Raw genomic sequence first — 56,594 nt, 5'->3', positions numbered from 1 at the left:
AAACTGATCAATGGGTGTTGGCAAAGCTGATCGGTCGGGCTTGTCCGCCTCATCCCCGAAAAAGAATCGGTTGAAGTCCTTCGTTGTTGAGGCTGCAATTTCTTCAAGTTGGCGCTGGGATAAAATCATGAGCAGTTGTCCTCCTTTGCTTCGACGAACCACTTGTCTCCTTCGTGGAAAAGAAATGACTCCTTTCCGCGAATCTGAACTGTGTAACGGATGCCTCCGCCCCCAACCTTTTTGGATGTGGCGCGGCATTTGTATAGAATCTGGTCGATTTGAAAGATTACACCGTTGTCCCACCAGATAAGGCGAGGGAGGATTGCCCCCTCCTTGTCCACATCCAGCGTAACCGGGACGTATGCTTTTCTGTACTGTGTAGCCATTTCTGTTTTTCTCACTCCTGTTCCCTCATACCGGTGTATGCCGGTACGGATGATCTTCGGCAGCATAAATGCCTGTCCATTTGAACTGCTCAAAAGATGTAACTTTTTCGTGTACAACTACTCATGCCCCTTGACAGGATGAGCAATTCAGGATATACTATGAGTAGTTGGATTGCTCAGTCATTATTATACGCACTTCAAGTGCCTTTGTCAATAGACTTGCGCAATTTGATGTCGCAAACTTTTTGTGAACAGGAGTGATTACCAAAATGACGTTTGGAGAGAAATTCAAGGCTGAACGGGAGAAGCGGAAGCTGACCCAGCAGGAAGTAGCCGATGCACTGGGGATCAACAGGCGTATGATTACCCGGTACGAGAACGGCATTTCCTTTCCCCGTACCAAGGACGCTTACAGAAAAATCGCGGAATACTTCAAGGTGGATGTGAACTATCTGCTGACCGAGGACGAAGAGTTTGTGGTTCAGGCATCCGAGCAGTACGGCTCCCGTGGCATGAAACAGGCAAAGGACCTGATTGAAGGGATGTCCGGCTTGTTTGCGGGCGGTACGCTGTCTGAGCAGGACAAGGATGCGGTGATGAAGGCGTTGCAGGATATATATTGGGAATCCAAAGCCCGGAATGTTGAGAAATACACGCCGAAGAAATACAAGAAGACCGGTACGGACGCAGAGGAATAACTGTCTGCGTCTCGGTTTCTTGACGGATTTACTTTGACTGTTTTCAACATGAAAGGGGTGAAGGTCCCGTGATAATTCGCTCCGAGGAAATATACAAAAAGGCGAACAGCATTGTCAAAAGCTGTGGAACAAGAGATACCTTGAAGATTGCCCGTGAGCTGGGCATTCATCTCCATTTTCTTGACAATCTGAACGATCTGCTCGGAATGTACACCTACCGCCATAAAGAGCGGCATATTCTTCTGAACTCCAACATGGAGTATCTGATCATGCAAATGGTTTGCGGTCACGAGATCGGGCATGATACCTTTCACCGTGAGCTTGCCAAAGGAAACGAACCGCTCCCGGAGTTCGTGCTGTTCGATATGCGCACAAAACACGAATATGAGGCGAATGCGTTTGCCTCACACATGATCATTGACGATGATGAGCTGATTGACCTGATGAAGCAGGACTACGATGTGGTGCAGCTCTCGGCTGCAATGGGAACAAACATCAACCTGATGCTGATCAAGCTCAACGAGCTGAACCGCATGGGCTGGCAGCTCAACTTGCCTTATGTACCGCACTCTGACTTCCTGAAAAATGTCAGACCGGAGGGTTGAATGAGGATGAAGGATAGTAATTAGATGAACGATAACGACTATAAAGAAGCCCTTTTCTATGCCGCTTCCATCTTTAACGAACGCTTGGGGGCAGAGTTCAGCGAGGACAACCTTGTGCTGTGCTGCTTTCAGACGGAAAACCAGCAGGAAGTCTTTGAGCAGTTCTGCAAGCAGTATTTCCCTGACCGGCTGGAAGACCGATATACAGAGGACGGCTATTTTGACTTTCACGCCTCTGCATTCGTCGGCACAGGAGACGGCGCGGACGGAATCCTTCTGCGCACAGACATAGCGCGTCATCCGGCAGAGTTGAAACACATTCTTCTGCATGAGCTGGCGCATATCTTCTGCACCCGCAACGAGATTGACGGAGATAATTTCTTTGAGCGATACTGCATGGACGATACCATAAGCCGCGAAGAGGACGGAACCATTAACGCCGGTTATGCAGTCTGGCGGGAACTGATTGCGGAGCTGATTGCATTTGAGCTGGATGACAACTGCGATGTAATTCCGATTCGACGCAAGAAAGACCTACTCAGCTATTACGAAGGAGAACTCCTGACCGGCAACGGAAAAATGGGTGTCAGCATGATTCTCTGTGAGGCAATGACCAGTGCTGAGGGCGAAGCGTCTATGACATGGGACGCTGCCAAAAGCAAGTTTACGCGGTTCAAGCCCTTTGATGATCCACTGTACAGGGACTTGATGGAACTGGTTTTTACACACGTTAGAGAATACTTTATCGTAATCGACCGCGACTTTATCTATGAAATTGGAGTTTTGTATCTGAGCATTGCCGCACAAGCGATGATTGCGTCCCTAAAGAACAGATTTCAGGAAGAATAGGCAGACCGAAAGAGAGAAAGGACGGGCAACGATATGAAATATAAGCTGTTTCGCTCCCCCGGTAATCTGGACAAGGCAGTCCAGAAGCACGAACTGGTTGCCGTGGAGACCGGCAAGAACATTGATGATGTGGCAGACGCGCTTATCCGTGCTGTTCGGGATGATCTTGCGGAAATGCCGGAGTATGCGCACTGCGAAACCGCTGCGTATGCACCGGAGCCGGTTCAGGAGCATCGCCGCGTAAGACGTTATCAGTATGAGATGATGGGTGTTGTTTACCCGCAGTATGCGGAGAAGAATATCCTGATTGATTATGGCGTGATTGAAGAGGCGGAGTAATGTCAAAGAGATATGCCAGACAACTACATAGTGCAGATGGTTTGATTGCAGCCGTCGAACAACACGGCTTTCTGCCCTTCTTTCGGAACGAGATTCACGGCTTCTCCATCGAGGAACTTTGCCCACCTGAGTTATGGTTTGCGGATGATGTAGATGGTCCGTGGGAATGGAAAGGACCGGCTGCGCGGAGCGGCAAATGTCTTTACGGCAAACTTTTCAACAAGAAGGCTGGATTTGTGAGCCGGGAGTGGATTCCGGACTTTGCGAACTTCCGGCGTGACGGCTATGACTTTGACGCCCGTTGGGATGACGGCTTGGCGTCCTACAAGGACAAAGAGCTTTATGAAGCCATAGCCGGTGAAGGCAGGATGCTTTCCAAACGGCTGAAAGAAGCTCTGAACTACCGCAAGGGCGGCAACACCGGTTTTGAGACGTGCATCACGCGGCTGCAAATGCAGAGCTATGTCTGCATCGCGGATTTCGTCTATATGCAGGACAGATATGGAAGACCTTATGGCTGGGGTGTCGCAGAGTATGCGACGCCGGAAGAACTTTTCGGGTACGACCTTATCACATCTGCATATCAGCGAGACCCGCAGGAATCCAAAGAGCGCATGATGCAGCATCTTTCCTCCATCCTGCCGGGTGCGTCTGTACAGCAGCTTACGAAGATATTGAAAGGATAAAACACCATGAGCAAGAAACTTGTAGCATATTTTTCTGCGTCCGGCGTGACCGCAAAGGTTGCCGAGACGCTGGCAGAGGCAATCGGCGCGGACATCTTTGAGATTGAGCCGAAGGTGCCTTATACGGAAGCCGATCTGAACTGGATGGACAAGAAAGCCCGCAGCACGATTGAGATGAACGATCCTGCTTCCCGTCCAGAGATTGCCATAAAGCGGGACAACATGAAGGACTACGACACAATTTTTGTGGGCTTCCCGATCTGGTGGTACGTTGCGCCGACGATTATCAATACGTTCCTTGAGAGCTATGATATGACCGGCAAGACGATCATCCCGTTTGCAACCTCCGGAGGAAGCGACATTGGCAAGACGAACGAACGCCTTGCGCCGAGCTGCAAAGGCGCAAAGCTGATGGACGGCAAGGCTTTCAAGGGCTGCGTCGGGCATCAGGAGCTTGCGGCGCGGGTTGAAGGACTTGGACTTTAAGGGGCAGACAAATCGGAATTTGTGAGGGTAATTATGATAAATTTTTTGAATGATATAAGGAATGCAGAAAATCCAATATCCAATAATAGAAAACTTATAAATACCATAGCGATATTGTTTCTCGGAATAGCTTTGGGAACTTTCTCAAAATATCTGGATTTTCGTCAAACTGAACTTCCAGGTGTGCTTATGGCAATAAATGGAGTCTTAGATATTGGTAATTTTCTTGGGCGTTTTGCAATCTGGATATTGATTGCACTGTGTATTTCTATTTATAGCAATTCTGCAATAAGAGCAAGCATCAATGTTTTTGTATTCTTTGTTGGTATGGTTGCAAGCTACTATTTGTATTCAAACTATATTGCAGGATTTTTCCCAAGAAGTTATGCGATGATTTGGTTTGGATTTACAGCTGTTTCTCCATTATTGGCTTTTGTCTGTTGGTATGCAAAGGGGAAAAGCAAACTGGCATTTATACTATCAGCGCTGATTTTGGCAGTATTGTTCAATATGTGCTTTGTATATGGATGCTGGTATTTTAATGCAAAATCTGTTTTGGAAGTGATAGTCTTTATTATTGGACTTATTGTTTTGAGGAGAGACACATTGAGGAGTTCTGCGCTAATGGGAACGATTAGTATAGTTCTTGCAGTTTTACTTGATATGGTTATTCCATTTCATTTTGGATAAACAACTTCCAGTTTAACGAACAGGAGATGATGAACGCATGAAAATCCTACATGAACTTTCTTGGCTATGGGAAACGCTGGGCATTGCGCTTGTTGCTGCGGCTGTCTGCATGGCTTGCACTGCTCTGATTGGCAAGGCAGCGAAGAAGAAGCTCGACAAAAAGGTGTTGGCAGTCGTAGGGGTAGCGGCATTTGTGGGCGCGATTCTGGCGGTCATTCTGATCGCCCGGACACCGATGCCGCTTTGATAGGACGGAGGATAGAATAATGCCGCTTCAAATTGTCAGGAATGACATCACAAAAATGAAGGTGGACGCCATCGTCAACGCTGCCAACGAGTCGCTGCTGGGTGGCGGCGGTGTGGACGGCTGCATTCATCGTGCTGCAGGACCGGAACTGCTGGCGGAATGTGAAACGCTCCACGGCTGCAAAACCGGGAGCGCAAAAATCACGAAGGGCTACAAGCTGCCCTGCAAATATGTCATTCATGCTGTCGGTCCGCGCTGGTATGACGGGCGGCATGGTGAGCGCGAACTGCTGATCTCCTGCTATCAGACTTCGCTTATGCTGGCGAAGAAATACGGATGCGAGTCGGTTGCGTTCCCGCTGATTTCCTCCGGCATTTTCGGCTATCCGAAGGATCAGGCTCTCAAAGTGGCGATTGACACCATTAGCAGTTTCCTTCTTGAAAACGAAATGACGGTGTACATCGTCATTTTCGACCGCAAAGCCTATCAGATCAGCGGCAAGCTGTTTGCCGACATTGCTTCATACATAGATGACCGCTATGTGGACGAACATACCGATAGTCGTTCCGAGCGGCTGCGCAGGATGAACGCCTTCCGGATGGAAGAACCCATGCCTTGCGAGGCATCCGTTTGTGAAGAGGCAATCGAACAGCTCATGCCTCCCGTCTCTGCGGCGGCTGCCCCCAAAAAGGCGGCAACCCTTGATGACGCGCTGGGACAGATCGACGAGAGTTTTTCCGAGATGCTTCTGCGAAAGATTGATGAGCGCGGCATGACGGACGCGCAGTGCTATAAGAAGGCGAATATTGACCGGAAGCTCTTCTCGAAGATCCGCTCGGACAAGTCTTATAAGCCTTCCAAGCCCACGGTCATTGCGTTTGCCATTGCCCTTGAGCTGCCGCTTGTTGAAATGAAGGATATGCTCATGAAGGCTGGCTTTGCGCTCTCCCACTCCAACAAGTTTGACATCATCGTGGAGTATTTCGTGGAGCATGGGAACTATAATGTCTTTGAGATCAACGAGGCTCTGTTTGCCTTCGACCAAAGTTTAATAGGAGCATAAGGTCTATGGATAAAGTGTTTCAGAAATTTTTGCGAAGTGGTATTGACCTTTCGCCCGTAGGGGTGGAGCGTCGTGAAGATAACAACCCATACTTTTGCACGCCAAAAGGTGCATCTATTTTTGGCTGGGCGGGTGTGGACGGCATCCACTTCTGCTTTGTTCGAGACTTTGGCGGTATGGTATTTTCCGTCAGTCCCATGAACTCGGCTCCGGATTTTGTTCATCCGCTGGCAAACGATTTTGAAGACTTTCTGAGGTTGCTCCTTGCTTGCAGTGATTCGGCAGCGCTGGAACAGGCGTGGATGTGGGATAAAGCCCAGTTTGAAGCCTTTTTGCAGGACAACCCTCCAACGCAGGATCAGCAAAGAACGCTATCAGAGCTTGCTGAGAAAATGAAATTGACGCCTATGGAACAGCCGTGGGTATACATCAAAAAGCTGCAAGCATCTTTTGATTATAGTAAGATCAAGTACACCGAGGACTATTATGATGTTGATATGAACCCAGAAGCAGAACCGACCATGCCTGAGTGGAAGGTCTACTTTGAGGGAAACTTCTGGGGACATTCGGGAAAAGACCATGCCGGAACGGAAATCCGGTTGAATAAGCAATTTGACTGGGCGAGGCATCATTGGGTTATTCCTGCGGCGTATTCTTGCAGCAAGGGACTCGTCATGGACTTTTGTATGCGTACCCCGGAAGAAGACATTCGCAAGTTCATAACTAAATGGGATTTACACCCCGAAAACGACTCCTGCGAATACTTCACGCAGGAGCAGCAAATGCAGATAGATTTAGACAATCCACTTTGCCTTGACTTTATTCCTCGTTTGGAATTGAACGGGAAAACAATGCTGACCTCCCACGGCTGTTCCGTGGTCTTTAATCCATGTTTGCCAGACGGGGTGATCAATGAAGCGGAAGCAAAGTGGGCATTGGAACACTATGATTTGGATACATCCTATGGATGGATGATTTTTCGGGCAGCTTTTCCGTGGACAAGCAAACGCCGTCCTGAAATAAAAGCCCTCTCCCTTACAATGGAGCAGCAGTCGTGTCGTGTCCCGGGACCACATTTCAAGGCACACGCTCCCGGTGATTCGTTTTCTTTCCTCCATCCGGTCAGTGGAAAAAAATACACATTGACTGTACAGGAATTAGAGCAGCAGACAATTTCCGAAAAGCGTTACGGTTCTGACCGCTGGTTTTATCCTACGCATTTTACTGCTATGAGCTATACACTTTCTCCTGAACCTGACAGCGATGTTACGATCTGTGATTGCGCTGAGGGGGACAAGCCTTTGGAAATTGCGCCATGCTCTGACCGCTATGCACCAGAGGCACGAAACGATATTGCTTGTATCGGCATTATCGGCGGAGCGGACGGTCCAATCGCAATCGTGTGTGGAGACAGCTCAAAAGAAAAACTTCATGCAGTTTGTTCCTCTCTACACTTTGAGCCGGTGGAGGGTGATATTGAATGGCGTATCGTATTCAACATTAAAAGCTCCAATGAAATGTCATTAGGGCTGATCTAAGAAGAAAGCGGAGGCAAAGAAGGTGAAACAACACACTTACATCGCAATCGACCTGAAATCCTTCTACGCCTCCGTGGAGTGCCGGGAGCGCGGCTTAGATCCTCTGGACACAAATCTCGTCGTTGCGGATGAGAGCCGGACGGACAAGACCATCTGCCTTGCCGTCACGCCCTCCCTCAAAAGCTACGGCATTTCCGGACGCGGGCGGCTGTTTGAAGTCAAGCAGCGCGTGAAGGAAGCAAATGCCGGACGGCAGCACGACGCACCGGGACGCAGACTGGAAGGCTCGTCGCACTTCTTCTCAGAGCTGCAAGCAGATCCGTCTCTGGCGATTGACTTCATCATCGCGCCGCCTCGGATGGCGTACTACATGGAGTACAGCACCCGCATCTATCAGGTCTACCTCAAGTATATCGCGCCGGAGGACATCGTAGTCTACTCCATCGACGAGGTGTTCATGGACGTGACGGACTACCTGAATACTTACAAGCTCTCGGCACATGACCTCGCCATGAAGATCATCCTCGATGTGCTTGAAACAACCGGCATCACAGCAACCGCAGGAATTGGCACGAACCTCTTTCTCTGCAAAGTGGCAATGGACATTGTAGCGAAGCACATCCCCGCCGACAAAAATGGCGTCCGAATAGCCGAACTGGATGAAATGAAGTTCCGGCGTGAGCTTTGGGCGCACCAGCCTCTCACGGATTTCTGGCGCGTGGGTCGAGGTATTGCCAAGAAACTTGAGCAGAATGGGATGTTCACAATGGGCGATGTTGCCCTCTGTTCAGAGCGGAACGAGGACTTGCTTTACAAGCTGTTCGGCAAGAATGCGGAATTGCTCATCGACCATGCGTGGGGCTGGGAGCCTACGACCATTGAAGCGATCAAGGCATACCGTCCCAGCTCCAACAGCCTCAGTTCCGGTCAGGTATTGCACTGTCCCTATGAGCCGCAGAAGGCGAAGCTGGTTGTCCGGGAAATGACGGACTTGCTTGTGCTGGACTTGGTGGACAAGGGGCTTGTCACCGATCAGATGGTTCTCACAGTTGGCTACGACATTGAGAACCTGACCGATCCTGCACGACGGGCAAAGTATCACGGCGCGGTGGGGAAAGACCCCTACGGTCGGGAGATTCCCAAACAGGCGCACGGCTCTATTAACCTCGACGGTCACACATCCTCTACCCGCAAAATAATGTGTGCTGTGTCAGAGCTGTTTGACCGGATCGTGGACAAGAATCTGCTTGTCCGCCGTATGTATGTTGTAGCAAATCATGTCCTGCCGGAAGCGGACGCGCCGAAGAAAAATGACGGTGCTGTCCAGCTTGACCTTTTCACTGACTATGCTGCCGAAGAGGAAAAACAGAAAGCCGAGGACGCCGCCTTGGAACGTGAGCGGAAAATACAAGCCGCCACGCTTGCAATCAAAAAGAAGTACGGAAAGAACGCCATCCTCAAGGCGATGAATCTTGAAGAAGGCGCAACCGCGAAAGACCGCAATGCGCAGATTGGAGGGCATAAGGCGTGAACGGAAAATACGACGAGATCATGGGACTTCCTCATCACGTTTCCAAAACGCGACCACAAATGCCGATGTCAGATCGTGCAGCGCAGTTTGCACCCTTTGCCGCCCTCACCGGCTATGATTCTGCAATCAAGGAAACCGGACGTCTGACCGACGAAAGGATTGAGCTTGATGAGGGAGCCTTGACCGCTTTGAACATGAGGTATCAGCTTCTCATGGATGCCCTTGATGAAGAGCCGGAGGTTGAAATAACCTACTTCAAACCTGATGAGCGCAAAGCTGGCGGTGCGTATGTAACTGCAACCGGCGCAGTCATAAAGGTTGATGACTTTGAGCGCCTAATTACCATGCAGGACGGCACGAAGATTCCGATGGATGACATCCTAAGCATTGACGGAGAGCTGTTCTTATCCTTAGAATAATGTCGCTTGCCATGCGACCAAATGAAGTGAATACCGAAGTACAATATGACTGTAAGGTGAGACACCAAGCAGTCATTTTTTTATATACGGAGGTACAAAACATGAGAAAGAACATGACGGAGATCGTATTCATCCTTGATCGCAGCGGCTCTATGAGCGGACTGGAAAAAGACACCATCGGAGGATTCAACTCCATGATTGAAAAGCAGAAAAAAGAGAATGGCGAGGCATTGATCTCTACCGTTCTCTTTGACAACGTGAGCGAGGTTATCCATGACCGTGTGCCGGTTCAGAAGGTGGATCCGATGACCGACAGGGACTATTCCGTTCGCGGATGTACTGCCCTTCTGGATGCTATCGGCGGAGCAATTCATCACATTGGGAATGTCCACAAGTACGCAAGAAATGAGGATGTCCCTGAACATACGCTGTTCGTCATCACAACGGACGGCATGGAGAATGCAAGCCGCCGTTATGACAGCGAGACAGTTAAGAAAATGATCGAGCGGCAGAAGGAAAAGTACGGCTGGGAGTTTCTATTCCTCGGCGCAAATATTGACGCAGTTGAAACGGCAAAGCACTTCGGTATTGGAGCAGACCGAGCGGTCAATTATCACTCTGACCATAAGGGAACGCAGCTCAACTATGAGGTTCTGAGCGAAGCGGTTTCTGCTGTCCGTTGCAGCGTACCACTGGGTACGAATTGGAAAAAGCGTATTGATGAGGACTTTAATTCCAGAAAGGACGGGAGAAAGCAATGAGAACGATCACCGTAAAAGGGACAGGCAATGTCTCCGCAAGACCGGATTACATCATCCTCTCCTTGAACATTGAAACCTTATCTAAAACCTATGACCGTGCAATGTCGGAAGCTACCGAGAGAATCGAAAGACTGCAAGGTGCCGCAGTCTGCGTTGGGTATCACAAAGAAGACTTGAAAACCACGAGCTTTGATGTCCAGACAAGGTACGAGAACGTCAAGGATCGGCAAGGAAATTACAAGCGAGAGTTTGTCGGATATGCTTGCAGCTATCGCTTGAAACTTGCATTTGACTTTGACAGCAAACAGCTTGCAAAGATCATTTCTGCGATTGCGGATTGCGGTGCAAAGCCGGAACTCAGTATCGCATTCACTGTAAGAAACCCATCAGCGGTCAGCGAAAAGCTGCTGATCAGCGCGACGGAGAACGCCAGAGCGAAGGCGGAGATTCTTTGCAAAGCATCAGGCAGTACGCTTGGGCAGTTGCTCAACATCGACTACAACTGGGGCGAACTCAATGTTTTTTCCAGAACAAGCTACGATGTTGAAGACTGCATTCAGCCTCTCATGGCGATGAGCAAGTGCGCCGCACCTGAGATTGAGCCGGTTGATATTGATGTGACAGACACAGTGGCTTTCACATGGGAAATCCAATGATTTTTTGACTTTTTTGAAATCCGGTACTCAACAAACGCCCTTTTTGTGTCCGTTGTAAAGTGAAGGGACATTTCACGGAGGAATCTTCGGGGAATACGATTTTGGGAGATTAGCAAGCAAATCCGGTGAGTACCCACCGGAGAAAAATCAGTTAAGGAGACCCTGCCCTTAACATCAGATTTTTGCTTGTTGGGATAGTCCCAAACCCTTCTAATCTTTACGACGGAGGGCGCAGCATGGTACGAAGAACACGAGACATTCAGAAGAAGATTTGGCTGACACCACAGGAAGAACGGACGATTGCAAAGAAGATGGAAATGATCGGCACGGAGAACTTCGGTGCGTATGCAAGGAAGATGCTGATCGACGGCTACATCATCGTTGTGGACTACACGGAGCAGAAAAAGCTCGCCGCCGAAATCAACAAGATCGGTGTGAACATCAATACCGTCTGCCGCAGGATCAACTCGACGGGACGATTCTATCAGGACGATATTGACGAGCTGAAAGAAAAGATGGACGCGGTATGGCAGTTACTAAAATCAAAGCAATCCGAGGAACTTTGAGCAAGGCAATCGCGTACATTCTGAATCCCGAAAAGACAGACGAGAAGCTGCTGGTCTCGTCCTACGGCTGTGCCAGCGAGACCGCAGCGCGGGAATTTGAATGGACGCGGAAGATAGCCGAGCAAAAAGGGATGAATCCGGTCAGGATCATAGCCCGTCATGTGATCCAGTCCTTTGAAATCGGAGAGGTCACACCGGAGCTTGCCCACGAGATCGGCAAGCAGTTTGCAGATGAAATCCTCGGAGGAAAATATGAGTATGTGCTGACCACTCACATTGACAAAGACCATGTTCATAACCACCTGATTTTCAATGCGGTTGACTTCGTGGACTACCACGCATATAAGAGCTATAAGCGGATTTACTATGATATGCGCGAGGTCAGCGACCGGCTCTGTAAGGAAAACGGTCTCTCTGTTATTCCTCCCTCTCAGAACAAAGGCATGGGCTACAAGGAGTACACCGAAGCCAAACGCGGCACGAGCTGGAAGCAGAAACTCAAGCAGACCATCGACCGGCTCGTCATCACGGCGAAGGACTACGATGATTTTCTGCGGCTCATGCAGGAAGCCGGATATGAATTCAAGACTGGCAAATACATCTCCTTCCGTGCTGAAGGTCAGGAGCGGTTTACCCGGTCTAAAACTATCGGAGAGAACTACACCGAGGAACGCATCAAGGAGCGGATTGCCGGACGGACGCCCCGAAGAAGCCAAAGACAGACCACGCCGAAGGGCATCTCTCTCATCGGAGATATTCAGGAGCGGATCAGGCTTATCGACAGCAAGGGTTACGAGCATAAAGCAAAGCTCACTATCCTCAAGGAAGCGGCACGGACACTCAACTATCTCACGGAAAACAATCTGCTTCAATACGCCGATCTTGAGAAGAAGGTTGAGGATGTTCACGGTTCCTATGACCGTACCGGCAAGGAACTGAAAGGCGTTGAAGCACGTCTGCGGGAAGTCCAGCCGCTCATCAAAAATATCTCCAACTACCAGCGGCTCAAGCCTGTATATGATGCCTTCCAGAAGGCAAAAGACAAGCCGGGGTTCAAGGCAAAGCATGAGGCAGAGCTTGTGATCTTTGAGGCGGCGCGGAGTACGCTTCTTGCCATGCAGGGCGATGAAAAACTGCCGAGCTTGAAGACACTGCAAGCGGAACAGCAGCGACTTCTTGAAGAGCAGCAACGGCTCTATGATGAACGCGCGAAGCTCAAAAAAGAAGTAAAGCAAATAGAGACGATCAGGTCTAATGTTGATGCGTTTCTCGCTCCTTCTGTTGACCATGACCGTGATCATCTGCGCAACACACAGCGCGAATAGTCCTTTCAAAAGCAGGGCATCTCCTGTTGACCGGAGATGCCCTGCATCCTTGAGAGAAGGTTCGAGAAATTGAAACTTTTTCTTTAATTTCTGCATCAACGAATTGCTTTTGAGAATGAAATCCAGTATAATATTATAAGCGATGTTGAATGCAAGCAAGCGAAAGGATGGTTGCCGTGCGCATAAGCTATAAGAAACTATGGATGCTTCTTCTGGAACGCGACATAAAGAAGGCTTCTCTACGACATGAAGTAGGGCTGTCTGCCGGAACATGGACAAAACTGAATAAGGGGGAAGAAGTGTCCCTCTCTATTTTGCTGCGCATTTGTGATTACTTGAACTGTGACATCGGAGATATATGTGAGGCTGTGCGAACGGACAAGAACTGAGTCCGGTTTTTCGTACAGCTCTTTTTGTAAAATAGGTTAGATAAATACACAGGGAGGATTTTGATATGGCACGAGCCGCATCGGCACCGAAGAAGGAGATTTCTATGGAGGAAGCTCTGTGGAAGTCCGCAGATAAACTCCGTGGTTCTGTTGAGCCAGCGGAATACAAACACGTCGTTCTCAGTCTCTTCTTTTTGAAGTTTGCCAGCGATAAGTTTGAGGCACAAAGGAAAGCTATTTCTGAAAAATACGGTGAGAAGTTTGTTGACAATGTTGCCTTCTACACGAAGGACAACGTGTTCTTCCTGCCTGAGATCAGCCGTTGGTCTTTCATTATGGAGAATGCGAAACAGGATGACATTGCGCTGAAAATCGACACCGCCCTCTATACGATTGAGAAAGCGAATCCCGCACTGAAAGGCGCACTGCCGGACAACTACTACTCACGTCTTCACATCGACACAGCAAAGCTGGCATCACTGCTGGACGAGATTGATAAGATCAACACCGGCGATAAAGAGAATGACATTATCGGACGAGTCTACGAATACTTCCTGAGTAAGTTTGCACTTGCAGAAGGCAAAGGTAAGGGCGAGTTCTATACGCCGAAGTGCATTGTCAATTTGATTGCGGAAATGATCGAGCCGTATGACGGTATTCTCTATGACCCTTGCTGCGGTTCTGGCGGTATGTTCGTGCAGTCAATGAAGTTCGTGGAGGCACATCACGGCAACAAGAAGAAGGTCTCTATCTATGGTCAGGAATATACAAACACGACGTACAAGCTGTGCAAAATGAATCTGGCTATTCGCGGCATCTCTGCAAACCTCGGAGAAATGGCAGCGAACACTTTCACCAATGACCAGCACAAGGACCTCAAGGCAGATTACATTATGGCAAACCCGCCTTTTAATCAGAAAGAATGGCGTGGTGATAATGAGCTGATTGATGATCCGCGCTGGGACGGCTATGAAGTTCCGCCCACGAGTAATGCAAACTATGGCTGGATTCTGAATATTGTTTCAAAGCTCTCTCAAAACGGTGTTGCCGGTTTCCTGCTTGCAAACGGCGCACTGTCTGACGATGGCACAGAGCTGAAAATCCGCCGTCAGCTCATCGAGAACAATCTCGTCGAAGCAATCATCATCCTTCCCCGCAACCTCTTCTACACCACCGACATCAGCGTTACGCTTTGGATTCTAAACAAGAATAAAAAGGCTCGTGTGGTTGAAGAAAACGGAGAGGTAAAACGCTTCCGTAACCGTGAGCGCGAGATCCTTTTCATGGACTTGCGGCAAATGGGAAGCCCCTATGAAAAGAAGTACATTGAACTGACAGAAGAAGACCGTGCGAAGGTCACGAGCGTCTACCACGCATGGCAGCAGGAAGGTTATGAAGAAACTTATCAGAATGTGCCTGAATTTTGTTACAGCGCATCCTTCGATGAGGTTGCAGAAAAGGGCTTTACCCTTGTTCCGAGCCGTTACATCGAGTTTGTAAATCGTGATGAGAACATCGACTTTGATACGAAAATGAAGACGCTGCAAAGTGAGCTTCGTGATCTGCTTGTTGCAGAAGAGAAGTCGAAGGCTGACCTGTTGACCGTGTTTAAGGAGCTGGGCTATGAAATCGAATTATGAACCCCTTGGTAAACATATTCAGCTTGTTGATTATCGGAACTCCGAGGAAGTCACCAGCACTGTTCTTGGCATAAGCATCGACAAAGAGTTTATGCCTTCCGTCGCAAATGTAATTGGCACAGATTTGAGCCGGTATAAGCTAATCAGCAAGGGATTGTTTGCCTGTAACCCAATGCACGTTGGGCGCGATGAGCGTCTTCCGATTGCACTCTATGAGAAAGACAGCCCCGCAATAGTTTCTCCGGCGTATTTCATGTTTGAGATTATTGACCGCGATGTCTTAAATGAAGAGTATTTGATGATGTGGCTTCGTAGACCGGAGTTTGACCGTGAATGCTGGTTCATGACGGACGGCAGTGTTCGAGGCGGAATTTCATGGGACGATCTTTGCCGTATAAAGCTCCCTGTTTCCTCCTATGCGAGACAATGTGAGATCGTTGGGTCCTACCGTGCAATTACCGACCGCATTGCTTTGAAGAGAGCGGAAAATGATAATTTAGTGGAACTCTGCAAAACAGAGTTCATGCGGACGTTTGCTACCCATCCCGAATATCGTGACGAGCAGAGTGATTGGTTCTCACAACCCTTGGGAAAATCATTGTCCCGCGTTGCAATGGGACCTTTCGGCTCTAATATTAAAACTGACTGCTTTGTTGATCGTGGTGTTCCAGTGTTAAACGGAGATAACATCTCTGGCTACTTGCTTTCTGAACGATCATTCCGATATGTCGAGGAAGAAAAAGCAAACCAGCTAAAAAATTCGATAGCCTTCTCTGGCGATATTGTGATCACTCATCGTGGAACGCTGGGGCAAGTTGCACTTGTTCCGGACAAAACGAAATTCGACAGGTATGTCATTTCCCAAAGTCAGTTTTTACTTACTTGTGACCAGCGTGCGCTATTACCTGAGTATGTTCTCTTCTACTTTCACACTGATGCCGGGCGCAGAAAATTACTCGCAAATGATAACACAACCGGCGTTCCATCAATCGCAAAGCCCACAAGTTATATCAAAGCATTACACATTCCCATTCCGCCGATTGAATTGCAGCAAAATTGGGCTGTGTTGGTGAGTGCAACTCTTGCTGCCGTTGCTGACAATAATCTTGAGATAGAAAAACTTACAGGTTTCGCACAGACCTTGCTTTCAGGGTTAAGCCGCTAAATTATCATTTACCGTCCATTACTCTCACCAGTGGCGAGAGTTTTACCCTAAGAACTGCCACTGAAAAGTCGTTCTCTGAGAATAATCAAAGGAGACACGACAATGAAAAAACAACTGATTCAAGAAGTGCAGCGACAGATGCTTCCGTATCTGAACAATGCACAGTTAAAACAGCTTCAAGGCGTCCTTGAGGGGGTACTGAGTGGCGTAGAGCTAAGTCACAGCGCGGGCATGGAAGAAAGCGCAAAGGTCGATACGGTTGCCTGTTTTATCAACGCAAAACGCATTGAAGGCTGCTCAGAAAAAACCTTGAGCTATTACCGTCAGACAATTGTGTCAATGTTGTCCGGCATTGAAAAAGAGCCTCAAGAGATTGTAACTGAGGACTTGCGGAAGTACCTAACAGTGTATCAGATGAGCCGGAAGTCAAGCAAGGTCACGATAGATAACATCCGCCGCATCCTATCCAGCTACTTTTCGTGGCTTGAAGATGAGGATTACATCGTAAAAAGCCCGGTACGCCGGATCCACAAGGTGAAAACGGCAAAGGTGATCAAGGAAACCTATACCGACGAGGCATTGGAAATCATGCGGGACAACTGCTGCAATGTCCGCGATCTTGCGATGATAGACCTTCTTGCGTCCTCTGGAATGCGTGTTGGTGAGATGGTTGCCCTTAACCGCGATGACATCAACTTCAATGAACGGGAATGCGTTGTTTTCGGAAAAGGAAGTAAGGAACGGATCGTTTATTTCGATGCCAGGACAAAAATCCATCTCCAAAACTATCTGGAAAGCCGCACAGACACCTGTTCAGCGTTGTTTGTCTCGCTGACCGCACCGCATGACCGTTTGCAGATTGGCGGCGTAGAAAGACGGCTTCGAGATTTGGGAAAAAGGCTGAATCTGCCTCGTGTCCACCCACATAAGTTCCGAAGAACATTGGCAACATCAGCCATAGATAAAGGAATGCCCATAGAGCAAGTCCAGCAGCTCTTAGGGCATCAGAAGATCGACACGACCATGCACTATGCTATGGTTAAACAGCAAAATGTCAAGCTGGCACACAGAAAATACATAGGGTGAGGTGTCACGATGAAAGAAAGATATAGGCTGCTTGGAGATTTCATTCGCCAAGTCGATGTCAGGAACACAGACGGAAAAGAGGAAAACCTTTTAGGTGTTTCCGTCCAAAAGATGTTCATTCCCTCCATTGCAAACACGGTTGGTACCGACTTTACGAAATACAAGGTAGTCAAACGGGGGCAGTTTACCTACATTCCAGATACTTCTCGTCGTGGAGACAAAATTGGTATCGCTCTTCTGACGGATTATGATGAGGGGCTTGTCAGCAATATCTATACCGTTTTTGAAGTGAAAGATGAAAACGAGTTACTACCCGAATACCTAATGCTCTGGTTCAGCAGACCGGAGTTTGATCGTTACGCACGTTTTAAGTCTCACGGCAGCGTCCGGGAAATAATGGACTGGGATGAAATGTGCAAGGTAGAGCTACCTGTCCCCTCTATTGACAAACAGCGCAGCATTGTGAAGGCGTACCAGACCATTACGGAGCGGATCGATCTAAAGCGGCGGATAAATGATAATTTAGCGGCTTAATCGGACAGTTTTGCAAGGAGAACGGATCGAAGCTCATTAAGTTTCTGGATTTCCATTGTATTTGCTTCAATTTGCTCGTCCAAAGCGTTCATTTTCTTCTGAAAATCACTGATCACCTTGGTCGGAGGGACAAGGATTTTCATAGATTGGATGTTGTACATAGGCAACTTTGCTTGAACCGCACCGACTGTCAGAAGGTCAATCTCCTTAATTTGCTTTTTATAGCAAAGTGTATAATAGAGATAGTCGGAAGTAACCGTATGAATACCTGCGAGTTTAACGCAGTTTTCAGTAAGGTTTGCTTTGTCAAGAGAGGAATGAATCTTGCCGAGCAATCCGATTGTACCAACAATCGAAATGACAATATCTCCGGTGTTTACTATATATCGTGAGATGGCTTGATGCGTTTCTTCATCAATATATTGGAATTGGTCTGTGAGACAGACATAGCGACTTCCGCCAACATCACGAACACGAATATAAGGGTGTTCTGTTGGATCATCAAGTAATTCACAGTCGGCAGGAAGGCGTTTGCCACCTTTGACTGTACAGAGGCTATCCAAACTGACAATGCTATAACCTTCGGGAAGCTTGTCACACCCATAGTAAGAAGAAAATTGATCTTGGAATACTGCTTGTGCAGTTGCTTCTAAATTATCATTTACCTACGAAGGGAGGAATGAAAATGGACAAGGAAACGCTGATCAAAATTGCCGAGGAACTTCATCATGGAGCTTTTGACGCAAATGCCTATTACCTCATATTGCAGCAGTATCGCAAAAACCAGCGCGAATATGCGGAAGAAATGAAGATGTCACCAGCGTTCTATCAAACGATCCACGGAGCTTTGATGAAAGCCTGTTTTATGGAGATCGCCAAACTGTATGATAGCTCAAATGGCGTCGTGTCCATTGGAACCCTCCTTGCAAAATGCGCGGAAAATCAAGACCTATTTCCTGAATACAGAGAAACAATGACCGTAGAGCATGATGGAACAGCGTTTTCCTATCAAATCCCGTACCAGCATCAGCTCAAGCCACAAGAAGAGCGATTTTTCAAGGCTCAGGTTGAATCTGACAGGACACTCTTTGCGATATTTAACATTCCGGATGCAGAGAATGCTCCGGTTCGGGTGGATTTGACTTTTCCTGAGTTTTTAGCCCTGTACCAAAAGCGGTTCTGTGCGCTGAGTAAAAAAAGAGAGGACATCCGAATGCAGAGGAATAAGCTCTATGCCCACAACGATAAACAGCGTATATTGAGCAACGAGAACCTAACGGATCGTCATCCTATTTTATATCCGGACATACAGGAAATGATAGACTTTGCACTCGATTGTACAGGGCTGATCCTCGGTGTTCTCACAGACGTAAACCGTGCAACGCAATACTCAAACATTGATGACTGGGAAGGTACACTCATGCTGGCACGTCTGGGTTTGAAGTATCAGGAGTACGACTTCCAGCAAAGTGAAAAAGCCTTTGAAGCAGAAATGCAGAGGCAGTTAGGGGGAAATGATAATGGCGAACTTCAATGAGCATTCTCTTGAAATGTCCATCATGGAGCTTTTTCAGGATGAAGGTTATATTTATCTGAATGGAGAACAGATCCACCGTGAACGTTCTGAGGTCCTGCTTATTGATGATTTGCGGAAGTACCTCCTGGACAGATACGCCGCAGATGGACTTACCCCCAGCGAAGTTGATAGCATCATCCTTCGCCTGAGGTCTATTTCCGGTACGATCTACGAAGCAAACAAAGCAGTCTGCAAAATGATTTGTGACGGCTTCATCTTCAACCGTGAGGATCACACAAAGAAAGACATTTACATTGAGCTGATTGACTTTGATGAGCCAGAGAAAAACGTGTTCAAGATCGTCAATCAATTTGAAATTGAAGGCATCAACAACCAGCTACGCATACCGGACGGGATTGTCTTCATCAACGGCATTCCTGTTGTTGTGCTTGAGTTCAAGAGCGCAGTCAAAGAAAACACAACGATCATGGACGCCTATACTCAGCTTACCGTGCGTTATCGCCGTGATATTCCTGAACTCTTCAAGTATAACGCCTTCATCGTCATAAGCGATGGTGCAAATAATAAATACGGTTCCTTCTTCTCCCCGTATGACTTCTTCTATGCGTGGAGAAAGATTGAAGCTGACGATAAGGAATTGGACGGCATCAATTCCCTTGTAACTATGGTGAGCGGACTGTTCCGCAAAGAACGGCTTTTGGCAGTCATCAAGGATTTTGTCTATTTCCCTGATAGCTCGGACAAAGACCTCAAAATCGTCTGCCGCTATCCTCAGTATTTTGCTGCGGTCAAGCTGTTTGAGAATATCAAGGCACATCTCAGACCGGAGGGGGACGGCAAGGGCGGCACATACTTCGGCGCGACAGGCTGCGGAAAAAGCTATACTATGCTCTTCCTCACAAGAATGCTTATGAAGAGTACCTTCTTCCATAGCCCTACAATCCTGATTATTACCGACCGAACGGATTTGGATGACCAGCTCTCAAAGCAGTTTGTAGCATCCAAGAAGTACATTGGTGACGAAACCGTTGTGAGCATTGATTCCCGCGAAAAGCTGCGTCAGGAACTTCAAGGCAGGACAAGCGGAGGGGTGTACATGACCACCATCCAAAAGTTCACCGAGGACTTGGAGCTTCTGACGGATAGAGCGAATGTGATCTGCATATCCGATGAAGCACACCGTAGTCAGATAAACCTCGATCAGAAAGTCAAGGTCACTGCCGAAGGTGTAGAGCGAAGCTATGGATTCGCAAAGTACCTACACGATTCTCTCCCCAATGCTACCTATGTCGGTTTCACCGGCACGCCCGTAGATGGCACGATTGAAGTCTTCGGTCCGGTTGTCGATGCCTACACAATGACAGAGGCGGTCAAAGACGGTATCACAGTCAACCTTGTCTACGACGGACGCGCTGCACGGGTCACTCTTGATCAAGCAAAGGTTCGGGAAATTGAAGATTATTATGACCGCTGTGCTGTTGAAGGCGCAAATGAGCATCAGATTGAGGAAAGCCAGAAGGCGGTTGCTCATATTGATGCGATCATCGGTGATCCTGACCGACTTCACGCAGTTGCGGAGGACTTCATTAACCACTATGAGACCCGCGTTGCCGAAGGAGCTACCGTTGCAGGAAAAGCAATGTTTGTCTGCTCTAATCGCAAGATTGCATACGCTTTTTATCAGATTATAGTTGGAATGAGACCGGAATGGGCAGAGAAAAAGGTTTGCCCTGACGGGGTTCAACTGACGGAAAAAGAGAAAAAGGAACTCAAACCCATCGAGAAGATCAAGCTCATCATGACGCGAAATAAAGATGATGAGCCTGAACTATATGAAATGCTGGGAACGAAAGACGATCGCAAGGAGTTTGACCGTCAGTTTAAGAACGTTAAATCAAACTTCAAAATTGCCATCGTTGTTGATATGTGGCTTACCGGCTTCGACGTACCGGCACTCGACACAATCTACATCGACAAGCCCATCCAGCAGCACAGCCTTATCCAGACGATTTCCCGCGTCAACCGCGTCTATACCGGCAAGGACAAGGGCTTGATCGTGGACTACATCGGCATTAAGAAAAACATGAATCTCGCCCTCAAGAAATACACCAACTTTGAGAGCGATGAGTTTGAAGGCGTCGAGCAGTCTATCACGATTGTTAAAGACCAGCTCGATGTCTTAGCTCAGATGTTCCACAACTTCAATAGCACGGATTACTTCAACGGCTCACCGAAAGAGCAGCTTGCTTGCCTCAATCGGGCTGTTGAGTATGTACAGCTCACAGAAGATTTGGAAACTCGCTTTATGGCGGCAGTCAAACGCATGAAACAAGCGTTCAACCTATGCAGTTCAAGTGAGGCTATCTCTGATAAAGAAAAGGACTATCTGCACTTCTACTGTGCTGTGCGCTCTATTCTTTTCAAACTCACAAAGGGTGATGCCCCTGACATTTCACAAATGAATGCCCGTGTCCGTGAACTTCTTGAAGGTGCAATTCAATCTGATGGTATAGAGGAACTGTTTGAGACGGGGAAGCACATCTCTGTTGATATTTTCAGTGACGAGTATCTGGATAAGATCAATGCAATCCAACTTCCAAACACAAAGATAAAGGTGTTGCAGAGGCTTCTTTCTCAAGCGATTGATGAGTATAAAAAAGTCAACCGCATTATGGGCATGGAGTTCTCAGACCGCCTCAAGCGGGTTGTTGATGAGTACAACAATCGCCGTCGTGATGAGGCTTTTGCTAATGAAGTTCTTGACGATGTGGCGGAGCAGCTTGCGAAGCTCCTTGAAGAACTCAAAAAGGAAAAAGACTCCTTCAAGGGCATGGGAATTGACTACGAGGAAAAAGCCTTTTATGACATTCTCAAGGCGGTTGCCAAGAAGTATGAGTTCGAGTACCCGGACGATAAGATGATTGAATTGTCAAAGCGGATTAAGATTATTGTCGATGACAAAGCTAAATACACCGACTGGTCTACCCGTGATGACATTAAGGCAAATCTGCAAGTTGACCTCATACTGCTACTGGATGAATTTGACTATCCCCCCGTAACCATTGATGATGTCTACAAGGAGGTTCTGGAACAAGCTGAAAACTTCAAAAAGTACGCTCAATAACCCACGTTCCATCGAAAGGAGTAGATCATGGGCAATTCAGTCATGTTGAATGGAATCGAATATGCCGGAGAACAGATTGCCTACAAAGACAGCACCTATGAGCTTGTGTCAAAGGTCGCTTACCTGATCGGCGTCCCGCTTCGTATTTTCCAAAATGAACACGAGCCGCCGAAGATAGAGATATACAACCGGCTTGAGCAAGATAAGAACGCCCGCATTATCCGCAATCTCTGTATCATCCGCACCGCCATTGAGCGCAATTATCGGAAAATAAATGACATCATGCGGATGGAATACCGTGGGCTGCTTTCAATGCCAGAGATCATCCCGGCTTCCAGTATGCAGCAGCTTTCGAATGATGGAATCAGCTTTATAAAAAAGTCGAGTACAAAGCTCTGCCACCACATTATCGAGATCAACCGGCTGATTTCAGACCGCATTAACAACTGCAAAAGCCTCTTTCCAATCTGGATTAACTGGGCGTACATAAAAGAGCTGTTCATCATGCCAAACGGTTTGACAGAGGACGGAACGAAAGATGCTGCCGATATTTATTACGCAAGTCTCTCCTACTACCCCTATCAAATGTATATCAACTGGGTACCGATGGACGAGGGCAATGTCCTCTATAATGATAAGAAGTTTGCTACCCTGCTTTATCAATGGCATTGCGACGCCTTCACGGAATACAGTAAAGTCTCCGATGCAGGGGCTTTTGTAAAAAACAATATCTACGACTTCATAGATGACAGTGAGAAGACCGTATTGGTAGTGGACTGCGAAAACTCTGACCCGTACAAGCTGTGCGCCACGCTCAAAAACCTTGATTATGAGGTCATGCAGAAAATTACGGCGATCATTCTCTTTGATGACGTACATACCGCTACGGCATGGCGGATTCTTGAAAACTACACCCGCATCCCCGTTGAACATATCATGATTGAGCGGATCAAGCAGAACAAATCACTGGTAGACATCAAGCTCACCGCAAGAGCCTGTCAGGAACACTACCAGAAGCAAGTGGATTCCTTCGTCATCGTCTCAAGCGATTCCGACTACTGGGGGCTGATCTCTTCTTTACCGGACGCCAGATTCCTTGTCATGATTGAGCGGGAAAAATGCGGACCGGATATGAAGGCGGCACTTGCAGAATCTGGGATATTCTACTGCTATCTGGATGACTTCTACTCCGGCAACAGCGAGGACATCAAGAAAAACGCACTGTTCAAGGAGATGTACCGCTGGATTGACAACTCCGTTCACCTGAATGTCAACGATATGTTTGATGCAGCTCTGCGAAACACGAGGATCGAAATGTCTCCCGCAGAGCGGCGGCAGTTCTATGAGAAGCACATCAGGCACATGACGCTGACCATCGACGAGAACGGAAACGTCAGCATTGAGCTGAAACGCAGATAGCCTTGGTTTCTATTCCGGGAGGAATGTGGATGGATAATAGATTTTATTTTGGATTCAATACATCGGAGGAACGGAAAAAGCGCAGAAAAGCAGAGCTGTACTCCATGAGTGAGCAAGTCAGCACCTTCTTTTGGGATGAAGCCCCGCAGCATGGCTTGGAAATGCGTGAAGGGCAGCAGGATATGTCCTTTGAGATTGTGGACGCCCTCATAAACGATCAGCACTTTGCGATTGAAGCTGGCGTGGGCATTGGCAAGTCCTTTGGCTATCTTGTGCCGGTGCTGCTGTACAGCAAACGCATGAACAAGCCGGTTATCATTGCAACCTCGACCATCGCGCTTCAAGAACAGCTCTGGCGTGATGTCCACGCAGTAATGCCCCTTCTTGGGCTGAACAGAGATGTCATCCTCGCAAAAGGACAGACCCATTATCTCTGCAACAAACGCGCAGATGAATATATGTGTGATCCGAAAGCAGACCCACCGGACGCGCTTAAAGAAGGAATCAAGCAAAAGTATGAGGAACGCAAGGATTTCCCGGAGGTTTTGCCGCAAGGCGTCTGGGACAAGGTAAACGTGCAGCGGTTCAGCATGAAGAATTGTGGCTCCTGTGAAAAGAAGTGCAAGTATTACAAGGTCCGCGCAGCATTAAAGTATACGGAGGGCGTTGTTCTGTGCAATCAGGACTTTCTCACCCAGCATCTCATGAAGCTCCGGCGCGGTCAGGACGGGCTGATTAACGCCGCCGCTGATCTGCTTGTCGTGGATGAAGCGCACAACTTAGATGATAAGGTGCGTAGTGCTACAACGGAACGTTTCGGACAGGGTATGCTCTTTGGGATGATCAAGAGTGCATTCTATGAGCTGCGGTCCTCTGACCAGAGCAGTGTGTCCGGTGAAAAGCGAGAGGCAGAGAGCGCGATCATCGCCTTCTATAACTGCCTGAAAGCGCAAGTCCAAAAGCAGATCAACGAGGCAGAACAGGATATGCGCTATGCTGACCGCTTTTTCTTCGACCAAAACGGCAGTGCGGTTGAGCTGCTTACCGAGATGAACGCCGCCATACATAACCTTTCGTCCAGCATTCAGATTTATTCCAGCATGGATTTCAGAAACAACCGTTCCTTTGCTGCCTCTGACGATCTGGATGCGGTCAGCGAGTCCCTTTCGGAGCTTCTTGACCGGATAGATGATATGTTGATCTGGATTGAGCAGCGCGGTAGTAACACGGAGCTTGTCTATTGCCCTAAAAACACAAGGGAAATTGTTAGCCGCCTATACTTCAATGGTGATGAAAGAACCATCTTGACCTCTGCCACGCTGACGAACGCCACGAGCGGGTCTCTGGAAGAACAGTATTCCTACTTTATCAGCAATACCGGCTTTCCGGTTGGTGAACGCGGCTGCTTATCCGAACCGAAGCCTTCCCCATATCCATACGATGAACACGCCATGATCTACTACTGCGACGATCTCCCGCATCCGACCAAGGAACACGAAGCCTTCATTGAAAAGGGCGTGGAGCGGCTGCTTGAGATCCTGAACATTTCCAACGGGAAGGCACTCGTGCTGTTTACGGCGAAGACCGACATGGAAGAGGTCTACTCCATTCTCAGTGAGAAAAATCTTCCGTACAAAATCCTGATGCAACAGCCGGGATCGTCGCAGGACAAGGTGCTGAATGAGTTTAAGGAAGATACGAACTCCGTGCTTCTGGGGACGGGCGCATATTGGGAAGGTATCAGCATTGAAGGAAAAAGCCTTTCCAATGTGATCATTTTCCGGCTTCCGTTCCCTGTCCCCGATCCAATTATCGAGTATAAGTGTTCCGTCGCAAAGGACGCTCTGATGGATGTCCGCGTTCCCGAAATGATTATCAAGCTCAAGCAAGGTATCGGGCGATTGATCCGCAATTTCACAGACACCGGCATTGTCTGCATTATCGACCGAAGACTGCGGGACGAGCCGCCGGAACGCTATCATGACATTACATGGGACTCACTGCCTATCAAAAATCGGACAAGCAGTTTGGACGAACTGAGGAAGTTTTACGAAGGTCTGCCCTCAGCCAAGGAATGATGATACAAACGGCAGTCTCTTCGGAAACATAGAGCAGCCCCCCCAAAAAAACGACAATCAGAAAACGGAGGTGTATCATGTTGTACAATGAAAATCTGCACGAAGAAGAACAACATCTGATCCAGCAGATTGCCGAGCAAACAGAGAGAGGAAAAATCGACTGGGAACTGACGGAGTATAATCCGCTGTCCTTTCTGAATGAGGACAAGATAGACAAAAACCCAGCAGTAATCTGTCAGTCCTTCTCCTTTGAAGCGATCATCGGCGGATCCCGTTACGAACTTGATGTCATGGAGAATATTGATGTGCCGTCCGGTATGGGAGACTACACCATAACCTTGACGCGGGATGAAATCGAAAATTATCTAAAAATTGAGGATGCGCTTTCCTTTGACTGTGACCGCTATGAATGCACACCGGAGGAAGTCGCAGAGCGATTTACGGACAGCCCCATTGTCCGTCTCTGCAACGCCATCATTCCTGCCACGCTTGGGCAGGAGGATTTAGAAGAGGTCTTCACATGGGCAAGGTTTTTCAACGAGACTGGCATTTCTGCAAAGCTGATGAATCATCCGCTGACCAAGCTTTGTGAAAAGCTGTTCGACGAACACCGTCTGATGGACTTCCATCGCTGCGTCTTGGATGTGGACTATCGAAAGCTGCTCCTAAATGAACTGGCTCATAACTAAGACACGGAAAAACGCCCCCGACACTGTGCCAGACGCACAGTGCCGGGGGCGTTCCCGTTTCCAGCGATTTATTTTTCTCTCGGCAAGGGACTGTTCATAAGGTGACACTTTCCGTTTTACGAAGCCGTGAAAATTCGATGTGTTCCGTGGAGATGTTCACTGGGCAGCATACGCCGTACACGTTTCCAATAATCACCGAGTAGTGCAATGTGTATTCACTATCGGGAAATACTTCACGGTTTTCACAACTCTTGATTCAGGAGTGGGATTTTTGCCTTATTCCCGCGTGACATCAAGGGAAACCGGATTGATAACGATGATAGATTTGCCCTTTTTGTGGGCATATCTCACGGTGTTCCCGGTACCGCTGGGGCATCCATTCCATACTGCGAGAATATAATCGGCGTGATCGACCATGTACCGATTTCTCTTGTCCATGCAGTCCGTCGTGTACTCCCGTTGCAGCATGGTCTCCTTGTCACACTTTGCCGCGATATTATAATACCGTTCCCGTGAAGCCACAGACCATTTGATCGCTTGTGTCTCACAAGGGATTGCACTTTCCAGAGTAATGTGAGGGTATTTTGATTTCAAATCGAGTACAATTTCAGCAGCGTACATATCGACGCCAAGAGCCATGCCGGTAATAAAATGCGTGACGCCCTCGTTCTCGATGAGTGCTACAATCTGATCCCGCATAACAGATTTCAAAGAAGTACAACGCTTATCGGATTCATCAAAGCCGAACGGAAGACTCTGCGGTCTATGACCGGTAAACGCACAAGTCTTGCCTTGAACGGATTGCTTTGCAGCTTTTTGAGCAGACTTTCTAAACTCAATAATGCGTGACATGACACCCCTTCTTTCACTCTTTTGGTAGGTAACTCCATTCTATCACCCTCATCACGGACAGTCAACGCATTGTCGTTAGTAAAATCAACGACGGCGTACCGTGGATAATGACACCGCCGTTAGGTACACTAAATGCAAAGGTGGTGAGGCTATGCGAGAGAAGAAGGACATCAATATTGAAATCGGCGGCAATATTCAAGTGGCAAGAGAACAGGCGGGCTATACGCAGGACACGCTCTCAGAAATGCTTGGCATGACGCCGAATCACCTGAGCGCTATTGAGCGTGGTGCTTCCGGTATTTCTCTTGAAGCCTTGCAGCGTCTTTGCCGTTTGCTGGGCGTCAGTGCGGACCGAATTATCTTTGGGACCGACGAGCCAGAAACGGAAGCCCTTGCGCTTGCCAGACGTATTTCGGATATAAAGCCGGAATACCGGCAACAGGTTCAAGAGTTGCTGTCCGCTATTTTGAATATGTCATAAAAAAAGAGCCTCTGCCGACACCCAAAACGGGCATCGACAGAGGCTCTTGGTTCGTTTTCCGGGCATTCAAACAAGTGCCGAAATCGACACTTATTTCCGCGCTAAAGAAGAAACTGCGCAGGGAATACAATCACTTAGGCTGGTCAATTTGCGTCGCTCTGAGGCTTGCAATCACAGGCTTTTTCGACCCCTAGCTGTCTACACCTCGATGCCTTGCGGGAGAAGTGCGGACAGGCGATGAGATCCGCACGGAAACTCTGCTTGCAGCTATGGACGCAGCGGACGCAAAAGCGGTTATACTTCCGGCGTCCGCTGTCCCCGATGAAGAACGACCACTCCTGCCTCCATTTCTGACTTCTGCTCACAACTCAATCTCTCCTTTGTGCTTTTTGGGAGGGCAGCATTCCTTCTGCTTTTCAGCCTTTGCAGACTTGAGCCTGTCCATGATGGAGGACTTCTCGCCCCTTTCGGGGACTTTGGCATCAAGGGTCTTGTCCTCCTTCGGACCGTTGTTGATGATCCCGTCAATCATGCCGTAGTCATCCTCCATCGACATCTCCGCTGCCTTGAGATAGTTTTCCTTCTCAAGAGCCGCCATCCAGCTTTCCTTGCTGATACCGAGCATTCCGCCCTTTGCCGCATGGTCGGCAATCTCCTTTGCATCCACGCACAAGCCCTCGGTGTTATCCGAATAGAGACGGTAAACCTCGCAGCCCTTCTTCATCGCCTTTTCAGCCGCGTCCTGACCGGCGGGCAGGACGCCAGCCCATGCGTAGCCGTAGTCCTTCATATCCTGAACGGAGAGCGCAGGATCGGGCATTTCCGGCACTTCCTTGACCTCAAGGTCGAGAAGGCGGAGCGTGTCATCGTCGAAGCCGTTGTAGACATCATCAAGGACGAGCTTGCCGCGCTCATCGACAATGATGCAGGCAGCCTCATCGCCGTAGGTGTCATGCTCCATAAGGTAAAAGCCGTGACCGCCGACTTCATGCCGGTCAATGGTGTGCCATGTCCCGATGTGACCGGCAACCGTCAGACCGGAGGTGTCGGCATTCATCTCAAAGTCCTTCTGCTCGGTAGCTTCCTGCTTCTGCTGCTCCTTCGAGATCATGGGGATCGCAACAATCTTATCGCCCAACTTAACAAACTGTTCCGGCACTTTGAAGAGGTCAGAGAACTTCTGCATCTGCTCTACGGTCAGAGAACCGAAGCTGTCATCCGTCAAGCCGACTACCATGAATGTTCCGGCAACAACGTCATAGATGTCACCGTCCTCATCACGCAGAGCGCGGTTCAGGGGCAGACCTTCCAGCTTGCCTTCCTCATTACAGACTAAGGCAACCGGGTCTTCGTAGGGGTAAATCGCCTCGATGCAGCCGCCGACCTCATGCTGCAAGGACTCCAGACCGGAGTCAATCTCCTTCACATAAGGCTCCTTTCCCGGCTCGACGATAAGAACAGCGATGGTGCTGTCATGCTCGGCGGCTTCTCCTGAGCCGGTAATCCGGTATTCGTCGGGAATATCATCAAGCTCACCGTCAAACTGCCTGTCCCAGCGTTCGCTTGCAACACGGACATAGCCCTCGTCGGTGAAGCGTCCCTGCTCATCCATCGCAATTTCGCGCCCATAGCGTTCATAGTCGATGTAATTTGCCAGAGGACCGAGATCCTTTTCAGAGTAGATACCGGCTTCGTGGGCGCAATAATAGCCGAGGTCGGATTCGTCGTTGATACCGGGCATGATGTCGTAGCAGTCCAGATTGAACGTCAGGTTGATGAGATCGTCGATGTCGCTGACCTCATCGCAGCCAGCCTCCATAATGGCAACGAGCTTTTCCTGATCGCTCAGGGAAAGCTCGTCAATCAAAGCGGCAAGGTAGTTGAGCTTATCAAGGCTCTCGTACTCGCCAAGCATCTTCTGAACACCGTAGATCGGACATTCGTAGTCGGTGATAAACCACTCTTCATAGGGCTGACCGAACTCATCCTGCTTGCCGATCCCGATGCGCTCAAAGACCTTCTGCATCTCTTCTTCGGTGGTGGGCAGCTTTACCCACTCACCGACCAGCATACCCTCGTTGTACTTGCCAAGGTTTGTGACGAAGGCTTCAAAATCACCGTCTAATACGGGCATAGGCATCCTCCTTTCAGTCATCTACCATGCCGTCCGGCATGATATACAGTTCCTCAAACTCCGCGTCGCTCATGGATTCGAGCTTCCGGACGGTTTTGTACATCAGCTCCGCGATCTCACCGTCCACGTCGTTCAGAGTGACGCTCTTCATATCGTCAATCAGCCGCTTCCGGCTGGACGTGTTGAAGCAGCACATCAGGTTGATTTCTTCCACGGTAAAGTTTTTCATATCAGAGTTCCATATCCTTTCCTTTTGATTTCTGCGGTTTCGGCGTGTGGGGCGGCTGTCCTTTCTGCGCGGATTTCAGCTTGTCGCGGATGGATTCACGGGCAGTGGGCTTCTTCGGGATGGTGTCGTAGATGGCTGTTCCGGCATCTTCCACATAGGAGCGGACATACTGGATGCTTTCCGAAAAGCGGATGGGGCGGTTCTTGTCCTCGATGTTCGTCAGCCGGACTTCATCAGCGGCAAAATCAACCGCTTCGATTCTGCACTTGATGCCATCCACATTCAGCGTCGCGCCGACAGGAATGTAATCTGCGGCTTTGAGTTCCTTGAAGGTCTCGCCGTCCTTGCTGAGAAAGACATCCACGCCGGACTTCCAGAGCTTATGAGAACCGGCTACCCATGCGCTTTCACGGAAACCAGTAACCGGCACGGAAGGCTTGCCGCGCACCTTCTTTTCAAGGAGTTTTGTGCCGAGAAGCGGCGCGGCTTTCTTTGCGTCCTTGCCGTACAGCTCAAAATAGCCGTTCTGAGCAAAGCAGACCAGCGCATCCGGATGAGCCTTTTTGACTGCCTCATATTTGCGGAGTTCTGCGACGGGGAGCGGCGAAAGCACCTCTGTCCTATCTGCCTCCGGCAGTCTGACACGGCGGCTTTTCTGCTTAGACAGCACTTCCACCAGAGCATCCGCGTCCTTCGGGAGCGTCTGGTGGGTCTTGACGCCGCCATGCTCACCGATCAGAGCCATTGCTGCATCGAAGCTGCTGCGGCAGGGGGCTTCCAGCACAAAGCCGTCTGCAAAGGTCAGCCGGTCGTGATCCGGCGCAACCGAGTTCTGCGCCACATTTGCCGCCTGTTCCCGGTAGTTGATCTCAAAGACATCTCCGAAGACCTTGCCGCGCTTAACGGCTTTCGGGACAATGACACGAGCAATGCACTCGTCGTAGGTCTGTTCCGCGTAAAAACGGAAGGTGTTGTGATCTCGCGTTCCCTGAATAAAGACTTGATTTTCATTGAGGCAGTGCGTTCCATGCGGACGGCAGAACCACATCAGCGTTTTCTCTTCGGGATTCCGGCTTTCGGCAGCGCGGCGGATGATGCGCTTGTCGATGTCGAAGTCTTCCTTGTAGCTGTCTACATGACTGTCCACGAGCCTCTGCAGCTCCGCAACGATGTCAACGTCTGTGTATTTCTTCATGCTTCTCCTTTCTCACAACTCCATGTCGCGTGTTTTGGATTTGACCGGGGACTTCTTCTCCGGCTGCGTTTTCGCGGCAGCTTTGAGCTGATCGCGGATAGAGGGCTTTTCCTGCTTCTGCTCCTGCTTGACGTATTCCAGCGTCGGCATCAGCTCACGATAGCAGCCCTGTGTTTTCCGCGTCGCATGACGGCGATGGGTTTTGAACAGCGGCTCACCATTCTGCGTAACCGTGTTGCCCTCGATCCTGACGCCGTTCCGTGCCAGCAGATTGAAGGAATGGTTAGAGGCGCGATAGGACGCCCGCATACCGTCGTTGTTATAGGCGATCTGCCCCTTGAGCGTGTCCATGACGGCGGCTTTGATCTCCTTTTCTTCGGCAGTCAGGCGGTGTGTCTTCGGTGCTTTTGCTGCTTCCTCCGGCAAGGGGGCAAAGGGAGACTTGACCTCCACGGTTTTTACCTCAATAGAGGTAATCTCATCATTCTCCCATGCAACAACCTCCGGGTCACTTTCCTCTGTTTTTTCAGGCATGACTTCCTTCTGGGGTTCGGTCTGCTGACGGAACGCATCCACGAAAAGGGCGGTCAGTCCGGGATTGGGTTTATCCACAAGGAAGCGGGAGGCGTTTTCGGGGCAGACATCAACGCTCTTCGCCCATTCCTTGAGGGGCTGCGGAATACGTCCGTCAAAGTCTTTCTGCTGAATGGTGTTTGCGAGGACATACCGGACGCGCTCCGGAGAGAACTGCTCAAGGACGCTCTTCACGGCAGCATCCGCATCCAGCCGGTTATCTCCGTAGTTGGAGCTGATCGCCGCTTCAATCGCTTTGCGGCATTCCACGTTTGCGGCGAGAGAAGCACGATATGACTCCAGCTCACCGGCTTCATAGGCGTAATTCGCCGTCTCGCGGTAAATGGGGGCTTCCGGTTTTTTCTCCGGAACAGCTTCCTGCTCGACGGACTGTGCTTTCTCTGCCAGCAGCACCTTGAGCTTGGCGTCAATGCCCTCGATCATCTCAGCCGCCGTCTTGCGGATGGTGTCCAGAGAGCTTTTCAGTTCCTTGGTTTCCTTGCCGGATGACCAACCGGCAATGTAGCCGAAGGAATAGTCCGAGGTTTCAATGCCGTAACGCTGGCAGACGGTGTAGGCAACGCTCTCCGCTTCAACCTCCTTGGTGTGCCGATCCTTCTTATCTTCTGGCGCGGCTTTTTCATCCGGCTTGACGGCGTGGAGCTTTGCGTGGGCGATCTCGTGAATGGCGGTTTTGACCGTCTGGATTTCGCTCATGCCCTCCTGAATGGCAATGCGGCTTTCAACCGGCGAGAAGAATCCCTTTGCACCGCCCGGAATGTCCTCAAAGGAAATAGGGACGGGAGATTCCTGCTTGAGCGCATCGAAGAATGCCTCGTAGTTTTCGACGGTGCCTTTCAGCTCATCGACGATGATGTCCGGAAGCTCCTTGCCGTCCGTCTGGGAAACATCAAAGACACTCACCACCTTAAAGGCTGGACGCAGAACCTCAACCGTTTCCGTGACAGCCTTCCCATCTGCGCCGATCACCGGCTTCTGCGTCAAAGGATCAATCTTCTCATGCTCTTCCTGCGCCTTGTACGGCGCGGGTGCAAGAATCTTGATGCCCTTTTCGCCCTTCATGACCTGACGGTCAAAGTTGCGCTGCCACGAGGTATAACCGGCAACATAGGTTGCCTCCGGCTTCTGCATCGCAATGAGCAGCGTGTTGTTGAAGGAATAGTTGTAGAACTTGGACATCGTGCGGAGATATTCCTTGAACCGCTCGGATTCAAAAAGCTCCTTGATGCCCTGTTCCAGCTTGTCCGTGATTTCGCGGACTTGCTGTGCATTTTTGTTTTCAGCCATCTCAAACCTCCATTTCTTATTTGCTTTTGGGCGAAGAAAACCCCGTCTGGGATTTGCTCAGTAAACGAGCCTTTACCTCAGACGGGGTTTCTCTGCGTGTCATTCGACGATGGAATATGTTGTCTTCCTTCTCCCATTCAATCAGCCGGTCAAACATCTCCGGATAATTTGTGACCATGTGCAGCAGCTCCGAGTCACTGGCGTTGGGACAGAACCAGCAGCCGTTCCTCCGGCAGTGAGCGTAGATTGGAGAGAGCAGCCCGTGTTCCTGACAGAGCTTGTAGGCGTCAACCTCAGTCATGCCATGCTTGGCAAGCAGACTGACATTCTTCACACCGTCCAGACGCGCAAGTCGTTTTGGTTCATCCTCCGCGATGCCGACATAGCTCACAGTGTCCGGTGAGAGTGCGGCATTGTACTTGCGGACTGGCGGGATTTTGCAGTCACGATTGACTGCACACATACCAGCCCATGCAAAGCCGCGAACCTCGCCCTTGTGCGGTCCGCGGGTGATGACATGATGGAACACCTCATCGTAGGTCTTGTCCGCGTGGAGAATGGTAAACTTGATGCCCAGCTCCTTTTCGCAGAAGGGCTTGAGCCGGTCATAAATGAAGTCCCGGTGTTCCGGGACTTCGCCGCTTGTGTCTTTGTCGAACATGACCTCACTGAAAACCGCCTCGTCAAGCGGCTCATTGTGCTGTGCAGCCAGCAGGAGCGTCGCTACGCTGTCTTTGCCTCCGCTGCATGAAGCAACATACTTTGGGCGGGTCATCGATCAAACTCCATCTTGAAGCTGACGTATTTGCCGCCGCTGTCATCCAGCCGGATCACCGCATCGTAGAGCTGAGGCTTCTTCGGCGTGTAAAGCCCGGTCACGCGGCACCAGCCCTTGTCCAGCAGCTCCTTTGCAATCTTCTTGGTCAGCTTCTTTTTCTTGCTGGAAAAGAACTTGTTGTCTTCCCACAGGCAGAAGGAGCATTCCTTGTTCGAGCAGTAGAAATTGCCCTTGCCGACGTAGACCGGAGAGCCGCAGCGGGGACATTTGCCGATTTCCTCCTTACCCGTGCCGAAACGCTGGGCTTCGGCATCGGAGAGGAAGGGATAGGCTTTCACGAGATCCCCGGTCATCCGGACAATGCCGCTGAGGAAGGCGTCCGCATCTGCCTTGCCGCGTTCAATCTCCATGAGCGTGTTTTCCCATTCCGCCGTCATTGCGGGAGATGTGATCTGTTCCGGCAGAACACAGACAAGGTTGCAGCCGTCCTTCGTGGGAATGAGGGATTTGCCTTTGCGCTCTGCAAAGCCGGATTTCACCAGCTTTTCAATGATACCGGCGCGGGTTGCAGGTGTGCCGAGTCCTTTCTTCTCGGTGTCATCGTCGAACTGATCGTTTCCGGCAGTCTCCATTGCAGACAGGAGCGTGTCTTCCGTGTACTGCTTCGGAGGCGTCGTGAAGTGTTCCGTAACGCTGGCGGACACATTATCCAGAACATCGCCCTCATGGACTTCGGGCAGGGACTTCATGGGATCGTCCTTTTCCTTCGTCTTGAGAGATGCCTTAAACAGCTCTTCAATGGCTTTCCATCCGTTTTGAACGACGGTCTTGCCCTTGGCTTTGAACTCGTAGCCCTCGCAGGAGAGCGAGATCTGCGTTTCTGCGTAGGTGTGCTTCTCGCCGGTCGCACACAGAAGGCGCATCCCGATAAGATTGAGGATTTTCTGCTCCGACTGAGGAAGCGCCGAAACATCCTGCTTTTCAAGCTGGACGGTCGGGAGAATGGCATGGTGATCTGTGACCTTGCTGTTGTCGGTTACGCGGGCAATGTCCGGAGTGACCGAAACGCCGGAGAAAAGTGGAAGCTGGCGGCAGACAATAGAAATGACCTGACGGGCGGTGTCTTCCATATCGTCCGTGATAAACTGACTGTCCGTGCGCGGATAGGTCAGGAGCTTCTTTTCATAGAGCGTCTGAACGAGATCGAGCGTCTGCTGGGCGGTAAAACCGTAGTATCGGTTTGCCTCGCGCTGCAAGGTGGTCAGATCATAGAGCTTCGGAGGATTGACGGTCTTCGTTTCCTGCTTGAGAGAAGAAACGACGGCTTGCTTTTTCTCGCAAGCCGCCGCAATCTTCTTTGCTTCCTCTTCGGTTTTGACCTTTTCCAGATCGGCGGTCAGATCGCCCTTGCCGACATGGACGTTGAAATACTTCTCCTTTTGGAACGTGGAGATTTTCCCGTCGCGCTCCACCAGCATTGCAAGGGTCGGCGTCTGGACGCGCCCGACCACCAGTTTCTTGTGATAAAGCGTGGTGAACAGGCGGGTGCCGTTGATGCCGACAATCCAGTCCGCCTTCGAGCGGCTGAGTGCCGCTTCATAGAGGCGGTCATATTCCTTGCCGTCCCGGAGATGGTTGAAGCCTTCGCGGATGGCGGAGTCCTCCAATGAGCTGATCCACAGACGCTTGAAGGGCTTGGTGCATCCGGCTTTGTTGTAGACCAGCCGGAAGATCAGCTCACCCTCGCGTCCTGCATCGGTTGCGCAGACCAGCTCGGCGACGCGCTTGTCCTTCATGAGAGCGGACAGCACCTTGAACTGCTGTGCTTTGTCCTTCGTGACCTCAAACATCCAGCTTTCCGGAACAATGGGCAGATCGTCATACCGCCACTTGGCATACCGCTCATCGTAGGAGCTGGCGTCTGCCAGCTCCACCAGATGACCGAAGCACCACGAAACGATGTAATTGCCGCCCTCCATATAGCCGTCCTTTCGGGACGTTGCGCCCAGAACCTTTGCGATGGACTGGGCAACGCTGGGCTTTTCAGCAATGACTAAGATCAATCCTCATCACCGTCCGTTTCCTCGTCTACCACAATTTGCGGCTCTTCATCCTCGTTGATGTACGGCTCTTCCTCGTAGCCTTCATCGTCGAAGAAGTCCAGATCCTCGTCCTTGGGCTTTCTGCCCTTGACGAACTTGATGTAGTAATACGCCGCGCCCGCAGCTCCAACAAGGACGAAGACGATAAGAACCATACCGACATTGGATTTCTTTTCGGGCTTGGGAGCAGGAACGTCGGTTTCTGCATCCTTGTCCGGCTCAGGTGTAACGGGGGCTGTGCCGGCGCATTCGCTCATGTTGGTCTTGCAGACCGGGCAGTCGGTGTTGACCTGACCGGCAGCGCATTTCTCTTTGCAGTTACAGGTGGTCAGCGCAGCCGCAGTATCTTCATCCAGCAGTGCAAGCAGATCGCTCTCATCGACCATGTTGAGGAAGTACGTCTGATACTGTTCCTCATCCTCGTTGATGGGCGCATCGTAGTCGATGACAATGAAGAAGGTGTTGCCGTTCTTCGTCTGGACAGTGATGAACTGCTTGTTGGTTGCCTTGTCATAGAGCAAGTCGCGGGTGTAGGCGTTACCCTCATCGTCAATCGGCTCACCCTTCGGCTTTTCCGGCGCGGGAGTGACTGCGGGCTGCTGTTCGGGCTGAGTTGCCTCCGTAACGGGAAGGTTCTGCTCGGTATCATCGGCGTAGGCAAACGCCGTGACAGAGAAGCAGGACAGAACCATGACGCAGACCGCAAGGATGGTCAGAAAACGAAACTTCTTACGCATTGTCGATTACCTCCGTATTTTCAGCGGGCTTGGTGCCGCTCTTCATGGAAGACAGGAACACCATGATCTGATCCTTGTCCATCACCATAGAGCGCACGGTATTGATGATTTCAAGGTTTTCCAGCTCCGTCTTCTTGTCGTACAGCTCCTTGAGCTGTCCTTCAATTTCGGACTTCTTCTTTTCAGCCTTCTCAATGTCGGAGAGGACTTTCTGATACTTGGGATTCATGCAAAACTCCTTTCTTTTAATAGGCGGGTCTTCCGAAGGCGTAGAAATGCTGCTGCCAATAGGAAGAGTTGATGGATGTGTACTGAATGGGATCGCCACAGTGAATCATGACGCCATCACCGACGTAGATTCCGACGTGGGACACACCGGGGGTGTCATACGTCCCGACGAAAAAGATAAGATCACCGGGCTGTGCATTTGCCTTTGAAACCGGCGTACTGATGTTGTAAAGCCCCTGTGCGCCCAACCGCCCGGTATTCACAAGTCCGCTGTTTGTGAGAACGTAGCTGACGAAGCCGGAGCAGTCGAAGGACGTGTCGGGATTGGAGCCGCCCCACACATACGGATAGCCGAGATACTTTTCCGCCTCGGTAATCAGCGCTGCAAACTTCTCGTCGTTCAGGTATTCCGGGTTGACATCGTAGTCGGCGGGAGGATTGGTGATGTACTTGTCCACATAGGGAGAGTCACCGAACAGATCCTCGCGGTTGCCCAGCACCGACATATACGTTGCGTACATGGAGAGCTGTTCCTGAGACATGATGTAGACCGGGACGTGGGAGAGATTGAAGTTTTCGAGCTTCACGTTGCAGATGTAGTAGTCATACGGGACGCGATAGGTTTCCGTGTGCGTGTTGCCGTCTGCGTCCGTCCATGTGTCGGTCTCCGTGCGGTATCTGGTTTCAACAAAGACCTCTTCGGTGAGGATATACTGCTTTTCAAACAGCATTTGGAGCGTACCCTGCACCTCATCCAGCGTGAACTCGCCCTCATGGAGAGCCGAGAGAATGGAGATCAGCACATAGGGGTCATGCTCAATATCGTCCAGATCGAAGTGATACTCGTCGTAGCTGTGAGTGCTTTCGTAGGTGTCGAGATAGCGTTGCAGCTCCTGCTCCATCCGGCAATACTGCGCCTCCGCACCCAGCATCGCGTCATCCTCGCTGAGATAAGAGGAAGCGATAACCGACGAGCCGGTAGAGGTGAGCATCGAACACGAGCTGATACCAGCACCGAGCAACACGAGAAGGGCAATTCCGACGCCGATCCAGATGAAGACCTTCTTGTTCTTCTCAAAGAACTCCTTGATCTTGTCGGACACCTTTTCACCGAGCTTCTTGCCGGTATTCTTTGTGGCAGTCCCGGCAGTCTGAGAACCGGCATTTCGAGCGGCGGCATATTCCTTCTTGATGTTCTGCTTCTGATAGTGCTTGTTCATGTTCTGCTTCTTCATCTCAGGATGCTCCTGCTGATTTCTCTCATATTGGAGCTTCGCATCAGCAGCATCCGCCTTGTGTTCCAGCTTAGAAACCTTCTCATAGGGCTTGTTGACGCTTTTTTCTCTGTGATGACTGAAATGCCTTGCGGCGGTCTCTGCGACAATCTCTGTTTTGTGCGCCCCCTCGACCGCCGAGTTTTCCTGCTCGACCTCATGGATTTTGCCGTGAATGCCGGAGGCGAGAGTGTCACCGACCTTGCGGACGGTTTTGTCTGCCTCGAATTGCAGCTTGCCCTTGCCCTTCGGCTTTTTCAGCTCATCCTCAAAATGAAGGCGGGTTTTGCCCTTGCCGGTTTCCTCATCAAAGACACGCTCTTTCTTGAGAACCTTGTGCGTGGGCAGCTTCTGGCGGGCAGCGTCCAGACGCTCATGCGCCTTTTCGGACTTCCTTTCGAGCTTCTGAATCCGCTTCGTGGGCGGGACGGCATCGTCCGAGACCGGCTTTGCGGAGGAAGTCTCTGCCGCTTGGGAGAGAACGGCATCCGCGTCAACGGCTTCAACCGCAGAGGTCTTGCGTAGCTTGTGCGTGACAACCGTTTCGGCAATCACCGTGCCGGTATGAGAAGAAACACCGTGCTGCTCCAAAACAGGAGGCTTGAACGGCGTTTCCGAAGGCAGCGGTTCGGGTACATTCTGGGGTAGAGTTTCTGTCCTTTTCTCTTCTGTGACAGACGTTTCCGAGGGCGGCTGTGTGTCGTTATCCTCGGCGTGTTCCGCCTGAAACTGACGCTGCTGACGGCGCATCTGCACCTTTTTCTGTTCCTCCGCAGAAAGAGCTTCGGAAGGCTCGACTGTCTCACCGGGCTTCACCAGCTCCGCATCTTCCAGCCTCTTTGACACACGCTGCTCGGTGCCAGCCGTCAGGTTTTCCTCAACCGCGCCTTCCCGCGTCATCCGCACGACCACCTTGTCACGGGCTTTGAGTTCCGGTTCCTTGGACATCAGATTTCACCTCCAATCCGCTTGTAGGCAAGCTCGGTGTATTCCGGGTTCAGCTCTACGCCTACAAAATGCCGCCCCATCTGCGCGGCAACCATGCCGGTTGTGCCGCTTCCCATAAAGGGGTCAAGCACAATGCCGCCTTCTGGACAACCGGCGAGAAGACAGGTTTCAACCAGCTTTGGAGGGTAGGCGGCATAGTGACCGCCTTTGAAGGGGACGGTGTTGATCTTCCAGACATCGCGCTTGTTGCGGAGCGGATTGATGTCACTGTCCTTGATCTCACCATGCTCGCGGGGGCGGTTGATGGACTGCGGCTGAGGCTGACCGGGAACGGGCTTTCCGTACTTGTTGCCGCCCCTCATGCCGCGCTTGAGACGTTCTGCCGTTGCAGAGGCAATCGGCTCGGAGATTGCCTTGTAGTCAAAGAAATACTTCTTGGACTTTGAGAACAGGAAAATATGCTCATAACAGCGGGCGCAGCGGTCTTTCACGCTCTCCGGCATGGGGTTATCCTTCATCCAGATGATGTCGTTGCGCAGATACCAGCCGGTATCGCGGAGGGCAAAAGCCAGCATCCACGGAATGCCGATCATATCCTTCGGCTTGCAGCCCTCAACCTTGTTGTTGAGAGCCACAGCCTGACCGTTTCTGCCGTAGGGGTTCTTCGGGTCAATGAAATCTCCCTGATTGCCCTTTCCAGCGTAGGTGTCCGAGATGTTCAGCCAGAGCGTTCCATCCGGACGCAAAACGCGCCTGACTTCGGTAAACACTTCCGTCAGGCGCGAGATATATTCCTTCGGCGTTGTCTCTCTGCCGATCTGAGCCTCCATGCCGTAATCGCGGAGCGCGTAATACGGAGGGGACGTCACACAGCAATGAACGGTGTCATCGGGCAGAGTTTTCAGGATTTTAAGGCAATCGCCGGTATGAATGATGTCAAGTTGTATGGTGGTGTACCTCCTGTTCTGTTGGATTTGCGTTTCCGTTGAAATGTTGGCTGTAAAACCCGATAACATTTCAATGGGCATCAATCGGAGTAATACTCGTCCGGCTCGTAGTCCTCGTCTTCCATGAAGTCCTCGTCGAGATCGTCAATCTCGTCCGCCCAACGGTCGAAGATTTCCTCTGCTTCCTTCGCCGCGTCGCGGTAGAGGCTCAGGCGGTTCTTCTCAAAGGCGGCAAAGGCGGGGACGAACTTGCCGAACTCGCGGATTGCCTTCACATCCTGCGTGCGCATATCTGCGACGCTCTGAATGATTTCGGACATTGTGAGCAGATCGTCGATCATCAGCTCATACTCGCCCTTGGGGATAGAAACGGTTTCATCATCCGCCGCGTCAGCGAAGGGGGTATTCTCATCGTTGTTGCTGCACTCAGAAACATCAACATTGAAGTAAAAGCCGATCATATCCACGGCTACTTTGGTCATAATCTGACGCGCTTCCTTGACCTTTTCGTCGATGTCCTCCCTCACATGGAGATAGGCGCGGTGATGCTTCTTGAGGTCGCTTTCCAGTCGGATCAGATCGGTCAGCTCCCACAGAGCCTTAAACAGCGCGGAGGTGTTCTCTCCGTATTCGATAGCGTCCGCGTAGGGAATGGTAATCATCTTGTTGTTCATATTCAAAAATCCTCCTTAGTTCTGTACGGTTTCTTCTAAACGGGTGGTCATGATACGGTAGAGCTGGGTGTCCTTCGGGAAATCGTCCTTGAAGGGAACGATGGTCGAGCCGTAGAAGATCAGCCCCTCACCGGCATTGGAATTGGTGATGTAGTTCTGCTGGCTGGGCGAGATGTTCAGCGCCTTCGAGAGAATCTGCCGGTCGCCGGACGCCTGATTCAGAAGGTAGACAAAATCCGAGTTTTCAAAAATGTTCTCCACCTCGCGGGAGGCAAGAAGATCCTTGACGTTCTGCGTGATTCCGGTCGGGATGCCGCCCCATTTTCTGAAACGCTTCCAGATTTCCACGCTGTACGCGGCGGTCTGTTCCTCTTTCAGCAAAAGGTGGAACTCGTCCATGTAGTAGCGCGTTGCCTTGTGCTGGGCGCGGTTGATGGTAACTCTGTTCCACACCTGATCCTGCACGATCAGCATACCGAGTTTTTTGAGCTGCTTGCCAAGTTCGCGGATGTCATAGCAGACAAAGCGGTTGTTGACATCCACATTCGTTCTGTGATTGAAGACGTTCAGAGAGCCGTGAACATAGATTTCAAGGGCAGTTGCAATGCGCTGTGCCTCCGGCTCCTTCTGATTTCTCAGAATGTTGTAGAGGTCTTCGAGGATCGGCATTTTCTCCGGCTTGGGGTCTGCAAGAAACTCCTGATAGACCATGCGGACACTGCGGTCAATGATGGTCTTCTCAACCGGCTGCAAGCCGTCCTTGCCGCCGACAATCAGCTCACACATAGAGAGGATGAAGTCGGATTTCAGCGTCAGCGGGTTTTCCTCTTCGGAGTAGTTCGTGTTGATGTCCAGCGGATTGATGTAATCCGTGCTGACCGGCGAGATGCGGATGACCTGACCGCCGAGCTTCTGCACGAGGGGAAAATACTCGGCTTCGGGGTCGCAGACGATGATGTCATCCTCTGTGATGAGGAAGGCGTTCGTCATTTCACGCTTGGCGGAGAAGGACTTACCGGAACCGGGCGTACCCAAGATCAGCCCGTTGGGGTTCTTGAGCTGCTTGCGGTCCACCATGATCATGTTGTTGGACAGCGCATTCAGCCCGTAGTAGAGAGCTTCGCCGCCCTGAAAAAGCTCCTGCGTGGTGAACGGCACGAAAACCGCTGTGCTGGAAGTGGTCAGTCCTCGTTCGATTTCCACCTGATTGACGCCGATAGGCAAAGAGGACATCAGCCCTTCCTCCTGCTGGAAGTCAAGACGCTTGAGCGCACAGTTATACTTTTGAGCAATGGCGGCGGTCTGGAACACCGCGTTTTCGAGCTTCTGGCGGTTGGTTGCCGTATTCATGATGAGGATGGTCACAAGGAACAGTCTCTCATTGCGGGTCTGGAGATCCTGCAACAGACGCTTTGCCTCACCGCCGAAGGTGGCAAGATCGGACGGGATGATGTCCATATCGTAGCCGGAGCGGACCGCCTTTTTCTGCTCTTCGATCTTCATCTTGTCGAGGTCGGTGATCTTCATCTTGATGCTCTTGATTGCCTTTGCCTGGTCAATCGTCCGGATATGAAAATTGACCGTGATGTTGCTGTCCATCTCAAGGAAGTCGGCAAGCATACGGTCATTGAGTTCCGGCGCGAGGATTTGGAGAAAGCTCACCGCACCGATGGTTCTGCCCATCTTGAAGCACTTGCCTTCACGGAAGTCAAAGGAAGTGGGCGCGATGAAATCCTTCGTGCTGAGTCCTGTCCGGGCAACCATGTCAAAGGAAAAGCGGAACGGCTCATTGGTGTCCATGTTGAATACGTCATGAAGCACTTTCAGCCGCTCGTAGCCGGACAGCGGCTCGGTTCTCACACCGAGGGTTTTGAAGTTATTGAGAATGTCGGTTTCAATGCGTTCGAGCTTCGGCTTTGCCGTGCGGAGGGAGTCCGCCTCAATGCCGAAGGTGATGTACTTCTTCTTGACCAGTCCGTTGTTGCCCTTGGTGAGCTGACTTTGCAGCATACCGGAATACTCGGAGCGGATGTCGTTGAAGGCGTCCTCCTGTGCCGGAATGTTGATGCGCTTGCGAAACTCATTGAGACTTGCCTTCTGATTGATGAAGGAGAGCTGGACAAAGATCGAGCTGTCAAAGTAGTTCAGGAAATCGCACCAGTTCTCGAAGATGGCAGTTTTGTCCTCGTTCTGCGCAAGCTGGTAGTTGATGTCCTCAAAGGCGATGGACTTCGTGTAGAGGCGGCTGTTCACCTTGCAGATACCGTCGCGGCACATTTCCACATAGGGAATGGTCTGCTGGGCGGACTTGCGGACTTTCTTTGCCTTCCTATCCTTTTTCTTCTGCATGACAATCCGCTTCTTTTCCTGAGCGGAAAGGGCATCGCCGTAAATGACGCCGTTTTTGACCGTCATCTTAGGCTTTGCCTTTGCTGTGCTGTTGTTCAAGCTGCAATTCCTCCTGTTCTTTGATTTTCTGCTGAATTTCAGCGTAGAGATTGTTTGTGCGATAGGGACGCACCTTGTCCCGGATAAACATGGACTGTACGATGTGGTACAGATACTTTTCGGCGGGCTGACCGTCCTTCTCGTAAAGCGCGAAGAAGATGAACGGGAGCATGATGACCACCATCAGCATTGCCGCCGTAGACAAGTCGAGATGTGCCTTCGCCAGAAAGAAGATCGGGACGCCGACTGCCGCAGCGACGGAAAAACAAATGAGCTGCCGCTTGGTCAGGTTGAACATGACCTTCGTTTTGACGCGGTTAAGATCCTTCGGGACCGGAACAAATGCCATTGACTGTTTCCTCCTTTCTAAGCTGCCTTTCGTAGCGCAGCTTCATTTGTGCGGGATATTGATCCTCCTTCGGCTGACGCTTGCCCGTCCAGCGAAGCCCACCCGCTTTGCCTTGACAGATCCAGCCGGAAGCCCGAAGGCTTGCACCGTTTTCGCTTTCCAGCGTGTAGGTGATGATGCGCTTATAGCCCATAGCCGCAGCAGCTCTTGCCGCCGCGCCGTAGAGAAAGCTGCAAGCGTTCTTCGCCCCGTTGGTGCATAGCCTTGTAACCTCCAATGTGAAGCCGTCATCCAGATACCGGCTGACGGGACGCCCGGCGATGATTACACCGACCAGCTCACCGTCTGCTTCACAGCCGATGGAAAACTTGTGACCGGCAACCGGCTTGTGATGCCGGTGATGCTTCCGGACATACTCGTTGGCGTCTCGAAGAGAGATAGGTCTTAGCCGCAGCATGGTGTTTCCTCCATTGGAAGATGTGCCGTGCATTCGACCTCGTTGCCCCAAACGTCCCAGCCTTCGGGAGACTGACGGGCAAAAAGCTCTACGCGGGGAAGGTCTCCCATGAGCCGAACAATGCGTTCCCGCGCTTCATCCGGCTTTTTGGAATGCTCTTCGATGTGGCTGAGGATGACCTGACGCACACCGGCGTCAACTCGCTTCGGGTGCCCCTTTGTGGCAAGGATGCAGATTTCGGCGTTCGCCCTTGTCCAATACCCCATGCCGGTGAAGAGATCGTCGTTCCTGCGGTTTTGCTTCACCCATACAAAAGCCACGGTCTTATAAGAAAAGCCCCATGCCGTCAGCACTTCGAGTGCTTCACAGAGGCACGGGAACGTGATCCAGAGGAACAGCGCGCAGTCCTTCGCAGCAAGCTCACCGACCGGAAGTGCCTTGATGTCCTCAATGCACATTGTTGGGTAGTGGCTTTCTGCCGACCGTCCCTGTCCCTTCTTGGAGTAAGTCCGATACGCCCAAGGGGGATCGGCGTAGATGATGCTGTACTTCTTCATGCTGCCGACCTCCTTAGTGCGCATGGAAAATGGATTTTGCGAGGCTTCCGGTCTTGAACAGGGAGAAGCACAAAATGACCGTGTACGCTGCCACAGAGAACAGAGCCGAATGAATGTTGTCTGCGATGATCATGCCGTTGATCAGCACTGCATAGATGCCGACGCAGACCATGATGAGAAAGCCCTGAAATGCCAGAGCGAACAAGCCTTTCAGATAGTTCGTGCCGATGCTGCCCCATTCGCGGTTGCTCATGGTCGCGATGGGAATAGGCGCAATGCTCACGGTGCAGTAAATCTCAATCATGCGCCCGTAGAGAATGACCGTAATGAGGATCGCCATGATTTTGAGGCACAAGCTGATCAGAAGAGTTTCTATCGACAGTCCGAGCAGTTCTCCGACGCCCATGTTCTCCATGCCGGTACGCATCTGCGCAATCGTCGAATCAATATCAATACTGGTGTTGCCGTGAATGACACCGGCTGCACCGGAAACCACGTTCTGCCCGATGTCGAATACTGCCATCACGATGTCAAACGTGTGTGTCACGAGATAGATCGCCACAGCCGCCTTGAAAAACCACTTGAAGAACATCCAAGTGTCCATGTCGTGAAGGTTGTTTTTCTCGGTGATCATGGAAATCAGCTCATAGCACAAAACAAAGGTGATGATAATACCAGCGATGGGGACTATCACGTTTTCGGATAGTCCCCGGATCATCTGGTACACGCCGCCGTTCCAGCCGGACGGTGTTTGCCCGACCTCGGCGGCAATCGTTCCCACCTTCTCGTTGACATCGGTGAACATATTGGTCAGGTTGCTCTCGATCCATCCGATCAGCATATCCTTGAGAGCCTGTTCGATCTTTTCTAAAATGCTGCCCAATATTTCACCACCCTTCGGTTAAGCTGGGCTTGCCGTGGATTAGCCGAACAAACCGGAGAGCAGGGGGATGAGGGTCGTGCCGATCAGCACCACACCGCCGCCAGCCATGAGCTGCTTGATACCCTGAGATTTAGCCGCAGGATTATCGTTTCCGTAGCCTTCCATGAGGTTAATAACACCCCACACTGCGAGACCCGCACCGAGGGCGATAACAAGCGTCTGGAGAACCGTAACTGCCTGATTGATAAATGCCATACTGAATTTCCTCCTTAAATCGTTGGTGAATTGTGAGGGGCGAGTGCCTTTTCCAGCACCCGCCCCGATGGTTACTTCTGCGCGGCTGCCGGATTAACCGAACAGACCGGAGAGCAGAGGGATGAGGGTCGTGCCGATCAGCACCACGCCGCCGCCAGCCATGAGCTGCTTAATGCCCTGAGATTTAGCCGCCGGATTGTCGTTGCCGTAGCCTTCCATGAGGTTGATAACACCCCACACCGCGAGACCGGCACCGAGGGCGATAACGAGCGTCTGAAGAACCGTGACAGCCTGATTGATGAAAGCCATAGATTTTCCTCCTTGATTTGAAAAAGATTGGTTGTGTATTTTTGAAAATGGGCATAAAAAAAGAAGCCCCGTCGCTGTTCTGCTTTGGGAGCCATCAGGCTTTACCCACTGCGCAGTGCAGCGACGGGGCTTTAATCCGCTTCGACCTCGCCCATATCATAGAGGTCGAATGTGTCATCGGGCTTGACTACCAGCTTGTGCTGCCGATACTCCTCGATGTCAAAGGCGTTCCGCTTGTCGTAGTCGGAGAGCTGCCGGTACTTTGGATGCTTCGTAATGTCGTATTTGTTACTGAGAAAAGGTCTCACGCCTCGAAGCTGCAAAATACACTTGGCTCCGTCCATGACGGCGATCTCATCCTGAGACATCAGTTCCTTGCCGGTTTTCTGGTAATTCAAGCCGTAGGAGTTGTTGCTGGAACGGGTTTCTGAGGTGTTGTAAAGGTCGATTGTCTCCTTGCCCAGCACCTCGCTGATTTCCTTGAGGGTCGATTTCTCCTTGCCACCAAGAAAAAGTGTGCAGTCGCAGTTGCCCGTGATGGTGTCCGCCGCGTCCTTGTAGATGGTCTTGAGCTGAGACTGGGACTGCAAGATGATTGACGCCGAGATTTCCCGGCTTCGGATGGTGGCGATGAGCTTATCAAACTTCGGGATTTGACCGATGTTCGCAAACTCATCGAGCAGACAGCGCACATGAACGGGAAGCCGACCGTTGTAAACGTCATCTGCTTTATCGCACAAAAGGTTGAAGAGCTGGGAATACATGATTGCCACGACGAAATTGAAGGTGTCATCGGTATCGGAAATGATGACGAACAGCGCCGTCTTCCGGTCTCCGATGGTGTCCAGCTCCATCTCATCGTAGCTCATCAGTTCCCGCAGCTCTGCGATGTCGAAGGGCGCAAGCCTTGCACCGCAGGAAATCAGGATCGACTTCGCGGTTTTGCCAGCCGCCAGCTTGTATTTGCGGTATTGCTTGACCGCAAAGTGGTCAGGATCGCGGGCTTCCAGCTCATCGAACATGACATCCACGGGGTTCTTGAAGGTCTCATCGTCCTCTCTGGCTTCTGAGGCATTGATCATTTCGAGCAGGGTAGTAAAGTTTTTCTCGTGGTCGGGTGCCTCGTACCAGATGTAGCCGATGAGAGCTGTGTAGTAGAGCTTTTCCGCCTTTACCCAAAAATCTTCGCCGGACTTATCGCCGTCTCCCTTCGTGTTGACGATGATCGTATTGACCAGCTTGAGGATGTCCTTCTCGCTGCGGATGTAGCTAAAAGGGTTGTAGTGCATGGATTTCCGGAAATTGATGGTGTTCAGCGACTTGATGACATAGCCGCCCTTTTCGAGCATCTTGCCGCACTCCACCAGTACCGTACCCTTCGGGTCAGTCACAACATAGCTACTGTGCATCTGCATCAGGTTCGGCTTCACGAAAAAGCGTGTCTTACCTGAGCCGGAACCGCCGATGACAAGGATATTTTTGTTGCGGGCGTATTTCGGCTGCTTCGGGCGGCTGTTCATGGTCAGGAACTCCGTCTGCGTCAGAATGACGTTGTTGGAGAACTCCGGGTCCATGTACGGCTTGATGTCCTTTTCGTTTCCCCAGCGGGCAGATCCGTATTCTTCGCCCTGCCGTAACTTCTTGCGATTCTTGCCTTTGACGTAGACCGCCAACTTGAGCAGCGCACCGGCAATCAGACCGATGAGCAGATCGACGGGCTGAAAGCTGGGCAGCGGATTTGCGAAGGCTGTGCCGAACACGGCAAAACCGTTTGTCAGCTTGTCGATGAACTCTGTGCCGGGTGCGAGACGGAACACGGCGGCGATCTTATCTGCAAAGTAGAAGGCGAAGATATACGGAAGGTTCAGAAGAACGAGCTTCTTCACATCGGGTTTGTTCACAGCTCCACACCCCGATCCTTGGTTTTGACCTTGACCTTCTCCTTGTGCTGCGCCTTGCTCTGAGCTTTCTCCTGATCCAGCTTGTGCCGGATGGACGGCTGTTCCTTCTGCTTGACGGTTTTGGCGGAGAACTCCTTGAACGCGGCGGTCATAACATCAACGTCCCGTCCCTTGAAGAAGACAAGATAGCTGGGCGGCTCAACGGAAACGTCCTTCTTGAGCGCAAAGTCCAGACCGTATTTGCTGGCAGTCCGCTCAAAGGACTTGATGTTGCCGTCCGTCACTTCGATGTTGGAGATGGCGGCGTTCTGGCTCATCAGATGCTTGATGGACTGCTTGCCGCGATAGGCTTTGGGCTGCTGCATCTGCTTCTGTGCCTTCTCAATTTCCTGAACGAACTTGTCCAGCGCCTTTTTCAGTACCTCGGCAGAGATTTTGCCGCCCTTGATCATGATTGCAACAACTTTGGTGTTGACTTCATCCTGCATTGCAGTGATACCTCCTTTCCTTGGAATGATTGTGGGAATGCTGCATCAGCTAAGGCGGCACAATCCGGCGATAGATGATTTTCATTTGCAATGTCCTCCTTTCCGAGCAATGCTCACGATGGTATTCAATAAAAAGTATCTTCACAAAGGCTATAATCGTAGGTCTTGGGCTTCTTTGACTCTGCTGATCTGTCCTGCCCGTAGAAATCATGGTTGACAAGCGCAGAGTAATAATTGTCTATCGTCAGAGAGGCGTTATACAGAGCGGTCAACAGGTACGCCCGGATATTGCGGATGTCTGACGGATTCTTGTTCATTGCTTCCAGAACGTACTCAATGTGGCTGCTATTCAGTTTGAGAAAGCGGGACTTGACCACTTGCTGCGGCATATCCTCGCCGTTGATACGGATGGTCGGAGCGGTAGAGCAGACAGCATCCAGCATGATGTCCATGATCTCCCGGAAGCGGTCTTTATCGAACTTCGGATCCTGACAGAGAATGTCGTAATCAAGATTCTCTTTGATAATCTCTTCATACTCGCTTCGCTCATCCATCCTGTCCATCCCATCAAGATTGATGGATTGATAGTTCTTTGAGAGAGTATTTCTTTCTTGGGTAATTACTTGATTAGTATTTATTTGTGCGGACTTATCCCCGCGTGGATTATCCACATCTGGCTTCTCCACACATGGATTTTCCGTGTGTGGCATTTCCTGTTCTGGCGTGGACTCCTGCGGCTCTTCGTATATCTCAAAGATTGTACTGCTCATCCTGCCTTTACCGTCTCTCTGCCGGTGCCTGACGAGGTAGCCGTGTTTTTCAAGCTCACGAAGCGCGGAGAGAATGGCATCCGGACCTTCCTTGCAGATTGCGGAAAGTCCCTTGGTGGAGAACTTCCAGCCGTCATTGAATGAGAGCATCTTTGAGAGAAGCCCGACTGCCTTGAGTGACAGGCTCTTGTCGCGGAGGTGAAAGTTCGCCATGACCGTATAGCCGCGATTCTTGTTTACGCGATAGACTGCCACAGAAATCACCTTGCCATCTTGGGAAGCAGCTCTTCGGCGCACTTTTTCTGGAACTTCACTCGGATGACCTCCTTGCCCTTCGGCGTGAAGTAGGTCTGAGAACCGGTGTAGCAGTACGTCACGAAATCGCGGACGATGAACAGTCCGGCATTGCTGTCCTTGTTGTAGGGAAGAAGCTGCCCGGAGGGAGAGCGGAACAGGTACTTCTCCCTGAGAAGAAACTGGACGAACTTGCGCTCCGGGATTTTCAGTTCCTTCGCCGTCGTTCGGATATTGGTGCAGTCATCCGGATTGATGAAGGCGTCGTAGTAATCAGCTTTAGGCTTCGCTGTGTTCAGCTCACACTCAAGAGCCTTCACACGATTCTTTTCCAGAATCAACGCCTGAGCAAACTCCACAATGACCGCCGGTTCCTTCTGAATACGTTCCAGAAGGGAGTCCGTCATGTAGCCGCCTGTCTTGCGGATGGTGGGGACAACTTCATCGAACAGCCAGTGTTCAAACTTCTCAGCAGCAGGGAGTTTGCTGTGAACAATCAGTCGGTAAACATCGCCCTCCGGTATATAGGAAAGGGACTGCATACCACCGCTTGTAAGGGTGTCCCGTTTTAGGACACCCTTGCAGTGATCAATAATTGCCTTTCCGGGTCGGGCATATCCAAGTGCTTTCGCAATATCTGAACCGCAGAACAGGAGTGTTTCCCCTTCGAGGATCGTTCGCACCTCACCGAACTGTTCATTCTTGAAGACTTCGATTTTGTTATCCATGACTGACTTCCTTTCCGGCAGCAGATGTGCCACTTTGATTTTTGAGGGTTGAAACGGGATTGCAGCAGTAAGGACACTCTGCAAACACGCAGGATTGATATTTCCAGTGAGGACGGTGAAAGCGGCAGCTTCGGCACTCAGGGAGAATGCCATCCGCGCCGCTGTCAAAATGCTCAAAGCCGGGTGTGGTCTGCATCAGCAATTCCAGTGCTTGCAGATCACCGGCTGTCATGCGTTTCATACTTAAAAACTCCTTTCCTTCGCCGCATCGCCAGCAAATATTCCGGCTTTTGGGCAACAAAAAAAGAGGGTTTGCTTCTTACTCCAAATTGGAGAAGAAACAAACCCTCTTCGTTTACGATGTAGTTCAGATTATTTCTCGGATGGTATGAATGACACCGAGCAGCAGCCCGATGAAGAAGGCAAGTCCTCCGATAAGACCGCCTATGATTAAGTTCAATGCGAAGATGCCGACTGAGCCGGAGATGCCGTAGCCGCTGGGAACGAGCCAGAGGCACATCCTCCGGATGCCGAACGGTAATCCAACGCAGATCCACATAAGAAAGTAGTCGCATACGCCGTCAGGCATATAGATCGGCTTGAGAAATGACGCGAGGCAGAACGCAAGCGCGATTGGAAGCAGAACCTCCTTCAAGAAGACTTTGATAGCACCCACTATATCCTCCTTCTGCCGGAAGTGTGCAGCAGCACCCTCCGGCTTGCTTGATTATTGTGAAAGTCCTTTGTTTTCGGTCAAAAAAAGAAGGGACTAAGCCAGAATGCCTTGGTTTTCAAGGTCTTTCTGATTTAGTCCTATTATCGCACAATAATCTTTCGTGACCACAAGGTTTATCTGCCTGCGCTCGATGGCTTTCAACATCCGTTTCAGGTCGGGGCGCTCCATGTTCAGCCCCGTGTAGCCATCATCCTGATAGACTGCAACAACCTCCCATCCCTGCTTTTCGCAGTAGGTTTCCAGCATAGCCCGCTGGTTTGCGATACTGGCGCTCTCCCCGTCAAGGTCATCGTCCTTGGAAAGCCTGCAATAGATAGCCGCCCGGAAGCTGCTTGCCAGTACCATGTCCATGCCTGCATATTCAAATCCGTTCATCATAACCGTTACCCGCACAATCCAGACGGAACACGGTCACTCTGAACCTTGTCTTTATTATATCCTAAATCTTGCTTTTTCGCAAGATATTCTTTATCCTCTCTCTGGCTGTATTTCTGTGCAATCAGGCTCACGAAAACGTCCGTAGCGTCCAGTTCGCCGTCAAATACCGTTGTGACATGGATTTCAGTTTTGCTTTTTGCCATAGGCAGTTACCTCCATAAATGAAATAAGCCAGACAGGAGAAGGTCGGCAACGAAGTCCGGCAACGGGCTTCAAAAAACCTCGAAAACAATCTCTGTCTGGCGGTTTGGTTATTTATTACTTTTTCTTTTATTTTTCTGTTGCTTTGGTTGTCAGAGGGGAGAAAAGCCCGCAGTTACGGGCTTTTTCCCGGCAACCGGCCCGGCAACGGGATAGCAACGGGGTCGGCAACCGGCTGTGATTTCCCCGGATTTTTCAGAAGGGAAGCTCCATCTGCTCCGTGACTTCCACAAATCCGTCCGGCGTTTTTTCACGCCCGTTGTCAGCGCCCGTTGCCGGGGCTTCCCGTTCCCAGCCCTTCTGCCTGCCGTACCCTTCAAATATCCGGGGATTGGAGAAATACTTCCATCCCGTGATACCGTGGTTCATGATGTCGTTGACTTCCCGGATTTCCCATTGTTTCGGCTCGTCAAAGGGGCGGTTCAGGGCTTCCCTGAAAAGCTGCTTGGAGCATACGGCGCTGCCGGTGTAGCGGTCAAGGTACGCCTGTATCATCCCGGCCTTGGTGTCCTCCGGCATAAAATCCCGCTGGTGTTCTTTGAGGTACTGTATCATTTCGGGGGTAAAAGACAGCTTAAAATCGCCGCTTTTGTAGGTTGTCATGGCTTCCGCCCATACCTGTTCGATATAGGCTCTGGAAGCGGCTTCATCGTCCAAAATGTGTACCTCGGCCCGTTCGGGGTAGACCATGACCGGCAGGAAGCGCCGGTTCCCGGAACGGTCAAGGGGCAGGAAGTCCAGCGCATTGGAAGTGCCGCCGAACACGCATTGCCGCAGCCTGTCCTCCGGGTGGGTTTCGTAGGGGATTTTATAGACCTCCTTCTGGCGGCTTAAAAATGACTTGATTTCCTCTATGCTCTTGGCGTTGGCGGTGGCAATCATCTCCGACATTTCGATAATCCAGTGGCCTTGCAGCTTGCGGTACACGTTATCATCGTCCAGCTTCCGCAAATCATCGGAAAACCACTCGTCTTTTACGGCCAGCAACCGGAAGAAGGTGGACTTCCCGGCTCCCTGACCGCCCACCAGACAAAGCATGACCTCAAATTTACAGCCGGGGCAGAACGCCCGGTGGATGGCTCCCAGCAGGAACAGCCGCAGCGATTGGAAGGTGTAGTTGTCCGTGTCGGCTCCCAGAAAGTGCCGCAGGCAATAGCGGATACGCTCTTTCCCGTCCCATACAAGGCCGCTTAGGTAGTCCCGGATGGGGTGGTAGCTGTTGGCGTCTGCCGCAAGATCGGCGGCGTCCGCTATCTTTTTCTCGCTGGTCAGGCCGTAGGTCTTTTCCAGATACAGCCGGATATATTTCATGTCCGTGTCGGTCATGGCCTTGCTGCCGGTTCTGCGTTTCCTGCCAATGGGCTTTAGAAGGTCAATGCGCTCGGTCAGGAGATTTTTCGCAACCGCCCCGGAAAGTTCGGGGTCATACTGGAATACGGTCAGGCAGTTTTGAATACTGTTCCGCACGCCGCCTTTCTCGGTGCTTTCCAGCATGGCCTTTACTTCCTCAACGTTCCGGGGTGGCGGGGCTTCTTGTATGGTCTGTTCTACGGCCTGCCGCAGTTCTGGCGGCAAGGTCTGCCATTCTCCGCTCAAGGTTCCTCACTTCCTTTCCGTAGCTGGCAATCAGGGTAGCCTGTTCCTCCATGTCGGAGAACAGCAGCACATCCAGCAGATATTCCACATGGGATTGTTTCTGCAAGGCTTCCACGAAAAGCGGGTGCCATTCTTCCTCCGGCGTCTTGGGGGCATAGTCCCGCTTCCAGCGGCGCAGCAGATTGTGATAGTCGGACAGTACCCGGAAGCAATACCGCTCCATGCGCTTGAATTGCTGCTCCGGGCTTTCCTGCCGGGGCTGGGGGCGGCGGCTCCTGCCGGGTGGCTCCCTGTCCTCATAGGGGATGGAGAAGTCCTGCGCGAGCATGAGGGCGGCTTCCCTGGGGCTGACATTTTCCAGACGGGAAACAAAGTCAATCACATCCCCGTCTGCCTGACAGCCGAAGCAATGGAAGCGCCGGTCAACCTTCATGCTGGGGTTTTTATCGTCATGGAAGGGGCAGACGCACATCCCATTTCTCCCTACCCGGATACCGTAATGCTCGGCGGCCTGCCAGGTGGTAACAGACTGCTTCACGGCTTCAAATACGTTCAATAGGCAAATCCTCCTGAAATAAGAAAAGCGCCTGCCATTCTCACAAAGAAAAGGCAAGCGCCTGATTGGTTAAAGTTCCATATCCTGTTTTTGCTGGCGGCGGGGCTGCTGGCGTTTCTGTTCTTCCCGCTGTTTTACGCCCTCAATCTTCCAGCTTAATTGTTCGTTGATGGACGGCTTCTTTCCCGGCTCCGGCACAACCCGGCGCTGGTCGGGCGGCAGTACATGGTTTATCCAGTAGCGCACATCCCGCAGCAGCTTCATATCCTCCTGAACCGCCTGCAAGCCCTCATTCTTTTCCGACAGTTCCCCGGAAAGCTGCTCCCGTTCCTTCTTCAACTCTTTCGTATCGTATGGCAGTTCCTCCTGATGGCCTTTGAAGAAACGCTTGGCGGCAAGGTAGGCGTCCAGTTCCTCCCGGTGTTCGGCGGCAAACTTCTCCTTCCGTGTTTTCCAGCCGATGGAAGCGTATTTCTTGTAAACTTCCTTGTAGGCTCCGTGGTTGGCGATATGGGAAAGGGTGGTGTCGATGGCCTTTATCCGGCGTTCCGATTTTCGGATGTCGGTCTTGGCGGAAAGTATCTCCCCGCTGACCTTATCCAGATAGGCGTCAAGGCTCTCCACGGTGGAGATCTCTTTCTGCCGCAGGAAATCAAGGGCTTCCATGACCTTGTTGAAATCGCCAACAGTGCCTTTCAGCTTCCCCTTGGAAGTCCAGCCGGTGCGTTCCTCGCTCCGCATATCCAGATACCGGGAAAGCAGTTCGGGGATGGTCGGCTCCTTGGCCTGTTCCAGTGCTTCCAGCAGCGCCGCCTTTTTCTCTTTCAGGCTGGACAGCCAGCCCTTTAAGCTGCGTACCATCTGCCGGATAGACTGCATGAGGGAATTGGCGGCTTTGATGTCCCGGTTCAGGTTGCCGATGTTGGTCTGTATGCCTTTCCGTTCCAGATAGCTGACCGCTGGCCCCATGTGGACGGTGGGGATTTTATCAATCCCCTGTCGGGCATAGGAGCGAAGGTCAAGGCGCTCCGGGCTGCCGATGGCTTCCAGATAACGGTTCGCCGTATCAGCCCAGCCCTGCCGCCATATCTCCCCGTACTTCTGGTCGTTCCAGTCCACGGTGTCCTCTTTGTGGCTTTTCCAGTTCCCGGACGGGAGCCGGATACGCTCGCCGTTCTCGTCAAGGTCGTAGACCTTCCGGCTCTTGGGGAGCCACCTGCCCTGTTCGTCCATCCCCCGCATGGTAAAGAGGATATGGGCGTGGGGATTTCCGTCCCCCTTGTCATGGATGGCAAAGTCGGCAATCATGCCTTTGGAAACGAAAAACTCCCGGCAGTAGTCCCGGATAAGGTCGGCTTGCTGCGCCGGGGGAATATCCCTCGGTATGGCAAGCACCAGTCTCCGGGCAAGCTGGGAGTTCCATTGTTTCTCGATGGCTTCGGCGGCGTTCCACAAGGTATTGCGGTCTGCGTACTCCGGCGGGGCATGGGGCGGCAGCATGATTTCGGTGTGGACGACTTCGCTTTTATGGGAATAGTATTTCTGCTTCTGGTCGTATTCGGAAAACAGCCGTTCCCCGCTCTGGTAGGCGGCGGCAGCGACAGCAGACTGGCGCTTGCTGCGCTGGACGATTTTCAGGTCAAAGTGCGGGCATGGTGGCATGACGGATTGTGACCTCCTTTCTCCCGGCGTCCGGGCAAAGAAAAAGCAGGAAACCGTTCCATGATTTCCTGCTCGGTGGTGCCGCCGATGGGCGGCTGGTATTCAGTTTTGAAAGTTCGGGTCAGGGTGGCCCGATGATGGGATATTTTGCAACTCAAAATTCCTATCTCAAATCAAAAAGAACGCTTTCATAGTCCTTTACGAAATACTTTATATTAGTACGTCCTTTCTGGATAATTGTGTGGCCTTCTGCTTCCAGCCTTTCCTTTTGTGCTTCTATACCGCCGGGATATTTTGCGTTCAATTCTCCGTTTGCCTTTAAGGTTCGCCAATACGGGGTTTCATCTTCGGAACGCTGGTAACTCGCCCATGCTGCAATAGATACAAAAATTCCTGCTGTGATAGGCTCTGTGAAATCCGCTCCATTCAGTTCGGCAAAATATTCACGGATTTTTCCGACAGTGATTACTTTGCCATAAGGAATTAGTTTCATCACCTTATCATAGTCGATTGGTGGGGCAAAGTACATTCTGCTTCCGCCATATTTCTCAATGCTTTTCTGGTCGGTAATGGTCTGAAATTTAGGCATATCCTTGCTATCGTGCAACATGGCATTAAAATCTTTTTTATCCTCATTCGCCATCTCTCAACACCTCCTATCGTAATTATAGTGGAGCAGACTATTCCATGCAATGAGACGGTTTGAAAATAATCTTGAAAATGTAATTGTGATTGGCTTTGGATAAACTTGTTGGCCGGGAACAGCTTGCAGCGCAAGGTGTTTCCGGTCAGCAAGTCCACAAAGGGGTAGCTGGCGGCAGCCAGCGCAGGGGAAGTGTAGCTTCCCCTGTGATGATTGGAACAGATTGAAAATCTGCGGAAATCATCTGCTCCCTGCAAGGGGCTTCCGGCAGGACGCAACGCACCGGCTTGACCGGTGTATAGTTGCGCCCTCTTTCAGAGGGGCAGTCCACGGGTTGCGGCTCTGAAAGCGATTATG

At 50.9% G+C, this 56,594-nt stretch carries 58 protein-coding genes and 4 pseudogenes (1 of these 62 running past the window's edge); 27 read left to right on the top strand and 35 right to left on the bottom strand.

All coding sequences use genetic code 11. The annotated features are described in order from the left end of the window. Window positions 1-129: the beginning of an ImmA/IrrE family metallo-endopeptidase gene (locus J3353_RS04700; RefSeq protein ID WP_008816141.1), read on the bottom strand. The gene continues 600 nt to the left of window position 1, outside the view; only the first 129 of its 729 coding nucleotides appear in the window; its start codon is at window positions 127-129; its stop codon lies off the left edge, out of view. Then, window positions 126-452 (bottom strand): hypothetical protein, encoded by a 327-nt coding sequence (locus J3353_RS04695; protein ID WP_005934743.1) that lies wholly within the window; start codon window positions 450-452, stop codon window positions 126-128. Before J3353_RS04695 ends, J3353_RS04700 begins: the two co-directional genes overlap by 4 nt. A gap of 203 nt (window positions 453-655) precedes the next feature. Here J3353_RS04695 and J3353_RS04690 point away from each other — a divergent pair, with 203 nt between their 5' ends. From J3353_RS04690 to J3353_RS04590, 21 genes are all read left to right on the top strand, one after another. Beyond that, window positions 656-1,084 carry a helix-turn-helix domain-containing protein gene (locus J3353_RS04690; RefSeq protein ID WP_005934745.1) on the top strand — a complete coding sequence of 143 codons (429 nt, stop codon included), beginning with the start codon at window positions 656-658 and terminating at the stop codon, window positions 1,082-1,084. A 140-nt stretch (window positions 1,085-1,224) separates the two neighbouring features. Further along, window positions 1,225-1,689 carry an ImmA/IrrE family metallo-endopeptidase gene (locus tag J3353_RS04685; protein WP_242700854.1) on the top strand — a complete coding sequence of 155 codons (465 nt, stop codon included), beginning with the start codon at window positions 1,225-1,227 and terminating at the stop codon, window positions 1,687-1,689. A 24-nt stretch (window positions 1,690-1,713) separates the two neighbouring features. After that, window positions 1,714-2,538, top strand: a complete 825-nt coding sequence (locus tag J3353_RS04680) for a hypothetical protein (protein WP_147561317.1) — start codon at window positions 1,714-1,716, stop codon at window positions 2,536-2,538. Between the two features lie 33 nt (window positions 2,539-2,571). Further along, window positions 2,572-2,877 carry a carboxylate--amine ligase gene (locus tag J3353_RS04675; RefSeq protein WP_147561320.1) on the top strand — a complete coding sequence of 102 codons (306 nt, stop codon included), beginning with the start codon at window positions 2,572-2,574 and terminating at the stop codon, window positions 2,875-2,877. Then, window positions 2,877-3,563, top strand: a complete 687-nt coding sequence (locus tag J3353_RS04670; protein WP_147561322.1) for a hypothetical protein — start codon at window positions 2,877-2,879, stop codon at window positions 3,561-3,563. Before J3353_RS04675 ends, J3353_RS04670 begins: the two co-directional genes overlap by 1 nt. 6 nt (window positions 3,564-3,569) lie before the next feature. After that, complete coding sequence (locus tag J3353_RS04665; RefSeq protein ID WP_207684284.1) at window positions 3,570-4,049, top strand: flavodoxin; 480 nt, start codon at window positions 3,570-3,572, stop codon at window positions 4,047-4,049. 33 nt (window positions 4,050-4,082) lie between these two features. Then, on the top strand, window positions 4,083-4,739 hold the full coding sequence (locus J3353_RS04660; protein WP_004851532.1) for a hypothetical protein: 657 nt from the start codon (window positions 4,083-4,085) through the stop codon (window positions 4,737-4,739). 37 nt (window positions 4,740-4,776) lie between these two features. After that, window positions 4,777-4,986 carry a hypothetical protein gene (locus J3353_RS04655; RefSeq protein WP_008816147.1) on the top strand — a complete coding sequence of 70 codons (210 nt, stop codon included), beginning with the start codon at window positions 4,777-4,779 and terminating at the stop codon, window positions 4,984-4,986. A gap of 19 nt (window positions 4,987-5,005) precedes the next feature. After that, on the top strand, window positions 5,006-6,049 hold the full coding sequence (locus tag J3353_RS04650) for an O-acetyl-ADP-ribose deacetylase (protein ID WP_207684283.1): 1,044 nt from the start codon (window positions 5,006-5,008) through the stop codon (window positions 6,047-6,049). 5 nt (window positions 6,050-6,054) lie between these two features. Then, window positions 6,055-7,587, top strand: a complete 1,533-nt coding sequence (locus J3353_RS04645; RefSeq protein WP_008396796.1) for a hypothetical protein — start codon at window positions 6,055-6,057, stop codon at window positions 7,585-7,587. Window positions 7,588-7,609: 22 nt separating this feature from the next. Then, window positions 7,610-9,118: a DNA methylase gene (locus tag J3353_RS04640; protein ID WP_117473789.1), complete on the top strand. Its 1,509-nt coding sequence runs from the start codon at window positions 7,610-7,612 to the stop codon at window positions 9,116-9,118. After that, window positions 9,115-9,537 (top strand): hypothetical protein, encoded by a 423-nt coding sequence (locus tag J3353_RS04635; RefSeq protein ID WP_008396798.1) that lies wholly within the window; start codon window positions 9,115-9,117, stop codon window positions 9,535-9,537. The genes J3353_RS04640 and J3353_RS04635 overlap by 4 nt, the downstream gene beginning before the upstream one ends. A 101-nt stretch (window positions 9,538-9,638) precedes the next feature. After that, window positions 9,639-10,298 carry a hypothetical protein gene (locus tag J3353_RS04630; RefSeq protein ID WP_050618467.1) on the top strand — a complete coding sequence of 220 codons (660 nt, stop codon included), beginning with the start codon at window positions 9,639-9,641 and terminating at the stop codon, window positions 10,296-10,298. After that, entirely contained in the window at window positions 10,295-10,954 is a 660-nt protein-coding gene (locus J3353_RS04625; RefSeq protein WP_050618466.1) for an SIMPL domain-containing protein, read from the top strand. Before J3353_RS04630 ends, J3353_RS04625 begins: the two co-directional genes overlap by 4 nt. A gap of 236 nt (window positions 10,955-11,190) precedes the next feature. Next, window positions 11,191-11,520, top strand: a complete 330-nt coding sequence (gene mobC / locus J3353_RS04620) for a plasmid mobilization relaxosome protein MobC (RefSeq protein ID WP_005934759.1) — start codon at window positions 11,191-11,193, stop codon at window positions 11,518-11,520. Then, a complete protein-coding gene (locus J3353_RS04615) occupies window positions 11,481-12,845 on the top strand; it encodes a relaxase/mobilization nuclease domain-containing protein (RefSeq protein WP_207684282.1) in 1,365 nt (454 codons plus the stop codon). Before mobC ends, J3353_RS04615 begins: the two co-directional genes overlap by 40 nt. 149 nt (window positions 12,846-12,994) lie before the next feature. Next, window positions 12,995-13,234: a helix-turn-helix transcriptional regulator gene (locus J3353_RS04610; protein WP_006573514.1), complete on the top strand. Its 240-nt coding sequence runs from the start codon at window positions 12,995-12,997 to the stop codon at window positions 13,232-13,234. 65 nt (window positions 13,235-13,299) lie between these two features. Beyond that, window positions 13,300-14,874, top strand: a complete 1,575-nt coding sequence (locus tag J3353_RS04605; protein WP_136891593.1) for a class I SAM-dependent DNA methyltransferase — start codon at window positions 13,300-13,302, stop codon at window positions 14,872-14,874. Then, window positions 14,858-16,039 (top strand): restriction endonuclease subunit S, encoded by a 1,182-nt coding sequence (locus J3353_RS04600; protein WP_136891592.1) that lies wholly within the window; start codon window positions 14,858-14,860, stop codon window positions 16,037-16,039. The genes J3353_RS04605 and J3353_RS04600 overlap by 17 nt, the downstream gene beginning before the upstream one ends. 102 nt (window positions 16,040-16,141) lie before the next feature. After that, the gene (gene xerA / locus J3353_RS04595) at window positions 16,142-17,125 is read left to right on the top strand and encodes a site-specific tyrosine recombinase/integron integrase (RefSeq protein WP_136891591.1); all 984 of its coding nucleotides are present in this window, start codon (window positions 16,142-16,144) and stop codon (window positions 17,123-17,125) included. A 9-nt stretch (window positions 17,126-17,134) separates the two neighbouring features. Next, window positions 17,135-17,659, top strand: a complete 525-nt coding sequence (locus J3353_RS04590) for a restriction endonuclease subunit S (protein ID WP_207684281.1) — start codon at window positions 17,135-17,137, stop codon at window positions 17,657-17,659. Here the strand turns inward: J3353_RS04590 and J3353_RS04585 are convergent. Further along, a pseudogene (locus tag J3353_RS04585) lies at window positions 17,656-18,234 on the bottom strand (restriction endonuclease subunit S); the annotation flags it as partial. The gene J3353_RS04590 and the pseudogene J3353_RS04585 sit on opposite strands and share 4 nt — an antisense overlap. Before the next feature lie 110 nt (window positions 18,235-18,344). On the opposite strand from J3353_RS04585, the gene J3353_RS04580 reads away from it, so the two are divergent. From J3353_RS04580 to J3353_RS04560, 5 genes are all read left to right on the top strand, one after another. Next, complete coding sequence (locus J3353_RS04580; protein WP_207684280.1) at window positions 18,345-19,196, top strand: hypothetical protein; 852 nt, start codon at window positions 18,345-18,347, stop codon at window positions 19,194-19,196. Further along, a complete protein-coding gene (locus J3353_RS04575) occupies window positions 19,180-22,320 on the top strand; it encodes a type I restriction endonuclease subunit R (RefSeq protein ID WP_207684279.1) in 3,141 nt (1,046 codons plus the stop codon). Before J3353_RS04580 ends, J3353_RS04575 begins: the two co-directional genes overlap by 17 nt. A 27-nt stretch (window positions 22,321-22,347) precedes the next feature. Further along, window positions 22,348-23,739 (top strand): NYN domain-containing protein, encoded by a 1,392-nt coding sequence (locus tag J3353_RS04570; RefSeq protein ID WP_207684278.1) that lies wholly within the window; start codon window positions 22,348-22,350, stop codon window positions 23,737-23,739. A gap of 29 nt (window positions 23,740-23,768) precedes the next feature. Next, entirely contained in the window at window positions 23,769-25,817 is a 2,049-nt protein-coding gene (locus tag J3353_RS04565) for an ATP-dependent DNA helicase (protein ID WP_071430951.1), read from the top strand. 77 nt (window positions 25,818-25,894) lie between these two features. Beyond that, window positions 25,895-26,506, top strand: a complete 612-nt coding sequence (locus J3353_RS04560; protein ID WP_071430953.1) for a hypothetical protein — start codon at window positions 25,895-25,897, stop codon at window positions 26,504-26,506. Between the two features lie 276 nt (window positions 26,507-26,782). On the opposite strand, the gene J3353_RS04555 is transcribed toward J3353_RS04560, so the two are convergent. Then, window positions 26,783-27,358, bottom strand: coding sequence for an SLOG family protein (locus J3353_RS04555; protein ID WP_071430955.1), 576 nt, complete (start codon window positions 27,356-27,358; stop codon window positions 26,783-26,785). A gap of 151 nt (window positions 27,359-27,509) precedes the next feature. Between J3353_RS04555 and J3353_RS16565 the strand changes: the two are divergent. Next, window positions 27,510-27,719: pseudogene (locus J3353_RS16565) on the top strand (helix-turn-helix domain-containing protein); the annotation flags it as partial. Between the two features lie 27 nt (window positions 27,720-27,746). Here the strand turns inward: J3353_RS16565 and J3353_RS16560 are convergent. From J3353_RS16560 to J3353_RS04405, 31 genes and pseudogenes are all read right to left on the bottom strand, one after another. Continuing rightward, a pseudogene (locus J3353_RS16560) lies at window positions 27,747-27,797 on the bottom strand (hypothetical protein); the annotation flags it as partial. A 403-nt stretch (window positions 27,798-28,200) separates the two neighbouring features. Further along, on the bottom strand, window positions 28,201-29,973 hold the full coding sequence (locus J3353_RS04545) for an antirestriction protein ArdA (RefSeq protein ID WP_242700853.1): 1,773 nt from the start codon (window positions 29,971-29,973) through the stop codon (window positions 28,201-28,203). Between the two features lie 13 nt (window positions 29,974-29,986). Beyond that, window positions 29,987-30,202: a transposon-transfer assisting family protein gene (locus J3353_RS04540; RefSeq protein ID WP_136891584.1), complete on the bottom strand. Its 216-nt coding sequence runs from the start codon at window positions 30,200-30,202 to the stop codon at window positions 29,987-29,989. A 1-nt stretch (window position 30,203) separates the two neighbouring features. After that, window positions 30,204-31,397 carry a DNA mismatch repair protein MutS gene (locus tag J3353_RS04535; RefSeq protein WP_136891583.1) on the bottom strand — a complete coding sequence of 398 codons (1,194 nt, stop codon included), beginning with the start codon at window positions 31,395-31,397 and terminating at the stop codon, window positions 30,204-30,206. A 12-nt stretch (window positions 31,398-31,409) separates the two neighbouring features. Then, window positions 31,410-33,278, bottom strand: coding sequence for a DUF3849 domain-containing protein (locus J3353_RS04530; RefSeq protein ID WP_207684276.1), 1,869 nt, complete (start codon window positions 33,276-33,278; stop codon window positions 31,410-31,412). A gap of 16 nt (window positions 33,279-33,294) precedes the next feature. Then, window positions 33,295-34,053: a phosphoadenosine phosphosulfate reductase gene (locus tag J3353_RS04525; RefSeq protein ID WP_136891581.1), complete on the bottom strand. Its 759-nt coding sequence runs from the start codon at window positions 34,051-34,053 to the stop codon at window positions 33,295-33,297. After that, window positions 34,050-36,119 carry a DNA topoisomerase 3 gene (locus tag J3353_RS04520; protein WP_136891580.1) on the bottom strand — a complete coding sequence of 690 codons (2,070 nt, stop codon included), beginning with the start codon at window positions 36,117-36,119 and terminating at the stop codon, window positions 34,050-34,052. Before J3353_RS04520 ends, J3353_RS04525 begins: the two co-directional genes overlap by 4 nt. Beyond that, a complete protein-coding gene (locus tag J3353_RS04515; RefSeq protein ID WP_136891579.1) occupies window positions 36,116-36,895 on the bottom strand; it encodes a DUF4366 domain-containing protein in 780 nt (259 codons plus the stop codon). Before J3353_RS04515 ends, J3353_RS04520 begins: the two co-directional genes overlap by 4 nt. Further along, window positions 36,888-37,124 (bottom strand): DUF4315 family protein, encoded by a 237-nt coding sequence (locus J3353_RS04510; protein ID WP_136891578.1) that lies wholly within the window; start codon window positions 37,122-37,124, stop codon window positions 36,888-36,890. The genes J3353_RS04515 and J3353_RS04510 overlap by 8 nt, the downstream gene beginning before the upstream one ends. 16 nt (window positions 37,125-37,140) lie before the next feature. Then, window positions 37,141-39,345 (bottom strand): C40 family peptidase, encoded by a 2,205-nt coding sequence (locus tag J3353_RS04505; protein WP_136891577.1) that lies wholly within the window; start codon window positions 39,343-39,345, stop codon window positions 37,141-37,143. Further along, window positions 39,345-40,175 carry a site-specific DNA-methyltransferase gene (locus J3353_RS04500; RefSeq protein ID WP_242700859.1) on the bottom strand — a complete coding sequence of 277 codons (831 nt, stop codon included), beginning with the start codon at window positions 40,173-40,175 and terminating at the stop codon, window positions 39,345-39,347. The genes J3353_RS04505 and J3353_RS04500 overlap by 1 nt, the downstream gene beginning before the upstream one ends. A gap of 197 nt (window positions 40,176-40,372) precedes the next feature. Continuing rightward, window positions 40,373-40,966 (bottom strand): nitrogen fixation protein, encoded by a 594-nt coding sequence (locus J3353_RS04495; protein ID WP_071430977.1) that lies wholly within the window; start codon window positions 40,964-40,966, stop codon window positions 40,373-40,375. Between the two features lie 15 nt (window positions 40,967-40,981). Further along, the gene (locus tag J3353_RS04490) at window positions 40,982-43,381 is read right to left on the bottom strand and encodes a VirB4-like conjugal transfer ATPase, CD1110 family (protein WP_136891812.1); all 2,400 of its coding nucleotides are present in this window, start codon (window positions 43,379-43,381) and stop codon (window positions 40,982-40,984) included. Window position 43,382: 1 nt separating this feature from the next. Further along, window positions 43,383-43,763 (bottom strand): PrgI family protein, encoded by a 381-nt coding sequence (locus J3353_RS04485; RefSeq protein ID WP_117452847.1) that lies wholly within the window; start codon window positions 43,761-43,763, stop codon window positions 43,383-43,385. Continuing rightward, the gene (locus J3353_RS04480) at window positions 43,732-44,220 is read right to left on the bottom strand and encodes an XF1762 family protein (protein ID WP_136891576.1); all 489 of its coding nucleotides are present in this window, start codon (window positions 44,218-44,220) and stop codon (window positions 43,732-43,734) included. The genes J3353_RS04485 and J3353_RS04480 overlap by 32 nt, the downstream gene beginning before the upstream one ends. Further along, the gene (locus tag J3353_RS04475) at window positions 44,208-44,777 is read right to left on the bottom strand and encodes an MT-A70 family methyltransferase (RefSeq protein WP_007593032.1); all 570 of its coding nucleotides are present in this window, start codon (window positions 44,775-44,777) and stop codon (window positions 44,208-44,210) included. The genes J3353_RS04480 and J3353_RS04475 overlap by 13 nt, the downstream gene beginning before the upstream one ends. Before the next feature lie 13 nt (window positions 44,778-44,790). Beyond that, entirely contained in the window at window positions 44,791-45,660 is an 870-nt protein-coding gene (locus J3353_RS04470; RefSeq protein ID WP_007046101.1) for a VirB6/TrbL-like conjugal transfer protein, CD1112 family, read from the bottom strand. A 39-nt stretch (window positions 45,661-45,699) separates the two neighbouring features. Beyond that, a complete protein-coding gene (locus J3353_RS04465; protein WP_130869802.1) occupies window positions 45,700-45,915 on the bottom strand; it encodes a Maff2 family mobile element protein in 216 nt (71 codons plus the stop codon). Between the two features lie 93 nt (window positions 45,916-46,008). Continuing rightward, a complete protein-coding gene (locus J3353_RS04460; protein ID WP_130869802.1) occupies window positions 46,009-46,224 on the bottom strand; it encodes a Maff2 family mobile element protein in 216 nt (71 codons plus the stop codon). Between the two features lie 131 nt (window positions 46,225-46,355). Beyond that, window positions 46,356-48,125 (bottom strand): VirD4-like conjugal transfer protein, CD1115 family, encoded by a 1,770-nt coding sequence (locus J3353_RS04455; RefSeq protein WP_136891575.1) that lies wholly within the window; start codon window positions 48,123-48,125, stop codon window positions 46,356-46,358. Continuing rightward, a complete protein-coding gene (locus J3353_RS04450; RefSeq protein ID WP_136891811.1) occupies window positions 48,122-48,613 on the bottom strand; it encodes a PcfB family protein in 492 nt (163 codons plus the stop codon). Before J3353_RS04450 ends, J3353_RS04455 begins: the two co-directional genes overlap by 4 nt. 125 nt (window positions 48,614-48,738) lie before the next feature. Further along, the gene (locus J3353_RS04445) at window positions 48,739-49,647 is read right to left on the bottom strand and encodes a DUF6017 domain-containing protein (protein ID WP_058967232.1); all 909 of its coding nucleotides are present in this window, start codon (window positions 49,645-49,647) and stop codon (window positions 48,739-48,741) included. Then, window positions 49,644-50,405, bottom strand: coding sequence for a phage antirepressor KilAC domain-containing protein (locus J3353_RS04440; protein ID WP_058966951.1), 762 nt, complete (start codon window positions 50,403-50,405; stop codon window positions 49,644-49,646). Before J3353_RS04440 ends, J3353_RS04445 begins: the two co-directional genes overlap by 4 nt. After that, a complete protein-coding gene (locus tag J3353_RS16290; protein WP_058966949.1) occupies window positions 50,398-50,646 on the bottom strand; it encodes a hypothetical protein in 249 nt (82 codons plus the stop codon). The genes J3353_RS04440 and J3353_RS16290 overlap by 8 nt, the downstream gene beginning before the upstream one ends. 126 nt (window positions 50,647-50,772) lie before the next feature. Continuing rightward, window positions 50,773-51,081 carry a DUF6050 family protein gene (locus tag J3353_RS04435; RefSeq protein ID WP_005934801.1) on the bottom strand — a complete coding sequence of 103 codons (309 nt, stop codon included), beginning with the start codon at window positions 51,079-51,081 and terminating at the stop codon, window positions 50,773-50,775. Between the two features lie 153 nt (window positions 51,082-51,234). After that, a pseudogene (locus J3353_RS04430) lies at window positions 51,235-51,519 on the bottom strand (recombinase family protein); the annotation flags it as partial. A gap of 5 nt (window positions 51,520-51,524) precedes the next feature. After that, window positions 51,525-51,722 carry a hypothetical protein gene (locus tag J3353_RS04425; protein ID WP_117506335.1) on the bottom strand — a complete coding sequence of 66 codons (198 nt, stop codon included), beginning with the start codon at window positions 51,720-51,722 and terminating at the stop codon, window positions 51,525-51,527. A 253-nt stretch (window positions 51,723-51,975) separates the two neighbouring features. Continuing rightward, a complete protein-coding gene (locus tag J3353_RS04420) occupies window positions 51,976-53,274 on the bottom strand; it encodes a virulence-associated E family protein (RefSeq protein WP_117506334.1) in 1,299 nt (432 codons plus the stop codon). Between the two features lie 13 nt (window positions 53,275-53,287). Further along, window positions 53,288-53,932: a CHC2 zinc finger domain-containing protein gene (locus J3353_RS04415; RefSeq protein ID WP_207684275.1), complete on the bottom strand. Its 645-nt coding sequence runs from the start codon at window positions 53,930-53,932 to the stop codon at window positions 53,288-53,290. A gap of 69 nt (window positions 53,933-54,001) precedes the next feature. After that, window positions 54,002-55,594, bottom strand: coding sequence for a MobQ family relaxase (mobQ, locus tag J3353_RS04410; RefSeq protein ID WP_207684274.1), 1,593 nt, complete (start codon window positions 55,592-55,594; stop codon window positions 54,002-54,004). 163 nt (window positions 55,595-55,757) lie between these two features. After that, complete coding sequence (locus tag J3353_RS04405) at window positions 55,758-56,237, bottom strand: MGMT family protein (protein ID WP_015527890.1); 480 nt, start codon at window positions 56,235-56,237, stop codon at window positions 55,758-55,760. Between the last annotated feature and the right edge of the window lie 357 nt (window positions 56,238-56,594).

This window comes from Faecalibacterium sp. Marseille-Q4137 (assembly GCF_017377535.1).
GTDB classification, from domain to species: domain Bacteria; phylum Bacillota; class Clostridia; order Oscillospirales; family Ruminococcaceae; genus Faecalibacterium; species Faecalibacterium duncaniae.
Note: the sequence above shows the minus strand (reverse complement) of the source record. Positions and strands in the feature narration are given on the sequence as shown.

What these genes read in the sequence shown, in the direction of transcription:
- J3353_RS04655 (WP_008816147.1), top strand. Translation starts at nt 4,777, where the DNA reads ATGAAAATCCTACATGAACTTTCTTGGCTATGGGAAACGCTGGGCATT.
- J3353_RS04475 (WP_007593032.1), bottom strand. Translation starts at nt 44,777, where the DNA reads ATGAAGAAGTACAGCATCATCTACGCCGATCCCCCTTGGGCGTATCGG.
- J3353_RS04695 (WP_005934743.1), bottom strand. Translation starts at nt 452, where the DNA reads ATGCTGCCGAAGATCATCCGTACCGGCATACACCGGTATGAGGGAACA.
- J3353_RS04690 (WP_005934745.1), top strand. Translation starts at nt 656, where the DNA reads ATGACGTTTGGAGAGAAATTCAAGGCTGAACGGGAGAAGCGGAAGCTG.
- J3353_RS04405 (WP_015527890.1), bottom strand. Translation starts at nt 56,237, where the DNA reads ATGGCGAATGAGGATAAAAAAGATTTTAATGCCATGTTGCACGATAGC.
- J3353_RS04580 (WP_207684280.1), top strand. Translation starts at nt 18,345, where the DNA reads ATGGACAAGGAAACGCTGATCAAAATTGCCGAGGAACTTCATCATGGA.
- J3353_RS04590 (WP_207684281.1), top strand. Translation starts at nt 17,135, where the DNA reads ATGAAAGAAAGATATAGGCTGCTTGGAGATTTCATTCGCCAAGTCGAT.
- J3353_RS04450 (WP_136891811.1), bottom strand. Translation starts at nt 48,613, where the DNA reads ATGCAGGATGAAGTCAACACCAAAGTTGTTGCAATCATGATCAAGGGC.
- J3353_RS04530 (WP_207684276.1), bottom strand. Translation starts at nt 33,278, where the DNA reads ATGGCTGAAAACAAAAATGCACAGCAAGTCCGCGAAATCACGGACAAG.
- J3353_RS04540 (WP_136891584.1), bottom strand. Translation starts at nt 30,202, where the DNA reads ATGAAAAACTTTACCGTGGAAGAAATCAACCTGATGTGCTGCTTCAAC.
- J3353_RS04440 (WP_058966951.1), bottom strand. Translation starts at nt 50,405, where the DNA reads ATGGATAACAAAATCGAAGTCTTCAAGAATGAACAGTTCGGTGAGGTG.
- J3353_RS04670 (WP_147561322.1), top strand. Translation starts at nt 2,877, where the DNA reads ATGTCAAAGAGATATGCCAGACAACTACATAGTGCAGATGGTTTGATT.
- J3353_RS04460 (WP_130869802.1), bottom strand. Translation starts at nt 46,224, where the DNA reads ATGGCTTTCATCAATCAGGCTGTCACGGTTCTTCAGACGCTCGTTATC.
- J3353_RS04510 (WP_136891578.1), bottom strand. Translation starts at nt 37,124, where the DNA reads ATGAATCCCAAGTATCAGAAAGTCCTCTCCGACATTGAGAAGGCTGAA.
- J3353_RS04560 (WP_071430953.1), top strand. Translation starts at nt 25,895, where the DNA reads ATGTTGTACAATGAAAATCTGCACGAAGAAGAACAACATCTGATCCAG.
- mobC (WP_005934759.1), top strand. Translation starts at nt 11,191, where the DNA reads ATGGTACGAAGAACACGAGACATTCAGAAGAAGATTTGGCTGACACCA.
- J3353_RS04610 (WP_006573514.1), top strand. Translation starts at nt 12,995, where the DNA reads ATGCAAGCAAGCGAAAGGATGGTTGCCGTGCGCATAAGCTATAAGAAA.
- J3353_RS04660 (WP_004851532.1), top strand. Translation starts at nt 4,083, where the DNA reads ATGATAAATTTTTTGAATGATATAAGGAATGCAGAAAATCCAATATCC.
- J3353_RS04625 (WP_050618466.1), top strand. Translation starts at nt 10,295, where the DNA reads ATGAGAACGATCACCGTAAAAGGGACAGGCAATGTCTCCGCAAGACCG.
- J3353_RS16290 (WP_058966949.1), bottom strand. Translation starts at nt 50,646, where the DNA reads ATGAAACGCATGACAGCCGGTGATCTGCAAGCACTGGAATTGCTGATG.
- J3353_RS04425 (WP_117506335.1), bottom strand. Translation starts at nt 51,722, where the DNA reads ATGGCAAAAAGCAAAACTGAAATCCATGTCACAACGGTATTTGACGGC.
- J3353_RS04465 (WP_130869802.1), bottom strand. Translation starts at nt 45,915, where the DNA reads ATGGCATTTATCAATCAGGCAGTTACGGTTCTCCAGACGCTTGTTATC.
- J3353_RS04480 (WP_136891576.1), bottom strand. Translation starts at nt 44,220, where the DNA reads ATGCTGCGGCTAAGACCTATCTCTCTTCGAGACGCCAACGAGTATGTC.
- J3353_RS04555 (WP_071430955.1), bottom strand. Translation starts at nt 27,358, where the DNA reads ATGTCACGCATTATTGAGTTTAGAAAGTCTGCTCAAAAAGCTGCAAAG.
- xerA (WP_136891591.1), top strand. Translation starts at nt 16,142, where the DNA reads ATGAAAAAACAACTGATTCAAGAAGTGCAGCGACAGATGCTTCCGTAT.
- J3353_RS04615 (WP_207684282.1), top strand. Translation starts at nt 11,481, where the DNA reads ATGGCAGTTACTAAAATCAAAGCAATCCGAGGAACTTTGAGCAAGGCA.
- J3353_RS04490 (WP_136891812.1), bottom strand. Translation starts at nt 43,381, where the DNA reads ATGACGGTCAAAAACGGCGTCATTTACGGCGATGCCCTTTCCGCTCAG.
- J3353_RS04570 (WP_207684278.1), top strand. Translation starts at nt 22,348, where the DNA reads ATGGGCAATTCAGTCATGTTGAATGGAATCGAATATGCCGGAGAACAG.
- J3353_RS04675 (WP_147561320.1), top strand. Translation starts at nt 2,572, where the DNA reads ATGAAATATAAGCTGTTTCGCTCCCCCGGTAATCTGGACAAGGCAGTC.
- J3353_RS04600 (WP_136891592.1), top strand. Translation starts at nt 14,858, where the DNA reads ATGAAATCGAATTATGAACCCCTTGGTAAACATATTCAGCTTGTTGAT.
- J3353_RS04545 (WP_242700853.1), bottom strand. Translation starts at nt 29,973, where the DNA reads ATGCCCGTATTAGACGGTGATTTTGAAGCCTTCGTCACAAACCTTGGC.
- J3353_RS04575 (WP_207684279.1), top strand. Translation starts at nt 19,180, where the DNA reads ATGGCGAACTTCAATGAGCATTCTCTTGAAATGTCCATCATGGAGCTT.
- J3353_RS04645 (WP_008396796.1), top strand. Translation starts at nt 6,055, where the DNA reads ATGGATAAAGTGTTTCAGAAATTTTTGCGAAGTGGTATTGACCTTTCG.
- J3353_RS04495 (WP_071430977.1), bottom strand. Translation starts at nt 40,966, where the DNA reads ATGAACAACAAGATGATTACCATTCCCTACGCGGACGCTATCGAATAC.
- J3353_RS04630 (WP_050618467.1), top strand. Translation starts at nt 9,639, where the DNA reads ATGAGAAAGAACATGACGGAGATCGTATTCATCCTTGATCGCAGCGGC.
- J3353_RS04515 (WP_136891579.1), bottom strand. Translation starts at nt 36,895, where the DNA reads ATGCGTAAGAAGTTTCGTTTTCTGACCATCCTTGCGGTCTGCGTCATG.
- J3353_RS04505 (WP_136891577.1), bottom strand. Translation starts at nt 39,345, where the DNA reads ATGTCCAAGGAACCGGAACTCAAAGCCCGTGACAAGGTGGTCGTGCGG.
- J3353_RS04665 (WP_207684284.1), top strand. Translation starts at nt 3,570, where the DNA reads ATGAGCAAGAAACTTGTAGCATATTTTTCTGCGTCCGGCGTGACCGCA.
- J3353_RS04485 (WP_117452847.1), bottom strand. Translation starts at nt 43,763, where the DNA reads ATGGCATTTGTTCCGGTCCCGAAGGATCTTAACCGCGTCAAAACGAAG.
- mobQ (WP_207684274.1), bottom strand. Translation starts at nt 55,594, where the DNA reads ATGCCACCATGCCCGCACTTTGACCTGAAAATCGTCCAGCGCAGCAAG.
- J3353_RS04565 (WP_071430951.1), top strand. Translation starts at nt 23,769, where the DNA reads ATGGATAATAGATTTTATTTTGGATTCAATACATCGGAGGAACGGAAA.
- J3353_RS04605 (WP_136891593.1), top strand. Translation starts at nt 13,300, where the DNA reads ATGGCACGAGCCGCATCGGCACCGAAGAAGGAGATTTCTATGGAGGAA.
- J3353_RS04680 (WP_147561317.1), top strand. Translation starts at nt 1,714, where the DNA reads ATGAACGATAACGACTATAAAGAAGCCCTTTTCTATGCCGCTTCCATC.
- J3353_RS04650 (WP_207684283.1), top strand. Translation starts at nt 5,006, where the DNA reads ATGCCGCTTCAAATTGTCAGGAATGACATCACAAAAATGAAGGTGGAC.
- J3353_RS04420 (WP_117506334.1), bottom strand. Translation starts at nt 53,274, where the DNA reads ATGCTGGAAAGCACCGAGAAAGGCGGCGTGCGGAACAGTATTCAAAAC.
- J3353_RS04535 (WP_136891583.1), bottom strand. Translation starts at nt 31,397, where the DNA reads ATGAAGAAATACACAGACGTTGACATCGTTGCGGAGCTGCAGAGGCTC.
- J3353_RS04525 (WP_136891581.1), bottom strand. Translation starts at nt 34,053, where the DNA reads ATGACCCGCCCAAAGTATGTTGCTTCATGCAGCGGAGGCAAAGACAGC.
- J3353_RS04500 (WP_242700859.1), bottom strand. Translation starts at nt 40,175, where the DNA reads ATGGAGGCTCAGATCGGCAGAGAGACAACGCCGAAGGAATATATCTCG.